This is a genomic window from Flaviflexus sp., from assembly GCF_052087705.1.
Taxonomy (GTDB): domain Bacteria; phylum Actinomycetota; class Actinomycetes; order Actinomycetales; family Actinomycetaceae; genus Flaviflexus; species Flaviflexus ciconiae.
Genome location: NZ_JBQCYC010000002.1, coordinates 137195 through 179767, shown reverse-complemented (window position 1 = coordinate 179767; position 42573 = coordinate 137195). Strand labels below are relative to the sequence as shown.

The window sequence follows — 42573 nt, the reverse complement described above, 5'->3', positions numbered from 1 at the left end:
CAGAACGGCACGGAAAAATAGAACGGTACAGAAAAGCAGCCACCAAGGTGGCTGCTCAACTGAGAGGAATGAGGTGATCAGACGCTCGTCTTCTTCCGATAGAACGCAGCGCCCGCGACGATCACTGTACCGACCAGTGCAATGAACACGGAGATGGTGACCTTGGGTTCCTTCGCGAAGAAGTGAAGAACCACTTCGGCACCGACGAGGATGACGAAGAAAGTGACAAGCAGTCCGAAGAGGTATCCGATAGCGGCCTTGATCGCATGGGTCATGCTCCGATTCTCTCACACGACCAAACCGTGAAGAAAGCAAGAAAGCACCGAAATGCGAGCCTTGCGTCACGAAAAACCGCCTTAAGTAAACGGTTGGTAAACGGCTGATTACCGGGCTTCTTCCGGCCTATGAATCAGCTGTGGCACCCGCTCGGGGATGGAAGGTGGCACCGGCGCACGGAGCTACTCCGACAGGTGGACGAGTAGCTCCGCCAGGGGCCTTTCCGTCACCGAGTGGACCGTGGCTCCTGCGGCACGTGCCGCGGCCAACCCAGTATCCGAGTCCTCGAAGACGGGACAGTCGTTGATATCTACTCCGAGCTTTTCCGCGCCGAGCAGGTAGGGAGCAGGGTCGGGCTTCCCCGGGATTTCATCATCTCCGGAAACATAGGTGCTGAGCGGGTGGTCCCCAAGCCCGTCAACAAGTGCCTGAACGAGACTCTTGGGGGACGCTGTAACGAGGGCCTGGGGCAGCCCGGCGGTTTCAAAAGCCGACAGGAGCTCCCCGGCTCCAGGCATAAGAACCAGGCCCTTACGCATGCGGGCTTCAATCGCATCACCAACGTGATCGAACAGCATCTGGGGATCGGCCTTCTCCCCCGTTCCGCGCGTCACTGCCTGCGCGAGTGCCGTCGCATGGTCTTTGGAGGAGACGCCGAGGATGCGTTGCGGATCTTCATTCGGTAGCCAGACTCCGCCGGCTTCTTCGACCACTTTGATGGAAGCGGGGCGCCATCCGGGCTCCGTGTCAACGATCGTCCCATCCTAATCCGACAGGATTGCCGCGGGCACATTCTTCAAGCCGAGCTCGGTGTACAGGTCCGTTAATGCAATGTTCCTCAGCCTACCCAAGGTCAGCCAGGTCAAGCTCTGGCCACGCAATCTCCGGGCGCTTCCAAAAAGAGGTGCTCCCCGGACCTTTCGATCCGGGGAGCACCTCCCTGTTGCTATTCAGTTAGCGGTTGGTACTACGGGTTGACGTAGCGGTTCACCACCGGGGTGTCGATACCGTCGCCGTCGAAGTCACCAACGTAGGCGCGATCGTCAACTCGACCGTAGGAGATGGTTGTATCTGCTACTCCGCCAACGAGGGTGTTCTTCACGTAGAAGATCGTTCCTCGGCGGAGCGCGATCGTGTCGCCGTCTTCTCCGTCGAAGTTACCAACGAAGACCTCGTCGCTTGCCTTGCCGTAGTGGAAGGAGATGTCGGCGTTGCCGCCAACGAGGGCGTTGGCGACGAAGAATTCGTCACCGCGGCGCACCACGAACGTGTCTTCGCCGTCTCCGTCGAAGTCACCCACGTAGGCTTCATCGCCGTCACGTCCATACTTGAACGTGGAATCGGCATTGCCACCTTCGAAGGAGTTGTTGACGTAGAAGGTCACTCCGCGGCGTACCGCAACGGTGTCCGTTCCGTCTCCGTCCCAGTCACCAACGAAGACCTCATCGGTTTCCTTACCGTACTTGAAGGAGATATCGGCATTACCCGACTTGATGGCGTTGTCGAGGAAGAATTCCTTGCCTCGGCGTACACCGAGGGTGTCAACGCCGTCGCCGTCCCAGTCACCGACGAGGACCTCGTCGCCTTCGCGACCGAAGACCACGACCTGATCGGCGATATTCGTGTCCCAGCTGTTGGCAATGAAGAAGAGGTTGCCGGCCTCGGGGGCCTGCGGTTCTTCCACATCTGCAGCGGAGATCGGGAAGGACCATGCCTCAACGTCGGATGCTCCCTGGTAGGAGACGAGCAGGTACGCTTCCTGCTCGGTGTCAACCGTGACATCGGCCAAGTCAAGGCTAATCGTGCCTGCCGAGGCGGCGGCCTCAGCCTCGGCGAGGAGGCGTCCGTTCATGTCCGGAGCCCATGGGCGTGCCTTGCCGTCTTCGGGCGAGCACGCGTCGTTTCCGTATTCGGAGTACTCACAGGAGCTCGTCCATACGGGGATGTAGGTTGGGTCGCCCTGCCACACGTATGCGCGGAGCGTTCCGTCGGTTGCTCCCGTGACGTCGACGCTCACGGTGTCGCCGGAGAGAGCAGGAGTTGCCTCAACGGTGGAGTTCGGCTGGAGACCTGCCATGGTGTTGCCGGTCGTAGCGGACTGCCACACGGACTGCGGGGACTCTGCACTCTGGAGTGCGGTTTGCGGGATGATTGGATCATCGACCTCGCCGGTGCTGCCTGCGGGCGGTTCGTAGCCGTCGAGGTAGGCGTGGCCCCAGCGGTAGGGCTCGGACTGCTGGGATCCGAAGGGCGACCAGGCAAGCCTGGTGTCGCCAACGAAGTCCTGGTTGTCCGTGTCGTACGGGGAAACGTTGAAGCCCATGTAGGTGGGATCAATGTCGTTCGTCGAAGCATCTCCGGTAGGTGCGGCCGAGGTCGGTCCGGTTGCTGCCGGGAGGGCATCGAACGGGATTTTCACCTCAATCTGGTAGCGGCCACCCACGTAGGAATTGCCGTCACGCTCCACGTTGACTGCAACCTCAACGCCTTCGGCGTTCAGGCCACCTTCGATAGTCTCGGCCAGTGGACCGGACGAGAAGCCCTGGTGGTTGTCAGCATCCCTGGTCCAGCAGGGACCATCTACACCGTTGCCACCGAAGTTGTCAGGATCATCCGTGAACGGGAAGATGCCGAGCTTGAAGGTCGACGAGGTGTCAACCGAGTTACCGAGGGGATCAAGCTGAACCTCTACGGAGTCAACGAGCCAGTGACCGAAGCAACGGTCCGGGGTCGCAGCGCCGGACGCGGTGTCGTCAACGACATCGATCCACATGTAGATGGCATCGTCGTGCCAGCCGAGCTTCGTGACCGAATCGGCACCGCAGTCGGTGCCAGACTCGCAGTCGCCACCCTCCCACGTGCGGGAGATGTCGATGGTCGTATCGTACTCGTCGCCGGTTCCGTCAACGGTCGGTGCAGATTCAAGTTCCGGAATCGAGACGCTCGGAACAACGTAGAGCTGCATGGACTCCGTCGCAACGGAGGTGCCCGAGGTGGTCGTGATCGACAGTTCGTCAATACGTCCGCCCTGATCGGCGGGATCCGTGCTGGTCAGCGTTGTCGAAACAACGATGGTTTCACCGGCAGCAACCGAGAAGGCAACGCTGTCCTCAGAGACAACGAAGCCTTCGGGGATGTCGAATTCGACGGTTCCGGTCGCATCGTCCGAGGTGCGGTTGGCAACGTCAACGTCAAGCGTGACGGATTCGCCTGCACCAATCTGGTTGATCGCAGGTGAATCACCGTCGACGCGAACGCCGGAATCGTCAACCCACTCCTCGAACTCAAGGAAGTTGCCCCAGCGAGCAAACCGGCCATCAATCGGTGCGGTGACCTCGACGTGGGTTTCGTTGTAGGCAGTTACACCATCGGCCGCGAAACGGACCGGGATCTTCACGGCGCCGGGGGTGGCGTCTGAAGCGGCAGTTACTTCGAACTCAACCGTGGTTTCCTCACCGGGGTTGAGCGTGGGAATCTGAGCGTCAGAATCAACGGTCCAGCCCTCGGGCACGTCCGCGGATGCGGTGCCTGCCGGGGTTGCGACATCGCCAGCGGCGACGGTCAGCTCGACTGTCGTGGGCTCACCGGGAGCAACGAAGTAGTCGGGTGCCGACGGGTAGTAGATGGTGCCCAGCGGAAGGCTGCCTTCCTGCTGGACCGAGCTACCGTAGTGCACGGCAATATCCTCACCCGCTGCGTCCGTTCCCAGCTCGGGGATCGGAACCCACGATTCACCAACCATGTAGTTCACACAGCTGGGGTCCACAAGGCCCTTGACCATCGTGCGGGCCTGGGTCGCGTGGAGCTGGCCGTCTTCGCGACCAACCTGCGCCCAGGTCTTCTTGGTGCCGGGCTCAACACCGGCGGTATTGCCTTCGACCCATTCGTACTCGGACTCGTAACCCGTCCAGGTTCCGTAGTTCGAGTAGCCGTTCGGGTTGTCGGGTTCGAAGTTTGCCATACAGTTCGGGGCATCCGTTACGACACCGGAACCTGCGGCGCCTCCCCATGTCTGCTGGACAACCTTCTTGACCTGCCAGGTATCAACAGCGTCGGGGCCGCTCAGCTGCTCCGGGAACATCGTCGGATCGGATGCTGCTGCGGCAGCGTCGTAGGTGAGCCGGCCAGCGTACTGGTGGTTACCGTGACCTGCCGTGACAGATCCTGTCCAACTTACAAGGATCTCCGGCTGGGTTTCGCGAATGACGCGAACTGCCCTGCGGAGAACGTCCTCGCCGCCCCAGGCCTCTTCGGTGAGCGGAGCGGAGGTGTTGTAGTAGAAATCGACCTTGTCCAGGTAGTACATGTCAACCGTGCCAGCACGCACGTGCGATGCACGGTCTTCGTTCTCGCGGCGCAGGCCGAGATCGGGTCCGGCCTCCGGGCCGACCGAGTTCGAGCCACCCTCACCGCGGGTGGTAAGCATAATGCCGCAATCGATGCCTTCCAGATCGCCCCAGACTCCACAGGGGGCGATAATGCCAGCATCGTCATCCGGGTGCGACCACACTCCCAGCACATCGAGTTTGACGGGCGACACGTCCGTTGAACGCGACCCCTCCTCGATCACTAACGTTTCTTCGGCAGTGGCCCCGTCGTCCGCTGCTGCGAGCGTCGGGACCATCAGGCCGGCGATCGCAACGAGCGCCAGTCCTATTCTCCGTTTCATGCTTCCTCCTTGAAGCTCCGGCACCGCTTATCAATTTTTGGCTTATCACTACTCAGCGGTGTATGTCACACCCTACGTATAACTGCGCACATATGGAATATCTCGAACATATTCCCGCGCTGGCGTGTCAATCGTGCGCATAAACAAGCACCACCAATCATGTTGTTCCATAATCGGTGGTGCTTCGTGGGTCTATTCGGTGAGCATCTATTCCGCGAAGGACATCGACCGGTCACTATATGTCAGATGACGCAGCCTGCTTCGGGAAGCTTGAGGAAGTGGAGCGGGAGCGTGAAGGATCTCCCCACTCCCGCAAAACTTCGCCAACATGTTGGCCGGCTGGCTACTCCTTGACCGCGCCCTCTGTCATACCTGCGATGAAGTACTTCTGCAGGAAAATGTAGAGGATGATCATCGGTGCGGCGACGAGCACTGCGGCCGCTGCCATGAGAACAGCCGACGAGGTGTGGGCTGTGGAGAAGAACGCGAGGCTCATCGGGGCCGTTCGGAAGTCACCGTTGGGCGACATGACGAGCGGGATAAGGAAGTCGTTCCACGTCCACATGAACGTGATCATGACCTGAGTGATGATCGCGGGCATACCCATCGGGATCAGCACCTTCCACAGCACCTGCCATTCGCTCGCGCCGTCCATCCGGGCGGCGTCGATAACGGAAGGGTTGACGTTGCGGAAGTACGCTCTCATCCAGAACGTTCCGAAGGCCAAGGATTGGGCTGTCTGCGGCAGGGCTACAGCCCAGATTGTGTCCGTTAACCCGAGCGAATTCAGGTCGAAGAACAGCGGGATGACGAGAGCTTCGGAGGGCACCATCATTCCGGCGAGGAAGATGAAGAAGATGATGTTCCCGCCCTTGGGTCGGACGACACCGAGGACGTAGCCGGTCATGACGGACAGGATCAGCGCTGTCAAGACGACGAAGACCGCGATCATGACCGAGTTCTTCATATAGTGGGAGAAGTTTCCTTGGTCCCAGGCGGTCGCGTAGTTATCGAAGTGGCCCCACGAATGATCGGTAGCAACCGTCGAATCAAGTGACCTGATGAAGACCGAAATGATCGGGTACAGCGATGAAATAGCGAACAGGCACAGGATGACGAGAGAGATAAGGCGCTCGTTACGAGACATTACTTCCCTTCCCTCTCACCAAGAACGTTCACCACGATGTTGATCGCGAAGATGATAACCATAAGGACAACCGCGAGCGCGGATGCGGTCCCGACGCTGCCGACCCGGAACGCCTGGTAGTACACCTCGTAGGCTGGCACTGTCGTTGACGTGCCGGGACCACCGGACGTTGTCATGTAGACAAGGTCGAAGGTCTTGAGGGCGTTGATCGTTGTCAGCGTGATGGAAACGAGGATCTCTGCGCGCACGGCAGGCAGCGTGATGTAGCGGAACTTGCCAAACGCGCCAACACCGTCGAGGGTGGCCGCCTCGTAGTAGGACTCGGAGACTCGCGCCATACCGGACATGAGAAGAACCGTAACGAGTCCTGTCGATACCCATGTACCAATGAAACCGACCGCGGGGAGAGCCCACGTGTAGCTTCCGAGGAACGACACGTCGAGCCCCAGCCCGAACCATCCGAGGGCCGTATTGAGCGGCCCGTCCTTGTCATAGATATCTCTCCAGGCGACCGCGAGGACAACCATGGCGATGACCTGTGGGAGGAACACGACGGTTCGGAAGAACCCGAGTCCTCGCACCTTTGACCGAACAAGGAGCGATGCGAGAGGAAGCCCGATAATGATGGGCAAGATCGCGAAGAAGAAGATGAGGACAAGGCCGTGGAGGAAGGCGTCACGGAGGCGATCGTCTTGCCAGATGGCGGTGTAGTTCTCCACGCCCGCCCATTCGGCTGTCCCAAGCCCATCCCAGTGCCAGAACGACAGTCCAATAACCCGGATAACGGGGTAGATGATGAACGTGCCGTAGACGAGGACCGGGAGGGCCATCAGCGCGATCGTGGTGACGGTACGTGTCCGCTTCTTCGACCGGGCTTTGCGCCGGGGACCGGCACCGCCATGAGTGACGGTGCCGGGTACCCCTGGTGCTGCAACCATTGTTAGTTCTGCGCCTCGTTGTAGGCGTCACCAATGGTCGTGACGAACTCTTCGGGGGTGCTTCGTCCCGCGAGGAGGTTCTGAAGAGCATCGCCCATGACCTGGTCCATCGTCGGCGTAGCCCAGTCGAGGTACGGAACGATGTTGCCGTCGGAGACGAGCTCGTCGAAGGCGGTCATGACGTCGGCGACAACCTGGTCGGCGCTGTCGGTGAACTGGGATGCGTTGAGGACGGGAACGTTGCCGGTCTCGGCGAGGATCTGCATGGCCTCATCGGAGGTGATGAAGTCAATGTAGGCAGCGGCCACGTCGTTGTCTTCAGCGGCGGAGGTCACCGCGAAGGGCAGGCCGGTACCACCGGTGGTGGTGGGGCCTTCGCTCGGCGGGAGTGCGAAGCGAACGTCGTCGCCCATGGCAACGCTCAGGTCAGCTGCCAGCCAGGAGCCCGCGATGAGGTAGACGCCCTCACCGTTGGCGAAGTCCTGCCAGACCTGGTCGTAGTCTTCACCGTTGACGCCGGAGTTGAAGTAACCTTCGTTGGCCCAGTCCTGCATCTGTGCAGCCGCCTCGCGGTTGCCGTCCGTGTCCCATTCGCCGCCGGGGTTACCGAAGCCGAGGGTACGGATGTTCTCAGCATCTTCGTACTGGCCCTGGATGGCACCGAAGACGTGGATAGCGGGCCACTTGTCGATGTTGCCGAGGACGAGGGGAACCTCGCCGGCCTCAACGATCTGGGGTAGCTGCTCTTCGAGCTCCTCCCAGGACTCCGGGTATTCCAGGCCGAGCTCATCGAGCTTCGACTGGGAGTAGTAGATACCGACGGTCTCACCGACCTGAGGCAGACCGTAGACACAGCCCTCACCGAAGGTCGCGGCATCATCGGAATACGACGAGTAGGAGAGAATGTCACCAAAGCGATCCTCCCAGCCGTAGGCCTCAGAGTAGTCGTCAAGGCAGACGATCTGGTCCGAGGCAACGAACTGGCCCATCATCGAGCGTGCGTTGTTGGCCTGGACAACATCCGGAGCGTCCGCACCGGACAGGGCGAGACGGAGCGTGGTTTGCAGGTCCTCGAAGGACTGCGAGTTACGTTCAATCGTAATGTTGTCGTACTTTTCCATGAAAGCCTCGTTGAGGAGCCTCATCTGCTCATCCTGGCCGCCACGGACTTCCTGGTCCCAGACATGGAGCGTTTGCTCCGGCTTATCAGAAATATCGGTCGAGACCTCCGACGTTGCGCCGTTGTCGGTCGTCGCATCGTCGTCGCTCTCATCGGCCGACGGGTTACATGCCGTGAGGACGAGGAGCGCTGCCGCTCCCAGTCCAACAAACTTGGCACTCGTTCTCATGGTTTTCTTCCTTCCGTTGGGCGCATCATTGCGCCGTAACACCAGTTATTTTCGTCCTTACGGCGCGGACGGAATCTCCCACCAGCGCCTCAAGCTTGCTGTCCTTTGTTAACCAGCCCATCAGATCATCCATGTGCGGGGCAGCGCAGGAACCTCCGATCTTCGAGACTGTCCACGCGGCCGCGCACTGCCCAAGATGAACACAGTCGGCGAGGCTGGCCCCGGCCGACAGGCCCGTCGCGAATCCCGCACTGAACGCATCGCCCGCACCGGTTGTGTCGATGGCCTCGACCTCGATTGCGGGAAACACCTCACAATAAATCGTATCGCCCTCGCGGTTTATAACGTGGACACCTTCCCCACCGCATGTCACAACGACTGACGGAACATACTCGATAAGGGCCTCTGCAGCATCCTCAATCGTGAGGGTCCGGGTGTAGTGCTGGGCTTCCGAGCAGTTGGGAACAAACACGTCGGCTACCGACAGCGCATCAAGATGCTCCCGCGGCCACTCCCCTGTCTCATCCCAGCCCGTATCAGCAATGACCAGGGTGCCCTGCTCCCGCCACTGAGCGATTCTGTCTTTCGCCCGCGCCAGGTACGGCAAGGACGCCATAAATACCGTCGGGGCATCGAGGTCTTCGGGAGGGAGCGGAACATCGTCCGAACCGTGGGTTGTGAGAGCCCGGTCCCCCTCCATCACCAGCGACACAGTGATGTTCTGGGTCGGAGTGTGCTCGGCGAACGACATGTTCACGTGCTCATCGGCGAGCATTTCTCGTACCCACGAACCGGCCCTGTCTTGACCGACGTAGGTGATGACGGAGGCATCAAGGCCAAGCCTTGCACACGCAACCGCCTGGTTGGCGACACCGCCCGGCATGATCCCGCTACCGGCGACCCACTGCTCCTCACCGGGGCGCGGAGCATGACCAAGACCAGCCATGACGATATCGAGGAATAAAGACCCTGCGACATAGACGGTTGGCTGACCGCCGTGGCGCGTGACGTAACCCATACAGGGAAGCCTAAAGGTGTGAACTACTGAATGCAAGTGATTGATAGTGCGTGCTTGTGCGCACTGTCAGCATTCACTATGCTCATACTATGCTCCCCGCCGAACGTAGGAAGCGCATTCTTGAAGAAGTGCGCCATTCCGGGGGACTCGACGTCGTGTCCCTGTCTGAACGCTACCAGGTCTCCAAGTCGACCATTCGCCGAGACCTCAATTTGCTTGATGCTCAGGGGATGCTCCAGCGGGTGCGAGGTGGAACAATTGATGTTGACGCACGCACGTTTGCTCAAATAGCTCCGAAATCAGCCGATGACAAGCAGCTCATCGGCCAGACTGCCGCTGAACTGGTGAACGATGGGGACATTGTCCTTATCGATATCGGCACCACCACGGCCGCCGCAGCCGAGGCACTCTACGGCAGGCGCGTCACCGTACTCACTGCCTCACTTGCCGTCATCGATATTCTGCGGGACTCCCCTGACACCGAACTGGTTGTGCTCGGCGGGGTCGTTCGCAATACCTATCTCTCCATGGTCGGATCTCTTACAGAGCAGGCCATGGATCAGCTTCGCGCCGACATTGCTTTCCTCGGCACCTCGGGCGTAAGCCCGGACCTTACCGTCCTCGATTCCACGGGAACCGAGGTTCCGATCAAGAAATCCATTTTGAGGAACTCAACGTCTGCTTATCTGCTGGCAAGCCCGGATAAGTTTCCCGGCTCAGGTATCCTCAAGATCTGCCCCGTCACGGACTTCGACGGGGTTATTACAACCGCAACCGGGCCAATCATCAATTCGATCAAGTCCACTGGCACTCAGGTGATATATCCATGAAACTACTCCTCGTCGGCGGCGGCGGTTTCCGCGTCCCCCAGATTCTTTCCGTCCTGGCAAACCCCAACCTTCCCCTTAATCTGACAGAGGTATGCCTCTACGACGTCGCAGACGACCGCCTGGCCGTCATGAAAGACGTCGTCAACCAGCTCGGCTATAAGAACCTCCCGACGGTGACGACCACGACCGACATGGTTGACGCAGTTAAGGGAGCCGACTTTATTTTCTCCGCCATGCGAATCGGCGGCACCTGCGGCCGCGTCATCGACGAACGCGAGGCACTCACCCGCGGCATCCTCGGCCAGGAAACAGTTGGAGCAGGCGGCTACGCCTACGCGTTCCGCACCATCCCGGAGGCTATGCGCCTCGCGGAGACCGTCAAGCAGCATGCGCCGGATGCTTGGATCATTAACTTCACGAACCCCGCCGGCATCATCACCCAGGCCATGCGCACGGTTCATCCCCGCGTGACCGGGATCTGCGACACCCCGATCGGCCTTGTCCGCCGCGCCTCCCTTATTGCGGGCTTTGACGAGAAGGACATTACCTACGACTACATTGGGCTCAACCACCTTGGATGGCTCCGTTCCCTCAACGCCGGCGGCGATGACCTGCTTCCCTCGATCCTCGCGGACGATAATCAGCTGGTCCGGCTCGAAGAGGCCCGTACCGTTGGTTTCGACTGGGTGCGTGCCCTGGGGATGATCCCGAACGAATACCTGTATTACTACTACTACAACCGCGAATCGGTGGAGAAGATCAGCACCGGGCAAACCCGCGGCGAGTTCCTCCAGGCCCAGCAGGGATCCTTCTACGATGCTGCACAGGCAGACCCGGCACGCGCAGGTGACCTCTGGACCCAGGCCCACAACGAGCGCGAAGCAACCTACATGGCGGAGTCCCGCGATGAAGGGGAGTCGCGTCGCGAGGAAGACATGGGTGGCGGCTACGAGCACGTGGCCCTCGAACTCATGACAGCACTTGCCACCGGAACCCCGGCCCGAATGATCCTGGGTGTCGCCAACAACGACGGCGACTCCCTCATCATCCCCCAGCTCCGCGACGACGCCGTTGTCGAGGTTCCCTGCGTTGTCGACTCCAACGGCATCACGCCCATCAACCAGGGTCCTCTCTCCGGCCCCGAACTCGGGCTTGTCACCTCCGTCAAAGCCTGCGAAGAGCTCGTTATCGACGCGGCCATCTCAGGGGACAAGACGCTGGCATGGCGGGCACTCGCAGCCCACCCGCTCGTCGATTCCGTCGCCGTTGCCAAGGACGTCCTCGACGCCTACATCGACAAGAACCCCCAGATCGCCAAGACGTTCGAGTAGGGCGTCACCACGCGCACATAGAACTGCTCCCCGCAGGTTGGACTGATCATTCAGTTCCGACTGTCGGGGAGCAGTTTCTTTGATTTCAGTTGTCATCGCGGTTCGGTTCCCGTTGTCATCGCGGTTCAGCGTATGACGGCGGGAAGTGATCCACCTGAATCACACAGTCAATCTTCGTCTACTGCGCGGCCCCTCGCGCGGAGGAGCGCGTAGCTGATCAGGAGAACCATCACTGCGACGAGGATCAGGGTGACGGCACCTAGTGCACCCGTGCGGAACCACTGTCCGAGCGCCGCATCAGCCTCAGCCTGCACGGGGCCGGTCGCGCTTGACGCCTGCCCAGTTTCAAAGATCGAGACGTAGCCCGGCTCTTTCGTGAGATGACACCACAGTGCACTACCGCCAAAGACAAGACCGGCAACCAGTGGCGGCACCATTGACAGCAGTGTGCGAGCATACGGCCATACGACCGCAATAACGATCAGCACGACAACAACAATCCCCGCATTCCACCAGAAGACCGAATACGAGCCTGCGCTCTCAATGTTGTTCGACCAGTCAACCGACACTCCGCGCGACGCGGCATCAGCTCTGATCTCAAAGAAACCAATAGCGATAATGCCAAGCAGGGCAATCGTTAAAGCAAGGACGCCACGTAGGACGGCGGGCACTCCGGTTTCTGGTGCTCGCTTTTCAACGGAAGTCATGACTGCCTCCCCTCATACTCGCGGTCCTGCGTGACATTGACCAATCCATCAACTATGGCTGGCATGGCACCGATGCCACTCTCAATTAGAACGTCGGAAAATTGGGGGCTCGACAAATTTAGTACCGTTTGCCGTTTTCGATCATATTAGCTCTCCGTAATACGTCTGACTCGGTTCCTCCAACCTAGTGGTTCCTTGATGGTCTTTCCACCAATTTGCGAACTGAAACCGAATCGTGACCCGTGAATATCCCTCAGACCATCTTGATCCGTGACCCGGAAGGATCAGCCAGAGACCAACCGTTTCGCTGACGAGCCGGCACTCAAATTTCCTAGTCCGGCCTCAACCGCACCGTTCAAATCGAGCACGGCGGGGCCGCAACACGAGCAAGCCGCCGAAGGTCGGGAACGCCTGACGCGCTCCCGGCCTTCACCTGTACCGGCATAAAGTCAGCCGCCACCTGTCACGGCAGACCGGCCTTATACGATCGAGATTGTTACCGGCTCCCCGCCGCGGTCGACCTTCTCAAGGATGCTTGCCGGTACTCGGAAAACGCGTCCCGGGGCGGCTGGCCAGGCCGTCTTCATTGATCCGACAAGCTTGCCGGCCTGGCGTGCCTCGATCGTTGGGCGAGCAACGTATTCGTCCACCCAGAACAGCAGGCGGTCGCGGGCAGGGCCAACATCGCCCGGACGGAGAACGTTCGGGCTGACCCAACGCAGTGGCTTCTCGACAGTGAGGTCAATGCCTCCGGATGGAATGGATGCTCCTCCTAGGTAATCGAGCACCTGGGCAGCAACGTGCTTTCCGTCGAGGGCGGCAGCATCTGCTGTTTCAACAGGGTGCAGAATGTTGCCGATGGCAAACACGCCCTCCTTGGAGGTCCGCAGGCCCGAGTCCACTCTTGGGGACTTCGTTGCGGGATCCATGTCGAGATGTGCCATGCGGGCGAGCTCGTGATCGGGCACCCAGTCACCGGTGAACACGAGCCAATCGCAGTCGAGCGTTGCTCTCCTGCCGGTGTCGAGATGTTCGATTTCAATAGCGGAAACTCTGCCTCTGCCGATCACGCGAACGACCTTCGAGCGAGTGACGACGCGGGAGCGGAAGAAGATCGAGCCGGGCCCCCGGAAGATCCGGTACGACTCGCTCTTCGGGTACTCGGTAACGAGCGCAACTGGCTGAGCGCCGGCTTCTTTAAGCGTGAGCGCCGCCGACCAGGAGACGAGCTCACCGCCAATGATGACAGCTTTTCCGCTGAGCTTCTCGCCGTGCAGGTGAATCATATTCTGGAGTTGACCGGTGGTCAGCACACCGCCGGGTCGATCGCCGGGGATCCGGCGTGCCATGGGGGGGCGTTCACGTGCTCCCGTTGCAAGGATTGTGGCCTTGGGTTTGATGAGGAGCCGTCCTTCGGGACTGGTTGCCTCAAGCGCCCCGTCGTCGGCGTAGCCCGTGACCTGGGTTTGGGTCATGATCGTAACGCCAGCAGCCTCAGCCTTTTTGACAAGTAGGCGCGCGTATTTGGGTCCAGAGACAAACTTCTTCAGGTCCCTCATGCCGTATCCCGGGTGGTCGGCGTGGCGGGGAATGCCGCCAGCGTCCTTCTCCCGGTCGACGACAAGAACCTCTCCCCCGAGGCTCTTACCAAGCTCTGCGGCAGCAGTGAGTCCTGCTGGGCCTGCACCGACGATGAGGACAGTGGGCGAAAGAGTTTTCACGTCAGTTCCCCTTCTTTCCAGCGGCGAACTGGGCCGCAACCTCTGCGCCGCAGAAAAAGCCCTGGCACCTGCCGTTCATGGCCCGCGTGCGGCGACGCAAACCGTTAATCGTTGTCGGCGGGATGACCGAGTTCATAGCGTCACGGATCTCTCCGCGAGTGACTCGTTCACAGAAGCAGACGATCTCGCCATAGGCGGGATCCTTGTCAATCAGTTCCGCATCCGCGCAGGGCCGCACCTGGTGCTGTCCAAGCGGAGCCATCTTCGGCGGCTCGGGAAGATTGGAGCGCTCCTCGAGTGTGAGTCCTGCATCCTTCAGTAGGTCAATAAGGTACTGCGCCACCGCCATAGCGGACGTCAGGCCGGTCGACCGGATCGCACCCGCGATCGCGTACCGCTGATCCCCGTCGACCTCGATGAGGTAGTCGGAGAGGTCGTGGGCTGCTCGCAGGCCGGCGTAGGAAGCGGTTACTTCTTCATCCAGGAGCTGCGGGAAGATGTGGGAACCCTTTTGGATGAGGAACTCAAAACCTTCTTCGGTCGTGGACGTGTCGGTCCTATCCTCCCCATCGTCCGCCGTCGGTCCGAGCATGACGTTACCGAACGCCGTTGGACTGACGAGGACGCCCTTGCCTTTTGACGATGGGACGGCGAGCACAATCTTGTCGACCAGCTCTGCTGAAAGCTTGTCGAAAACGAAGAGTTCTCCCTTACGCGGATGGACGTGGATCCGGTCGTAGCCAAACCTACGATCAAGGTGGTCTCCGCCAAGACCCGCGGCGTTGATAACCCACCGCGCTTCGATATCACCCCGGTTTGTTCCAAGGATTGTCGTGTTCTCACCAACGGTGACCATCGTGACTTCGTGCTCGAGGAGGAGCGTCGCTCCCCTATTCACAGCATCGGTTGCAAAAGCGAGAGGTAGCGACCAGGCATCAATAATTGACTCATCGGGAACCGTGAGACCACCCTTCACCCCGTCGCCGAGGTGCGGCAGGAGCTCATAAACTCCGTCAGTATCAATGATCTCAGTCTTGTTGTAACCGTTTTTCTCAGCTTTCTCTTGGAGTGACGGTAGTGCGGCAAGCTCTTCCTCGTCCCAGGCCACGAGCACGGCACCGGACTTCTTCAGCCCGATACCGGTCTTTTCGCAGTAGTCTTCAGTGAGGAAATAGCCTTCGCGTACGAGCTGAGATTCCAGGGTTCCCGGGGAGGCATCGAATCCGGTGTGGAGGATCGCCGTATTTGCTTTGGATGTCCCCTCACACACGTCTTCTCTAGCGTCGAGAAGCACAACGGTGTTCGATGTTCCCGCGAGCTGCCGTGCTATCGCCGAGCCAATGACGCCGGCTCCAATGACCGCAAAATCGTACGGTCGTGTCATGTTCATAGCCGTTCCTTTCAGCGTGATCTGGCAACACTAGAATTCGAGGTTCGCTTCAACTGCGGCAACCCAGCGCTTACGGAAAGCCGCAGCATCGTCAGCACTCATCTTCGGCTCGTACGTGGCTTCGGGCTCCCACGAATAAGGCCCCTCCTCCACCGACATATCCGGGTTCAGCGCCAGCGTCATGGCAGCGGCAGCACCGAGGGCCGTGGCGTGGGCAGACGGGTAGGTATCGATCGGGACCTGAAGCAGATCCGACTGGATCTGCATGAGGACCTTCGAGTTGGTCAGCCCACCATCGACCTTGAGTCTCTGCAGGGGCGTGTCGACACCGGCGGCGATTAGGCCAGCGAGCTCGGCAACCTGGGCGGAGATCCCTTCGAGGATGGCGCGGGAGATCTCTGCCTTACCGGTGGCTAGCTTCATGCCGGTGAGAAAAGCTCCAGCATCGGAACGCCACCACGGAGCCGCCAGCCCGGCGAAGGACGGGCCGCACAGGACCCCGCCTGAATCTTTCGCCACTTCCTTATCGATCTCCTTGACGCCGGAGATCATTCCCATGTCCTTCATCCACCGCACCGCCGTTGCGGCAGTGTAGACCTGGCCGTCAACACAGTAGGAGGTCTTGCCCCGTAGCGTCCACGCCACGGAGGTTGTCAGGCCCGACTCGAAGCGATGTGCTTCATGGCCAGTGTTAACGAACAGGAAGGCGCCGGACCCGTAGGTGCACTTTGAGTCACCGGGATCAAGGCAACTCTCGGCAAGCAGAGCCGCCTGCTGGTCAACCATGAGACCGCCAACGGGGATCTCACCACCGAAGAGGGTCGTCGTGCCGACGATTTCGTCGGACGCCACAAGACGCGGCATTTTCTCGTCCTGGAGCCCAAAGATCTCCAGGAGCTCATCGTTCCATTCGACCGTGTCAATATCGAGAAGGAGGGAGCGCGATGCAGTTGAAGTGTCGGAAACGAATTCGCCGGTGAGCTGGTATACCAGCCACGAATCCGACATCGTCACCACACCTTCCTTCGTGAGGTTCTCGCGAACCCAGGCAAGCTTAGGCGCTGCAAAATAGGTATCGAGAACAAGGGCGGTTAGTTCATGAATGCGATCAGCTTTGCTTTCGAGGCGGGCAACAATGTCCTTCGATCGCTTGTCCATCCAATTGATACAGGGGGTCAGCGGGTCGCCGGTCTCAGGATCCCAGGCAAGAACAGTTTCCCCGACGTTTGCCAGGGCCACACCGTCAATTGGTTTACCGGCCTGCTCGATGGCTTCACGCCCAGCATCCACAATCGAGGCAAGTAGTTCGTGCGGGTCATGCTCAACCCCGTCGTTCGAGATGTGATTGAGGGTAACGGGCTTTTCGACAATGGCGTGAATGCCATCATCATCGACGACAATTGCCTTGGAGCCGGAGGTTCCCTGATCGAGTGCAAGAATAGCCATTGAATTGCCTTTCAGTCTTCATTGACATGGGTTTTTCAGTGACGCTTACGCGTCGGCGAGAAGCAGTTGTGCTCCCCTGTCTTTAAGTGCGTCGATTGCGGACTGATCGAGCCCACTATCGGTAGCAATGTACGTTGGTATCTCAACATCGCAAAGCTTGAAGGGTGCGGTCTTACCGAACTTCGAGGAATCGGCGACAACCACCGAGGTCTGCGAGTTAGCGAGGACCGACTGTTTGACGTGCATCTCATCAAAGTCGTAGTCGGTTACCCCAGCATCAGCTGTGATCGCACCAATTGAAATCACCGCAAGGTCCGGGTACAGACCATCAAGGAACGATGTCGCCATCGTTCCCGACAGCGAGAGTTCAGACTTGCGCAGGCGCCCGCCTGACACAATGATCTCGGCACGTTCAAGACGTGACAGTGTGCCAACGGCACGCAATGATGCCGTCACGATAGTTCCCGAGAAAGATGATGGGAATGCTCGAGCAACGGCTTCAACCGTTGTTCCCAGATCAAGGAACACGGTTCCCGATTCCGGTATGAGCTCAGCAACCCGCTCCGCGATCTGTGCCTTCTGCTCGGAAGCAATGTTCTCGCGTTCCGAGTGCGGAGCTTCGCTACGGGAGGTAACAGCAATACTGATTGCTCCCCCATAAACGCGCTTCAGCAGAGCCAGCTTCTCGAGCTCAAGAAGATCTCGCCGGACCGTCTCAACCGACACTCCGTATCGTTGAGCAATATCGTCGGTCTCGACACCACCCTGCGTGCGAAGATCCTCGAGGATCAGGCTCCGGCGCTCCTGTGCAAGCATGCTCTACCTCTCTAACTAACTCGAACACTAAACCAAATCCACGCAATCGGGCAACAATCCACAAGAACTCAACTTCGCATACTTTCCCAATGCACGATGACTGAATCTCACCCCGGTTGTTTTGGCGCTCTGAAACCTCAATGCGGTACCAAACCACGACAGGATAATCATGAAGACAACAGCTATTGATGAATATACTTCCGCCGCATCCGTGTAAATTCGGCCCCCGGCCCCAGGCGTGAACGTAAGACTTCCGGATAACACATAGCCCCGGTGACCGCCTCCCTTGAGGCGTCACCAGGGCATGTTGATTTGTGTTTTTAGAGCCAGGCTTCTAGTTGCTTTGCCGAGACATCGGTCAGCCAGGACTGCCAGCGCGGACCGAAGGAGATGCGACGGACGCCGAGGCGCTTCAAGCCAGCAAGGTCACCGGCGCCGTTACCATCCACTGGGTGAACGCCGATATTGACGGGGACGGAGACAGCCTCCACAAGTGCTGAGACCTGTTCGACGGTTGATGCCCTGACGGGATAAACAGAGCGAGCACCGGCCTGCTCAATGAGTTTGATCCGTTCTACTGCTTCTGCGAGGGGATCATCATAAACGTCGGTTCCAAGCCTGATGGCATCGGTTCGTCCATTAATGACGAAGTCGACTCCTGCGCCATCTGCGGCCTGCCGGGCGGCGGCAATATAGTCCGCTTGCTCCTGGCGGTCACGAACCCGGTCGCCTTCCCGGTGAACAACGTCCTCGATGTTGGCTCCGACGGCACCCGATTCGATGATGCGCTCGATGAGTTCTTTCGGATCAAGCCCATATCCCGACTCGACATCAGCACTGACAGGAATGTCGACGGAGTTGACGATCCTCTTCACAATGTCCAGGTATTCGCCGAAATCCATATTCTCGCCATCGGAGCTACCGATAGCGTCGGCAACCGGGTGGCTACCGACGGTGAGTCCTGCGAAGCCAGCATCTGCCGCTATCCGAGCACTTCACGTGTCCCACACAGTTGGCAGGACTAAAATCTCACCCGATTCATGTTGATCGGCGAATAGTTTTGCTTGTTCTTTGATGTTTGACATCCGTGTTCCCTCCCAGGGTTATCTCGCGACTATGCGGGGTACCTGAACAATCCCTAGGGCTTTCACCAAGAGCTTTTATCAGGCCGAGCATCCGCACCTAACACGGTTCAAACACGGTGCTTGGTCAGACTTTTCAAGCAACAGCGCTTCTTAGTACCGCCCAATCCTCAGAACATGTTTATGTCGAAAGTGACTGCGAAAGGGGGCAACCGGTCGTAGCCAGTCACCCCCTTTCTCGGTGTTACTTAGAAGGCAGGAACAACCTCACCGTTGGGGTAGGTTTCGGTGATAAAGTCGGCGACTTCCTGCGAGTGGAGGAGTTCGTCGAGTGCCTGGATGGCCTCGAGCTTGTCGGTGTCGGTGTTCCAAGCGAGCACGTTCGCGTAGGGGTTGTCTTCGCCGGACTCGATTGCGATTGAGTCCTCGGAGGGAACAAGCCCACCATCGAGGGCGAAGTTACCGTTGATGATGGCGAGATCGACCTGGTCGAGGGTACGAACAAGGTTCGGGGCCTCAAGTTCAACGAACTCGATGTTCTTCGGATTGTCAGCAATATCGAAGATGGTGGGATTCTCGACGGAGTCGTCGAGGGTCAGCACACCATTGTCCTCAAGCAGCCAGAGAGCGCGAGCCTGGTTGGAGGGATCGTTGACGATAGAGACCTTGGCACCGTCCGGGAGGTCGTCGATGGACTCAAGAGTCTCGGAGTAGGCAGCGTAGGGCTCAATGTGGACGCCTTCGCCACGGTCGAACTCGTAACCGTTATCTGCGATCTCAGTCTCGAAGTAGGGGACGTGCTGGAAGAAGTTAGCATCCAGGTCACCCGAGTCGAGGTTACGGTTCGGCAGGACGTAGTCGGAGTACTCGACAACCTCGATGTCAATACCGGCCTCTTCGGCCAGGTTTTCATCGATGTAGTTGAGGATGTCTGCGTGGGGAACCGGGGAGGCTCCAACCTTGAGGGTGACAACCTCACCGGAGGCCGCGGTCGAATCCGAGGTGGTCTCCTCGGATTCCTCTTCATTGGACGAGCATGCCGAGAGGGCAAGGGCTGCGGCTGCTGTGAGAGCAAAAATCTTACGACGCATTGGTTTACTTCCTTTTGTTATTAAATGAGCAAGTGGGATCCTTGGAACCCTCTGCTCGGATTGCCAGTCCGCACTATGGGTGCGGTCGTGGCGGAGATTGTGTTGACGGTATGGGCATAGCCCAGAGTTACTGGGATGACGTGATTCGAGAGAGATCTCGGTGAATTACGGTCACGGGGAGCGAGCCAAGAAGCCTTGTGCGAGAGGTTCCATTCGAAGAACTGTTTCGGTGGAGGTCACTCGAATGAGTTGCTTCCTGCGATTTGGATCAGGTGTTTGTCGCGAGTCGTTCGTTCCGATATGCAGAGACTCAGCGGTGGTCTACATATCGGCTGAGCATGTCGCCGAGCATTTGGACGATTTGAACGATAACAACAAGAACAACAACGGTGATGATGAGGACGTCGAGGAAGTACCTCTGGTAGCCGTAGTTGTAGGCAAGAGCTCCGAGCCCGCCGCCTCCAACCGTGCCTCCCATGGCGGAGAAGCCAATAATCATGATGATGAGAACGGTGATCGACTGGATGATTCCGGGAAGGGCCTCACGGAGAATCACGTCCCCCATGATCCTCGTTCGTGTTGCCCCCATCATCTGAGCGGCTTCGATCTTGCCTGAATCAACAGCCAGAAGGTTCGTCTCGACCAGGCGAGCAAAGAACGGAATGGATCCGATTGCGAGCGGGAACACCATGCCCCGCCATCCAATGTTCGTCTGCATGACCCAGTCCGTGACCGGTAGCAAGAGGATCAGAAGGATGATGAACGGGATCGAACGCCCGACGTTAACGATCAGGGAAAGAATGGCGTTGACGATCTTGTTTGGACGGATTCCGCCCTTCGCGGTGGCAACGAGAAGGATACCGAGAGGCAATCCAATGACCACCGTTGCGAGGGTGGACCAGCCGACCATGAGCAGGGTTTCCACGGTCGCGTCCCACAGCGTCTCTTGGACGATCTGGTTATTGAACCACGTGCCGTCCTGAGTCAAAGTATTCATGCTGCACGCTCCTTCGCATCAACGCCCTGAGCAGCGAGCGCCGCAATGGTCGAATCGACCCGAGCATTTTCAACCGAGAGAACGAGGCGTGCGATCTGGGCGGAGCCCAGAGTCTCGAACGTTCCAGCGGTAACATCTGCCCCGAGCTCGGCCACCAGGCTGAGAACGTGGGAACCGGAGGCCTCCCCCGGACGGGACGTAAAGGCAATGTCGATCAGTGTCGTTCCCGGCGGGATCTCGTCAACCTTCGGAGGCGGAACAATGGCAGCACCTAGGCGGGAGCCGGTGTCCGTGATGATCTCGTCAAGCCTGCCGGACTGAACAACCTTGCCCTTCGACAGGAGCGTGACGGCGTCACAGGTTTCGCGCACCACCGACATCTCGTGCGTGATGATGACGACCGTGACACCGGTCTGGTCGCGAACATCCTTAATGAGGTCGAGAATCTGTTCGGTGGTTTGAGTATCGAGAGCCGAGGTCGGTTCATCGCACAGGAGCACTGCGGGCCGTGCCGCGAGCGCACGGGCAATGGCGACGCGCTGGCGCTGACCACCGGAAAGCTGGGACGGATAGGAGTCGCCACGGTCACCAAGGCCGACGAGGTCAAGGAGCTCTTGTACGCGTTCGCGCCGCCCTCCCCTATCAAGGCCGGCAACCTTCAGCGGGTACGCAATGTTTTGACCGGCGGTACGAGCATCAAGCAGGTTGCCGCCCTGGAACACCATGCCGATTGAGCGGCGTGCTGTCCGTAGCTGGTTGGGGGTGAGCGAGGAAAGGTCCTGCCCATCGACCCAAATATGGCCTTCGGTTGGCCTTTCGAGTGCCGTCAGGCACCTGATCAGAGTGGACTTGCCCGCACCCGACTGGCCCACAATTCCGTGAATTTGGCCTGCAGGGATATTGAGATCGATACCGTCGAGAGCGACAACTCCCGGGTACACCTTGCGGACACCGTCCAATGTGATCATCGATTCCTCCATCGGTCCTGGCCTTAGCACCGGGTTTTTCTCGGTTGCTGCGGCGTCGACGAGCCAGGTCTCTCAGCCACTCTTGATGGTTCCCCCATTAGACAACGCCCCAGGTCAGAGCGCCAAACAATCTCAGGATTTGGACGCAGTTGGCCGTGTGACACCGAGCACGTTACGTCAACCTATGTCCACTTTATTCATGGGCAAGGGAGAGCCCCGACGACAGTCACCCCCACGTTCCTGTGCAGGAGATGTGCGAGGCATAACTACCGCCGGGGCACCTCTGAAGTTTGGTTCTACACTTTAAGCGCTTAGGTCTATCGCTCGTCGTGCGTTGCAGGATCCCATTCGCCAAGTTCGCGCTGCGGGAGTGCGGAGATCGCTTCCACCTCTGCGGGGGTCAGCTGAACCTCGACAGCCTCAAGGTTCTGCTTCCTACGCTCCTCGTTCGTGGAGCGGACAATCGGGATGGCACCGATCGCACGGTGCCAGGCCAGGACTGCCTGCGAGGGCGTGATGCTGTGCGCTGCAGCCGCGGAGGTCACGGCATCTGTCTCGAACAGGTCACCCCCCTTCGAAAGCGGTGACCAGGACTGAACTGCAATCCCGCGATCAGCAAGTTCCTTGCGGTACTCGGAGCGGTGCAGGCCCGGGTCAACCTGCACCTGGTTCGTGGCAGGGACGAGGCCGGTCTTAGCCTTCAGTTCATCCAGGTGTTCGATGAGGAAGTTGGAGACGCCGAGGGTGCGGACAAGACCTTCCTCCTGCGCCTTGGCCATCTCCTCGTACGCCTCGGGGTAACGGCCAAGCATGGGGAGCGGCCAATGAATAAGCCACGCATCGAGGTAGTCGACGCCGAGCCTGCTAAGGCTACGCTCGAGCGCTCCCCGAACATCCCCATGATCATTGCCGCGGAGCTTGGTTTGGAGAATAACGTCCTCGCGAGCAACGCCGGAGGCCTTGATTCCCTGACCGACGGCCTCTTCGTTCTCGTACTTCGATGCCGTGTCGATAAAGGTATAGCCAGCATCGAGCGCCGAAGCGACAGCAGTTGTCGCTTCCTCTCCCATGAGGGGAGAAGTACCGAATCCGATCTTCAGTGAATTGAAATCAACCTGTGCGTTCATTCACCCAGGCTACCAACGCGTAACCTCGGCGACGAGAGTTCCAAGCCCCTGGCAGAATCCGAAACGAACTCAGAGGAGGCCTGCGAGTGCCGCGAGCTCCAGCTTCAACACGTTAACGACTCTCGCTCCCGCACCGCGTGCCGACGTCTCCCCCGGGATTGAGTCTTCAAAGGCCAAGCATTCGGCGGGGTTCACACCGAGTCTGCTGATAGCGGTGGCATAGGGCTCGGGGTCCGGCTTGCCACGCTGCACCTGATCCCCGGTGACACGCGCAGAGAAGTAGTCTCGCGGCAGGCTTTCAATAGCGGGCCCAGCTAGATTCATCGGGGTGGCAGTCACTAGAGCTTGGGGCATTCCAGCATCTGCAAACGCATCGAGAAGTTCAATAGCTCCGGGCATGAGGTCCGGATCCGAATAGACCTGCTCGGCCATGAGGACCGCTACCTCTTCGAAGAGAACCATGCCGTCAGCAACGTCCCCACCATCGCGCCGGAGAACAAATTCCATGTGTTCGGCATGATCTTCCGTGGATGATCCGTGGAGAGCTTCTTCATCGGATTTCAACCAGCTTCCACCCCGTGCTTCAATGATCTTCTTCGTGTTGGCAACCCACTGGGATTCGGTATCCGTGATCGTTCCATCCAGGTCCCAGAGGATGGCGGAGGGTTCAGAATTGAGTCCGCAGGCGCGGTACACGTCAACAAGGCTCATACTGCCAGGGTACGCGAAGCCACCTGATGGTACGACTCGCCGCACACTTTATCACCCTTCCACGTGCGGATGGAACCTCTCCCATGCGGACTGGCGGGACATGCCCAAAGATTCACCGATGCTCGCCCAGCTCAGACCGCGCCCACGAGCAGCACCAACCCAGTGCCGCAAGTGCTCCTCGACCTTCTCACGGGCCTGCGCAAACCGAGGTAACTGTTCTAGTAACTCATCATCGTCACACGCATCCCACGGACCAGATGAAAGCTCGGCTGGTTCCAACCCTGCCTCTTCAAGCATTCTGACGGTGTTTTGAGCACACCTTTGACATATTCCAACACCGGGCGCCCCAACGAGCCTGCCAGCATCTTCTCTCGATCTCAGGCAGAACGAGCACATGAAGTTGATCGGCTCTGTCTCGCGGATTTCTCTTTCCGTCATGCAACAACTGTAGCCACTCAACTTGCCACGTCAAGATTTCCCTGACAGTACGTAAGCCATTGCCTGACACGTCAGGTAATGGCTTACATATAGAAGTGCTATGTCCGAAGATTTGCCACCGCTCCCCCGCTCCTTTCGATACCTGGTTCTCACGCGAGCCGGGGAGGGATTCGGCGACTCTCTCGCACGCACAATCATGCCGATCCTTGCCGTATCCGTTCTTGGCCTCGGCACTGGTTATGTGGGTGTGCTCAACTCAATCGACCTGGGAACTTTTCTTCTGCTCGGAGTTCCTATCGGCATGATCATCGACCGGATGAGAAGACGTGGGACTGCCATGACAATGGCAACCTCTATGCGTTGCCTAGTACTCGCAAGTCTGCTGGCCCTTTACCTGACTCAGACACTGTCGGGCCCAGTTCTCCTACTCGCTGCCGGAATCATCGGAGTAGCCGATGTCGTCTTCACAACCGCAGAGACGACCGTGATCCCCGCTCTTGTCCCGAAGAAGCGGCTCAAACACGCCTACTCCCGCCTGGCAGTCACAAGTCAGTCAGCATCAGTTGCCGCGGCGGGCACCGGCAGCCTGGCATTGGGTTTTCTCGGGATGCCCGGGATGATCACCTTAGCAGTCACGTCCTACGTTTCATCCCTGCTCAGCCAGCTTGGGATCCAGGCACCTGCTCAACCAGAGACTATGCAGATCAGGCCGAAGGCTCGTCTACGCGATGGCTTCGTTGCCCTCTGGGAGATTCCTGCCCTCCGGGCCCTGACCACCTCGGCAGCATTGACAAACGCTGGGGTGATGCTCGGCAACACAATTCTGCCGGTGTTCATTCTCAGCGACCTTGGTGTCTCTCCCGCCATCTACGCAGCCCTTGGTGTCATCTCAACCATCGGCGCTATCATCGGTGCCGGGCTCGCGCCCCGCCTCTCAGGACACTACGGACTGCGCCAACTACGTATCGCCTGCGCACTCGTTGCGGTTCCCGCCGTTCTCCTCGCGGTGTTCTGCCAGCAACTGCCGGGCCCGGAACTGATCTGGCTAGCGATCCAAGGCCTCTCGTGGAATCTGCTCGTCAGTATCTCAGCGGTGTCCGGAGCCGAGGTACTACCCAAGACAATCAGCCAAGAACAGCTCGCATCGGTCGCAGCTTCACAGCGCACCATCACGCTAGGGATCATGCCGATCTCAGCCCTTATCGGTGGCGCCCTGGGAACAGTGACGGGTTCGGTACCGATGCTGGTGGTATGGGCGGGGCTGGCGGGCCTTGCAGCTCTCCCCATCCTCGCCAAACGCTCCCTCGAAGATTACCGCTAGTTGTCTGCGGGCCGGTGGATTAACTGGACCGTAGTCGGCTACCTGCCACTCACCCACCGCTTACGTTCCATGAACTGAGGAGCCTTGGGGTTATGCCCGACCCATAGTCCCAGTCGCGGTAGATGGTCCGCACTAGCCGCAGCGGCATCACCTCCGCGTTGCACGAGAGCACAATCGCTCCTTCGCTGTCGAAGCAGTCCCGGTTCCGATCGGACGAGCATCCTCGGGTACCTCTTCAGTACATCTGCGCCGCAGGGGAATCCCAGACACAGCACTTCCCGAGATTCCTCCTTTCGATGTCGGCCCATCGCGCCCGACAATGCTCCCCTGTTTGAAATCACTCCCCTCTCGGGACATGCAACCCGTTGAGACAAGTACGCCCCGGCGAAAGCCGGGGCGTACTCATGAGATCGATAGATCTAGGCGTTTGAATTAGCCGAGGATCTTGGTGACCTTACCTGAACCAACGGTGTGGCCACCCTCGCGGATAGCAAAGCCGAGGCCCTCTTCCATGGCGATGGGCTGGATCAGCTCCACGGTCATCTCGGTGTTATCGCCGGGCATGACCATCTCGGTGCCCTCGGGCAGCGTGATGACGCCGGTGACGTCCGTCGTGCGGAAGTAGAACTGCGGGCGGTAGTTGGAGAAGAACGGGTTGTGACGGCCGCCCTCTTCCTTCTTCAGCACGTAGGTCTGCGCCTCGAACTTCGTGTGCGGGGTGATGGAGCCCGGCTTGCAGACGACCTGGCCGCGCTCGACCTCTTCGCGCTTGATGCCGCGGATGAGGAGACCACAGTTTTCGCCGGCGTCGGCGTGATCCATCTGCTTGTGGAACATCTCGATGCCGGTGACGGCCGTCTTCATCGCCTTCTCCTTGATGCCGAGGATCTCGACATCGGAGTTGATCTGGAGCTGACCACGCTCGACACGACCGGTGACAACGGTGCCACGGCCGGTGATGGTGAAGACGTCCTCGATGGGCATGAGGAACGGCTTGTCCATGTCGCGGACCGGGTCGTCGAAGTAGGTGTCAACCTGCTCCATGAGGTCCTGAACGGACTTGACCCACTTCTCGTCGCCCTCGAGTGCCTTGAGAGCCGAGATCTGCATGACGGGAGCGTTGTCGCCGTCGAAGCCCTGCGAGGAGAGAAGGTCACGGACCTCCATCTCGACGAGCTCGAGGATTTCCTCGTCGTCAACCATGTCGGACTTGTTCAGCGCAACGATGAGCTGCGGAACGCCAACCTGGCGGGCGAGAAGAACGTGCTCACGGGTCTGAGCCATCGGGCCGTCGGTGGCGGCGACAACGAGAATCGCGCCGTCCATCTGTGCGGCACCGGTGATCATGTTCTTGATGTAGTCGGCGTGACCGGGGGCGTCAACGTGTGCGTAGTGACGCTTGTCGGTCTGGTACTCAACGTGCGAAACGTTAATGGTGATGCCGCGCTGACGCTCCTCGGGAGCGTTGTCGACCTGGTCGAACGGGGTGAACTCGTTCAGATCCGGGTACTGGTCAGCAAGAACCTTCGAGATGGCAGCGGTCGTCGTCGTCTTACCGTGATCGACGTGACCGATGGTGCCGATGTTCATATGCGGCTTGGACTTGTCGTACTTGGCCTTGGCCACTTGTCCTCCTGTAGGACTCGGGTAGTTTCTCTGCTTGAAAAGGATACAGGAGCATCCTCGGGGCGGAGCGATCTACTATCGGTTATTTTTCTTACAAATGACCTAGGCTCACTCGCCCCGGGTCTTCTTGATGATTTCCTCGGAGACATTCCTCGGAACTTCCGCGTAAGTCGCGAACTGCATGGTGTACACCGCGCGACCCTGCGTCTTGGAACGCAGGACACCAACGTACCCGAACATTTCGGACAGCGGAACCTGGGCGCGAACGATCTTGATGCCGGTCGCGTCCTCCATGGACTGAATCATGCCACGGCGAGAGTTAAGATCGCCAATCACATCGCCCATGTACTCTTCGGGGGTCCTGACCTCGACGTCCATCATGGGCTCGAGGAGAACCGGATCTGCCTGCTTGATGCCTTCGCGGAAGACACCCTGGCCGGCGATCTTGAATGCCATCTCCGAGGAGTCGACATCGTGGTAGGCGCCGTCGAGGAGGGTGGCCTTAACGCCAACCATCGGGTATCCGGCGAGGATACCGTTCTCCATGGCAGCCTGGATGCCCTGGTCAACCGACGGAATGTATTCGCGGGGAACACGGCCGCCGGTCACGGCGTCAACGAATTCGTAAATTTCGCTGTCTTCGGTCTGCGGGATCGGCTCGAAAGCGACCTGGACCTTAGCGAACTGACCCGAACCACCGGTCTGCTTCTTGTGCGTGAAGTCGACCTTGTCGACCTTGCGGCGGATGGTCTCGCGGTACGCAACCTGGGGTGCGCCAACGTTGGCGTCAACCTTGAACTCGCGCTTCATGCGCGTGACAAGGATGTCGAGGTGGAGCTCGCCCATACCGCCGATAACGGTCTGGCCGGTCTCCTCGTCGAGGCGGACGGAGAACGTCGGGTCCTCTTCAGCAAGACGCTGAATGGCGGTGCCGAGCTTCTCCTGGTCGCCCTTCGACTTGGGCTCGATAGCAACGTGGATAACGGGCTCGGGGAACGTCATCGACTCGAGGATGACAGGCTTCTGCGCGTCGCAGAGCGTGTCGCCCGTGGTCGTGTTCTTGAGTCCGATGACCGCGTAGATGTGGCCCGCGTGGGCAACGTCAACGGGGTTCTCCTTGTTGGAGTGCATCTGGAAGATGCGGGAGATGCGTTCCTTGTTCGACTTCGTCGAGTTCTGGATCTGCGAACCTGCCTCGAGCTTGCCCGAGTAGACACGGATGTAGGTGAGCTTGCCGAAGAACGGGTGAACGGCAACCTTGAACGCGAGAGCCGCGAAGGGCTCATCCTCGTTGGCGGAGCGGGTAACAACTTCCTCTTCGTTGCCGACGGCGTGGCCTTCGATGGCCGGGACGTCGAGCGGGGACGGGAGGTAGTCGAGAACGCCGTCGAGCATCGGCTGGACACCAATGTTCTTGTAGGCGGAACCGCAGAAGACCGGGTAGGCCTCGCCAGCGATCGTGAGCTCACGGATGGCGCCCTTGATCTCGTCGATCGTGAGCTCTTCGCCACCGAGGTACTTGTCGAGCAGGTCCTCGTCGGTCTCTGCAACCGACTCGAGTAGCTCGGCGCGAGCGGCCTCAACGGCGTCCACCATGTCGGCGGGAATCTCTTCCTCGACGACAACGGTGCCGTAGGTCTTCTCACCGTTCTGCTCTGCCGGGAAGCGGTACGCAACCTGCTTGATGACGTCAACGACGCCAGCCAGGTCGGACTCTGCACCGATGGGGAGGGTCACGACGAGCGGGGTCGCCTTGAGGCGATCCTTGATCGTCGAGACGGTGAACTCGAAGTTGGCTCCGAGCTTGTCCATCTTGTTGACGAAGCAGATACGGGGAACGTTGTACTTATCCGCCTGACGCCACACGGTCTCCGACTGGGGCTCAACGCCCTCCTTGCCGTCGAAGACTGCGACAGCGCCGTCGAGGACGCGCAGTGAGCGCTCAACCTCGACTGTGAAGTCGACGTGACCGGGGGTGTCGATAACGTTGATCTGGTGGTTCTTCCAGAACGCGGTTACGGCAGCCGAGGTGATCGTGATACCACGGTTCTTCTCGTCTTCCATCCAGTCGGTCGTCGAAGCGCCGTCGTGTGTCTCACCGAGCTTGTAGTTGATGCCGGTATAGAACAGAATACGCTCGGTCGTTGTCGTCTTGCCGGCATCGATGTGCGCCATGATGCCGATATTGCGGACCTTCTTAAGGTCGGAAAGCACTTCCTGTGCCACTATTAGCTCTCTTCAGTTCGAGGTTGTCGGACGGCCGCTTACCAGCGGTAGTGAGCAAAGGCCTTGTTGGACTCTGCCATGCGATGGGTGTCTTCGCGACGCTTGACAGCGGCGCCGAGACCGTTCGAGGCGTCGAGGATCTCGTTCATGAGTCGCTCGGTCATCGAGTTCTCGCGGCGCTGCCTCGAGTAGTCAACGAGCCAGCGGAGCGCGAGCGTCGTGGAACGACCTGCTTTAACCTCGACGGGGACCTGGTAGGTCGCACCGCCGACGCGGCGGGACCGCACCTCGAGCGAAGGCTTGATGTTGTCCATGGCGCGCTTGAGAACCTCGATGGCATCCTGGCCGGACTTCTCGGCAACACCGGAAAGGGCGCCGTAGACGATCGCCTGAGCGGTCGACTTCTTGCCGTCGCGGAGCACACGGTTGACCAGCTGGGTCACGAGCTCCTGGCCGTAAACGGGATCTGCAACGAGAGGGCGCTTCGGAGCGGGACCTTTACGGGGCATTAGTTCTTCTCCTTCTTGGCGCCGTAGCGGGAACGTGCCTGCTTGCGGTTCTTAACACCCTGGGTGTCGTGCGAACCGCGGACGATCTTGTAGCGAACACCGGGGAGGTCCTTCACGCGGCCGCCACGGACGAGCACGATCGAGTGCTCCTGAAGGTTGTGGCCTTCACCGGGGATGTATGCGGAAACCTCGATGCCGGTCGAAAGGCGCACGCGGGCGACCTTACGAAGGGCCGAGTTCGGCTTCTTGGGGGTAGTTGTGTATACGCGGGTGCACACCCCACGACGCTGCGGGCTACCCTGGAGCGCCGGCGTCTTGGAGGCGCCTGGCTTCGATGACCGACCCTTGCGGATCAGCTGCTGAATAGTGGGCACTCTATCTCCTGCTCATTATTAACTGGTGGAAGGGCTCGAGTAGTTACGAGCCCGTGACCGAACGGTCTTTCGCAGCAACGCCGGACGGTCTCCTCCCTTGCAGGTGCAACTCCCGCGCGCGAGGGATGTTCGATAATACGAACACCGTATATCAGATTAGCGTTATTGCTTCCGCTAGGTCAAAGGATTGGCCTGTATCGAGCGGTGGTACTCGACACAGGCCAATCCCCTAATCAGCGATGATGGTGGTTAGTTTCCACCGAAGGCCGGTCCGTAGCCGGAGTATCCGGTTCCGTAGAGGCCAGCGCCGAGATCCAGTCCCGAATCGTACGGGTCAAGATCCTGGCGGATGAATCCGGTCATCTTCTCGAACTCGAGGCGAGCCTCGGTCGTCGGCTCTGCCTTGACCTGGCGGAGCTTCTCCAGGCCGGTGCCGGCCGGGATGAGCTTACCGAGAATGACGTTCTCCTTGAGGCCGTTCAGCGGGTCGCGCTTCGAGTTGAGCGCGGCCTCGGTGAGGACCTTGGTGGTCTCCTGGAACGAAGCAGCGGACAGCCACGAGTCGGTCGCGAGCGACGCCTTCGTGATGCCCATGAGCTCCGGGCGGGCCGTTGCGGGCCTGCCGCCACGTGCCACTGCCTCGCGGCTTGCGGACTCGTAGTCCTTGACGTCAGCGAGCTCACCGGGAAGGAGGTTCGTGTCGCCGGACTCGATGACCGTGACGCGACGCAGCATCTGGCGAACAATAACCTCGATGTGCTTGTCATGGATCTCGACGCCCTGCGAGCGGTACACGGCCTGCACCTGTTCGACCAGGTAGAGCTGTGCACGACGACGGTTCGAGATGCGGAGGACCTTCTTCGGGTCAACCGAGCCCTCGGTCAGCTGCTCGCCAACGGCGACATGACTGCCGTCCTCGACGAGAAGCTTCGCGGAACGCGAGACCTGGTAGGCCAGGTCCTCACCGCCGTCGTCACGCTTAATAACGATCTGGCGGGAGCGCTCGGAGTCCTCGATGGACACGGTGCCTGCGGCCTCCGTGATCGGGGCCTCACCCTTGGGGGTACGGGCCTCGAAGAGCTCCTGGACACGCGGAAGACCCTGCGTGATGTCGTCTGCCGAAGCAACGCCACCGGTGTGGAACGTACGCATCGTCAGCTGCGTGCCGGGCTCACCAATCGACTGTGCGGAGACAATACCGATTGCCTCACCGATGTCGACCAGCAGGCCGGTTGCAAGCGAACGTCCGTAGCATAGTGCACAGGCACCGGAACGCGAGTTACAGGTAAGAACCGAGCGAACCGTAACCTCGTCGATGCCGAGGTTGAACAGCCTCTCGATCTCCACGTCGCCAAGGTCGGTGCCGGCGCTCACGATGACATTGCCATCGGCGTCGGCGACGTCCTGGGCGAGCGTACGGGCGTAGACCGAGGTCTCGACCGCCGGATCGAGGCGGCGGGAGCCGTCCTCGTCAACGAAGGCAATCCTGTTCGTCAGGCCCTTGTTGGTGCCACAGTCGTTTTCACGAATGATGACGTCCTGGGCAACGTCAACAAGTCGACGCGTCAGGTAACCGGAGTCGGCGGTACGGAGAGCCGTATCGGCCGTTCCCTTACGGGCACCGTGCGTTGCCGAGAAGTATTCGAGAACCGAGAGGCCTTCGAAGTAGTTCGACTTGATCGGGCGGGAGATGATCTCGCCCTTCGGGTTAGCCACGAGGCCGCGCATACCGGCAAGCTGACGGACCTGCGTCCAGTTACCACGAGCACCGGAGGTCACCATGCGGTTCACCGAGTTGTTGCCCGAGAAGTTGTCCCTCATTTCCTTCGCCACGCGGTCGGTGACTTCGGTCCAGAGGTCGAACAGGTCGCGGCGACGGTCGGCGTCCTGAATCATGCCGTCCTCGAACAGTTCCTCAATCTTCGCGGCCTGCGCTTCGGCAGCCTCGAGGATTCCGGCCTTCGACTCGGGAACCTCAATGTCGGCAAGCGAGATCGAGACACCGGAACGTCCGGCCCAGTAGAAACCGGTCGACTTCAGAGCATCGAGCGACGCACCGACATCAACCTTCGGGTAGCGCTCGGCAAGCTCGTTGATGATCGAGCCGAGTCGCTTCTTGTCGACAACCTCGTTCACGTATGGGAACTTGACGGGGAGAGCGTCGTTGAAGAGCGCACGGCCAAGCGTGGTCTCCAGCATGATCGGCTGACCCTCTTCCCAGCCCTCCGGGGCAACCCAGCCGCGCGGCGGGACCAGCTCGGAGAAGCGGATGCGGATCGGCTCGCCAAGGGCAATATCGCCGTTGTCGTGGGCCATGACGGCCTCGCCGACTGCGGAGAAGGAACGCTTCTCGCCCTCGTGATCGTTCTCGCTCGTCAGGTGGTACAGGCCGATGATCATGTCCTGAGAGGGCATGGTGACCGGACGACCGTCGGACGGTTTGAGGATGTTGTTGGCCGACAGCATGAGGATACGGGCTTCTGCCTGCGCCTCGGCGGACAGCGGCAGGTGCACTGCCATCTGGTCACCGTCGAAGTCGGCGTTGAAGGCCGCACAGACGAGCGGGTGCAGCTGAATGGCCTTACCCTCAACGAGCTGCGGCTCAAATGCCTGGATGCCGAGACGGTGCAGGGTTGGGGCACGGTTCAGCAGGACCGGGTGATCCGTGATGACCTCTTCGAGGATGTCCCACACCTCGGTGCGCTGGCGCTCAATGAGACGCTTCGCAGCCTTAATGTTCTTCGCAACCTGCTGGTCGACGAGACGCTTCTGCACGAAGGGCTTGAAGAGCTCGAGAGCCATGGCCTTCGGAAGGCCGCACTGGTGCAGCTTGAGCGTCGGGCCCACAACGATAACGGAACGGCCAGAGTAGTCAACGCGCTTACCGAGCAGGTTCTGACGGAAGCGGCCCTGCTTGCCCTTGAGCATGTCGGACAGCGACTTGAGGGGACGGTTACCGGCGCCCTGGACGGGACGGCCGCGACGGCCGTTGTCGAAGAGGGCATCCACCGACTCCTGAAGCATGCGCTTCTCGTTGTTCACCATGATCTCGGGAGCATCGAGGTCAAGCATGCGCTTGAGTCGGTTGTTGCGGTTGATGACACGACGGTAGAGGTCGTTAAGATCCGAGGTCGCGAAGCGCCCACCGTCGAGCTGCACCATGGGGCGCAGGTCCGGGGGGAGCACCGGGAGGACGTCAAGAACCATCGACTCGGGCTTCGTGCCTGTCGTGCGGAACGCGTTCACAACCTTGAGGCGCTTGAGCGCACGGGTTTTGCGCTGAGCGGTGCCGGTCTTGATGACCTCCTGGAGGATTTCAGCTTCGGCTTCAAGGTCGAAGGTGCGCAGGCGCTCCTGGATTGCTTCGGCGCCGCGCGATGCCTCGAAGTACATGCCCCAGCGGCCGTACATTTCGCGGTACAGGTCCTCATCACCCTCAAGGTCGCCGACCTTGAGCTTCATGAAGCGGTCCCAGACCTCTTCAACGTGATCGCGCTCGGCTTCGGCGGACTTGCGGATGTTCACCTGGTCCTTTTCGCCGGCGTCCTTGATCGCCTTCTTTTCCTTAGCGGAAGCGTTCTCGGCTTCGGCGGCTTCGAGTTCGCGCTCCATTTCTTCGGCGCGTTCGTTGATGTCTACATGCATCTGGTTCTCAATTTCCTTGAGTTCCAGGTCGAGTTCACCGCGGAGTTCCGGCATGGCCTCCGAACGGCCCTCTTCATCAACGTCCGTCACCATGTAGGCGGCGAAGTAGATGACCTTTTCGAGGTCCTTCGGGGCAATATCGAGGAGGTATCCCAGGCGTGACGGGACACCCTTGAAGTACCAGATGTGGGTAACGGGGGCAGCGAGCTGGATGTGACCCATCCGCTCGCGACGCACCTTGGCGCGGGTGACTTCAACACCGCAGCGCTCACATTCAATCCCCTTGTAGCGGGGACGCTTGTACTTACCGCACGCGCACTCCCAGTCCCTGGTCGGACCGAAGATGCGTTCGCAGAACAGGCCATCCTTCTCGGCCTTGAGCGTGCGGTAGTTGATGGTCTCGGGCTTCTTGACCTCGCCGTGCGACCAGGAGTGAACGTCCTGTGAGGTCGCAAGCGAGATATGGAGCTGATCGAAGAGATTAACGTCGAGCAAGTTTCCTACTTCTTCCTAAGCACCCTGCCACGGAGAAAGGCTGGGTGGGCGCTGAACCCAGCCTTTTCTCCGAGAATCAGAATTCCATTGCACCGAAGTCTTCAAGACCGGTGGAGATAGCTGGCTTCTCCGCGGGCCTGAAGTCGTCTTCGGTATCCTGAAGGTTAATTGTGTTGCCACTAGCATCGAGCGCTTCGACGTTGAGGCAGAGGGAGCGCATTTCCTGAATGAGGACGCGGAAGGACTCGGGGATTCCCGGCTCGGGAATGTTGTCACCCTTCACGATCGCCTCGTAAACCTTGACGCGGCCAACGGTGTCGTCCGACTTGATCGTCAGCATTTCCTGCAGCGTGTGAGCGGCACCGTAGGCCTCGAGGGCCCACACCTCCATCTCACCAAGGCGCTGGCCACCGAACTGGGCCTTGCCGCCAAGGGGTTGCTGGGTAACCATCGAGTACGGACCCGTGGAACGTGCGTGAATCTTGTCGTCAACCAAATGGTGTAGCTTCAGCATGTACATGTAGCCGACCGAGATCTCATCCGGGAACGGCTCACCGGAGCGGCCGTCGAACAGCTTCGCCTTACCGTCCTGGCCAACCATGTGGTCGCCATCGCGGTTCGGGAGGGTCGCTCCGAGGAGGCCCTCGATCTCGTCTGGCTCAACACCGTCGAAGACGGGGGTCGCAACGGTCTGACCGGGAACACCGGTCACCGCGGTCTCGGGCAGGCGCAGAGCCCACTCCTCGCCGTCCATGCGGGCCTCGGTCGCATCCCAGCCGTTCGCCGCGATCCAACCAAGGTGAAGCTCGAAGACCTGGCCGAGGTTCATACGGCCGGGAACACCAAGCGGGTTCAGGATGATGTCAACGGGGGTGCCGTCCGGCAGGAAGGGCATGTCCTCAGCCGGAAGGATCCGGGAGATAACACCCTTGTTGCCGTGGCGGCCAGCCATCTTGTCACCGATCGTGATCTTGCGGCGCTGGGCCACGTAGACGCGGACGGTCTGGCGAACATCGGCTGCCAGCTCGTCGTCATTCTCGGCAGAGAACTCGCGGACACCGATGACGATGCCGGACTCGCCGTGCGGGACGCGCAGGGACGTGTCGCGAACTTCCTTGGCCTTCTCACCGAAGATGGCGCGCAGGAGGCGCTCTTCCGAAGTCAGCTCGGTCTCGCCCTTCGGCGTGATCTTACCGACGAGAATGTCGCCGGCGTTGACCTCTGCACCGATGCGGATGATGCCACGCTCGTCCAGGTGGGACAGGACTTCTTCGGAGACGTTCGGGATGTCCCGGGTGATCTCCTCGGGGCCAAGCTTCGTGTCACGTGCGTCAACCTCGTACTCTTCGATGTGAATCGACGTGAGCATGTCTTCGGTGACGACGCGCTGCGACAGGATGATCGCGTCCTCGTAGTTGAAGCCTTCCCAGGCCATGAAGGCGACAAGCAGGTTGCGACCGAGCGCGAGCTCGCCGTCTTCCGTTGCCGGGCCGTCAGCGAGAATCGTTCCGACCTCGACGCGGTCACCTTCGGAGACAACAACCTTCTGGTTGTAGCAGTTGCCCTGGTTGGCGCGTTCGAACTTCGTGATCCGGTAGGAGCGGTAGTCGCCCTCGTCGGTTGCGATGCGAATGAGGTCGGCCGAAGCCTCCTCGACGACGCCCGCAACATCGGACAAGAGAACTTCGCCGGCGTCGACAGCCGCACGCTGCTCCATGCCGGTGCCCACGAGAGGAGCATCGGTACGCAGGAGCGGAACGGCCTGACGCTGCATGTTCGCACCCATGAGTGCGCGGTGCGCGTCGTCGTGCTCGAGGAAGGGGATCATGGCGGTGCCGACGGAAACCATCTGGCGTGCCGACACGTCCATGTATTCAATCTGATCGATGGCGAGCAGTGCGGGTTCGCCACCTGCCTCGCGACAGAGAGCTTCCACGTCCATGAACGTTCCGTCGTCTTCGAGACGGTCCGTTGCCTGGGCGATAACGTAGCGGTCCTCGTCGTCAGCGGTCAGGTATTCGATCGTGTCGGTCACGACACCGTTCTCTACCTTCCGGTACGGCGTCTCAAGGAAGCCGAAGGAGTTGACGCGGGCGAAGGTCGCGAGCGAGCCGATAAGACCAATGTTCGGGCCTTCCGGGGTCTCGATCGGACACATACGGCCGTAGTGCGAGGGGTGAACGTCACGGACCTCCATGCCGGCGCGGTCACGGGCAAGACCGCCCGGGCCGAGCGCCGACAGACGACGCTTGTGCGTCAGTCCGGAGAGCGGGTTGTTCTGGTCCATGAACTGCGACAGCTGGGAGGTTCCGAAGAACTCCTTGATCGCGGCAACGATGGGACGGATGTTGATCAGCGAGGACGGCGTGATTGCCGCAGCCTCCTGCGTCGTCATCCGCTCGCGGACCATACGGTCAAGGCGCGACAGGCCGGTGCGGACCTGGTTCTGGATGAGCTCGCCAACGGCGCGAATACGACGGTTGCCAAAGTGGTCGATGTCGTCAAACTCGACCTGGACGTCGTTCGGCCCACCGCAGTTCGCCTCGGCCTTGTCGGCGTGGAGGGCGAGAATGTAGTGGATGGCTCCGACAATGTCCTCGAGGGTCAGCTGGCGGCCACGGTTCTCCGGGTCGAGGCCGAGCTTCTTGTTGATCTTGTAGCGACCAACCTTCGCAAGGTCGTAGCGCTTATCGGAGAGGTAGAGGTTCGAGAGGAGGTTCTCGCCAGCGCGCGCCGACGGCGGTTCGCCGGGGCGGAGCTTGCGGTAGACGTCGGTCAGCGCCTCTTCCTTGGTGTGGACCGTGTCCTTCTCGAGGGCGTCGATGAGGATCGGGTAATCGGCGAATTCCTCGCGGATCTCCTCCTCGGTCATTCCCCAAGCCTTGAGGAAAACGGTCACCGACTGCTTACGCTTACGGTCGACGCGGACGCCAACGGAGTCACGCTTGTCGATCTCGAACTCGAGCCAGGCGCCACGCGACGGGATGAACTTCGAGGTGTAAATGAGCTTGTCGGATGTCTTGTCCCGCTCGCTCTCGAAGTACACACCGGGGGAACGAACGAGCTGCGACACGACGACTCGCTCGGTTCCGTTGATGATAAAGGTGCCTCCCGGAGTCATGAGCGGGAAGTCGCCAAGGAACGTGGTCTGAGACTTAATCTCACCGGTTTCCTTGTAGTAGAAATCTGCCTTGACGTACAGGGGTGCGGAGTAGGTGAGGTCCTTCTCCTTGCACATCTCAACCGTGTACTTCGGGTCCTCGAGCTTCGGCTCGGAGAACGACAGTTTCATGGTGTTTGCCGAGTTTTCGATCGGCGAGACCTCTTCAAAGATCTCTTCCAGCCCGGACTTCTCGTCCGGTCCTGCGCCGGCCCTCCATGACGGAGAACCAATCAGCCAATTGAAGCTTTCGGTCTGCAGACCAAGCAGATCAGGAGCTTGCATCGGCTCCTTGATCTTGGCGAAAGATACGCGGGCCTTGCGACCGTGCGAAGCGGATGCTGTCAAAGGCGAAGCAGCCAAGTGGGATCCCTTCCCTGGAGATGGTAAGGCGTATACTCACTCGTGCAGGGCAGGGTCGCGTCACTACCGACTATCCAACGGAGGATACACGTCACCCCACACAAGTAAGCGCAACTATTAAATGTACACTGTCGGCGCAGACAGGTCTAGCCCTAACGCCTGTGTAAGGGGTCACGTATCGAGGCCAGACTACCCTGACTTCGTTATGAATGCCAGTATAAACCCTGCCGGTGCCCTCGTGTCTAACGAGATCACTCCGCGAGTGCGCCCGGGATCCTCAACGGCAATAAGCGGGTTACTGCCCGAAAGAGAAGTGCTCCGGGGGTCGGGATGTGCAGTTCGCTCGCTTGGGGAGAACTGCGCAAAGCTCATCGCTCTACTTATTTGCTTTTGCATGCTCACAGTGCTGTGGGGCGTTGTGCGCTACCTGGGTCAACCAGGCTCCGATCAATAATATTCCCGATTGCCAAAACTCCAAAGACGGCAGGCCGTCATCGCCCACTCTCATCCTGGAACGGGGCCGATGGACCATCTGAGACCAGTGGCGGGGCCACGGCAATGGACCCCGGCTGAGCGAGCATCCCCGCCCGGCACGAGCATCAGGCAACCCCTCCTTGCATGCTTGTCCGCTCTTCATCACGCACGGCAGTGGCCGTCACTTCCCGTCCTCCGGAGCTCACATCCTGCCCTCCGTAGCTCATTTCCTGTCCTTAGGAGCTCACTTCCCGTCCTCCACAGCGGGCAGCGTTGCGCAGTATCTCGTCGGCAAAGCTCCTCGCCGTGCTGCCAAGTAGCCGAGGGAACTTCCTCAGCACCCTTCGCATTGTCCCGCTTTATCCTGCTTTGCTGGGCTACGATGCAGGTGGTTCGTGAATCTTCCGGATCATTCCTTTTGCCCTAGTCCTAGGTCCCACTCTTAGTCAGGTTCGAAAACTAGAATTGAGGCATTATGAGCACGCCAATCAAAGGTGACACGGTTGCCAAAGCTAGCCGGAAGCAAGAATCTTCCATGAGCCTGACAAAGCGGGTAGGCCTCGCTGTTGGAATCCTTGCCTTTCTGTTCCCGCTTTTCGTTGACATCCCGAATCTAGAAGAGCCCGGCGAGCGGATGATGGCAATCTTCCTGCTCGCTATCGTCTTCTGGATTACCGAGCCCATTCCCCTCGTTGCAACAGCGGTTCTCGTGATTTTCCTCGAGGTGCTGATGGTCTCGACCGGGGCGATCGTCGAAGCGGGTGGCTCCGTTGAGGCCCTGCCCGCGGCCGACTTCTTTGCGGCTCTGGCCAACCCCGTCATCATCCTTTTCCTGGGCGGCTTCATGATTGCGGAGGGAGCGGAGAAGTACCGGCTTGACCGAAACATTGCCTCGGTTCTTCTCAAGCCTTTCGCCGGCTCTATTCGCATGACCGTGCTGGGGCTCATGATCATCACGGCCCTGCTCTCTATGTTCATGTCGAACACGGCGACCACGGCAACAATGTTCGCCGTTATTCTCCCGATCCTTGCCAATGTTGATGGCACCAAGGCCAAGGCCGGGCTCGGGCTAGCAATTCCCCTGTCCGCAAACGTTGGCGGTATCGGCACCCCGGTCGGCACTCCCCCGAACGCGATCGCGGTTGGTGCTCTTGCAGAGCGGGGCTACCAGGTCACCTTTGTTGACTGGATGATCATGGCGATCCCGCTGATGCTGGTCATCCTCTTTGCCTCCTGGTTGCTGCTGTGCGTACTCTTCCTCCCCAAGGAAGGGAAGATGGAAGTGGACCTTGGTAAGAACTGGGATAAGTCCCGTAACGCCAAGCTCTTCTATACCGTCACCGCTATCACGATCCTGCTGTGGATGACCGAGCCGCTCCACGGGGTCTCCTCGAACATTGTTGGCTTCTTCCCTGTTGTAGCCATGCTCTGCCTCAAGGTCATGGAAGGCTCAGACATTAAGAAGCTTGACTGGCCCGTTCTGTGGCTCGTGTCCGGCGGTATCGCTCTTGGCACCGGCGTTGGCGCAACCGGTCTTGATATTTGGCTTGTGGACTCGGTCCCGTGGGATTCGTTCTCTATCACGATGCTCCTGTTCGTGTTCGCATTTATTTCTCTGGGAATCGCCAACGTCATTTCCCACTCGGCCGCAGCGAACCTGCTCGTTCCTCTGGCGGTCTCGCTCGCGGTCTCCCTCGATAACGCAAACGTTGTCGTCCTTGCCGTTGTTGTGGCGCTCGCCTGTTCGCTCGGCATGTCTCTGCCGATCTCCACTCCCCCGAACGCTATTGCTTACTCAACGGGCGTGGTTTCAGTGAAGAACATGGCGATCGCCGGAGTCATCGTTGGCATTGTCGGCACGCTCCTGCTCGTGTTTGCCATGCCACCGCTATGGGAGCTCATGGGATTGGTATGACACTCACCGGCCTCGTGATTGGAAGGGACGCGGCTACCGCCGAGGTAGCTGCGGTAATGAAGCGCGAGTTCACGGACGTCGACACAATCCAGGCAGACAACATCGATGAGGCACGGGTAGCAGTACAGGATTTCGACGATTCCGTGCCCCTTGCCTTCCTCATCGTCTCGGTTCCTTTGGACGGGATGAATGCGGATGACATCATCATTCCGTTCCTGGAAAGGGACCCGCTTGCCAGGTCCATCCTTTTGATCGATAGCCCTTCGGTGACGGGGGTGGAAGAACTGGTGGACCGGGGCGGCGCCGGTCTTCTCGTTTACACACCGTCTTTTGATGAGCGCCGGTTTGCTATCGACATGAAGAATCAGCTCCGCAGGTACTCCCAGCGAGCCAATCTGAAGAATCAGGAGCTGACGAGAGAACGGGAGACGTTTATCTTCTCCCTGCCACTGACCGATGACGAGATCATGGCGGAAATCGTCCGCGGCATCGACGAATGCCTCGGATATCAGCCCCGGGTTGTCTTGCCTGCTGGCGTTCGGCTCACCCAGGAGGGCTCAGACGCTGAAGAAGCCATGCTGTGTTTGAGCGGCCAGGTGTCTCTCGAACGGGAATCCCACGCCGGTAACGTCCTCATGCACCACGCCAGCACGGGACGAGTCATTGGCCTACTTGCGTTGTCCAATCAGCGCACGGCCTTTTTCACGTCACGAACAACAACCGAGGTCACCGGTATACGCATCACCTTTGAGCAGCTCAACCACGTGATCCGGACCAGGCCCGAAACCGAGGTCCTCATCGCCGTTCTCCTTATTCGTTCGCTCGATCGGCGCCTGCGCAGAGCGGAGGACATTCAGATCGAGAAGGTCGAGCTCACCGCCCAGCTCGAGGCCGAACAAAGGGCCCTCCAAGAGACCTATACGGCCCTCGAGGAGGCCCGCGCAGAGCTCATGAGCCAGGCCCGCTTCGCCACCCTCGGTGAGCTTGCCTCAGGAGTCGCCCACGAGGTCAACAACCCGATTGCCGCTATCACACGCACAATCGCGCACGTCACTGAGGACATCACAGACCTCGTTTCCCTTCTTCCTAAGAAGGAATCTGCTGCAGCCCAGTCCGCTCTTGCTTCCGCAAAGACCTCTCCCCCGCTATCCACCCGGGAGGCCCGCGCACTCAAGAGAGCCTTCACGAAGAAAACAAATGATCCTGAGCTTGCCAGCAGGCTGATCCTTGCGGGCGTGCGGGAAAGCGATCTCGAAGGCATCACCCCGAAGCAGAAGGACCGGATCAGGGTAGTGGAGAAGGCGGCCTCAATCGGAACGGGCCTGCGCAACCTCCGCTCCGCCTCGAGCAGGATCAACAGCTTGGTTGACTCGCTCCGCTCCTATGCGAGACCGGACGGTGATCCGCTTGTCGATGTGGACGTGAACGAAACTATCGAGGACACCCTCAGGCTCACCTCGCACCGGCTCAAGAGCGTCGAAGTCATCACAGAATTCGGCGACCTACCCCCAATCAGCGGTTACCCGGGTCAGCTATCGCAGGTGTGGACGAATCTCCTCACCAATGCAGCCGACGCCGTGGCGGACCAAGCGGGCGCCGAAGTAACGGTCACAACAAAGAGGCTGGGCTCCGACTGGATCCGAGTCACGGTCTCGGACAACGGCACCGGCATACCAGCAGAGCTCCTGGACCACATTTTCGAACCCCGGTTTACAACGAAGTCGGGCCGGATCCAGTTCGGAATGGGATTGGGACTCACCATTAGCAAAACAATCATCGAGCGACACGACGGTCGGATCACCCTTGATTCCGGTGCCGAAGGGACTGTTGCGACGGTCGATTTACCCAGGGAGGGACCATGACACTGGCATTACTTATCCTCGATGACGAACCCGAAGTACGGGACGCACTCGAACGCGATCTCATTGACGCTGCCGGAATTCTCCGTATCGAGATAGCGGCCGACGTTGATGAAGCGTGGGAGGTTATCGACGAGATACATCGGGATGGCGATACCCTCGCTGTCGCGCTCTGCGATCACCGCATGCCCGGGACAACGGGCGTCGAGTTCCTCGTCGAAATGATGGGAGACACCCGCACGGAGAAAACCCGCAAGGTTCTCGTCACCGGTCAGGCCGATCTTGCCGACACGATCACGGCCGTCAACGCAGCCGACCTGGACTACTACATGGCAAAACCGTGGACCCAGAAGGAACTGCATTCGGTTGTCAGCGACTGCCTCACCGACTTTATAGACGAGAACGACATCAATCCGCTCCCCTACATGAGGCTCATTGACCGCGTGCGCGCCATGACAATCATTCGCGACCGAGGGGACCTCGGTTCATAGGAAGTTTCGGTACTCGTTGAGTAACAGAACTATGCACTTTCATTGCTTAACAACACGATGCTG

Annotated in this window: 31 protein-coding genes and 1 riboswitch; of the genes, 6 read left to right on the top strand and 25 right to left on the bottom strand. The window is 59.7% G+C overall.

Going from position 1 to position 42573, the window contains the following annotated elements; all coding sequences use genetic code 11:
- Positions 1 to 77: 77 nt before the first annotated feature.
- The 7 genes from ACTHUY_RS02060 to ACTHUY_RS02030 all read right to left on the bottom strand — a co-directional run bounded on the left by ACTHUY_RS02060 (position 78) and on the right by ACTHUY_RS02030 (position 9397).
- Positions 78 to 275: a hypothetical protein gene (locus ACTHUY_RS02060; RefSeq protein WP_126702882.1), complete on the bottom strand. Its 198-nt coding sequence runs from the start codon at positions 273 to 275 to the stop codon at positions 78 to 80.
- Positions 276 to 458: 183 nt separating this feature from the next.
- The gene (locus ACTHUY_RS02055; protein ID WP_441677529.1) at positions 459 to 1031 is read right to left on the bottom strand and encodes an HAD family hydrolase; all 573 of its coding nucleotides are present in this window, start codon (positions 1029 to 1031) and stop codon (positions 459 to 461) included.
- 212 nt (positions 1032 to 1243) lie between these two features.
- The gene (locus ACTHUY_RS02050; RefSeq protein ID WP_441677474.1) at positions 1244 to 4945 is read right to left on the bottom strand and encodes a sugar-binding protein; all 3702 of its coding nucleotides are present in this window, start codon (positions 4943 to 4945) and stop codon (positions 1244 to 1246) included.
- A 343-nt stretch (positions 4946 to 5288) separates the two neighbouring features.
- The gene (locus tag ACTHUY_RS02045; protein WP_441675913.1) at positions 5289 to 6092 is read right to left on the bottom strand and encodes a carbohydrate ABC transporter permease; all 804 of its coding nucleotides are present in this window, start codon (positions 6090 to 6092) and stop codon (positions 5289 to 5291) included.
- On the bottom strand, positions 6092 to 7030 hold the full coding sequence (locus ACTHUY_RS02040) for a carbohydrate ABC transporter permease (protein WP_126702878.1): 939 nt from the start codon (positions 7028 to 7030) through the stop codon (positions 6092 to 6094). The genes ACTHUY_RS02045 and ACTHUY_RS02040 overlap by 1 nt, the downstream gene beginning before the upstream one ends.
- Positions 7031 to 7032: 2 nt before the next feature.
- Positions 7033 to 8379, bottom strand: coding sequence for an ABC transporter substrate-binding protein (locus ACTHUY_RS02035; RefSeq protein ID WP_441677472.1), 1347 nt, complete (start codon positions 8377 to 8379; stop codon positions 7033 to 7035).
- Positions 8380 to 8404: 25 nt separating this feature from the next.
- Positions 8405 to 9397, bottom strand: a complete 993-nt coding sequence (locus ACTHUY_RS02030) for a carbohydrate kinase family protein (RefSeq protein ID WP_441677470.1) — start codon at positions 9395 to 9397, stop codon at positions 8405 to 8407.
- A gap of 89 nt (positions 9398 to 9486) precedes the next feature.
- On the opposite strand from ACTHUY_RS02030, the gene ACTHUY_RS02025 reads away from it, so the two are divergent.
- Together ACTHUY_RS02025 and ACTHUY_RS02020 are read left to right on the top strand one after the other, a co-directional pair.
- A complete protein-coding gene (locus ACTHUY_RS02025; protein WP_441677468.1) occupies positions 9487 to 10227 on the top strand; it encodes a DeoR/GlpR family DNA-binding transcription regulator in 741 nt (246 codons plus the stop codon).
- Complete coding sequence (locus ACTHUY_RS02020) at positions 10224 to 11558, top strand: family 4 glycosyl hydrolase (RefSeq protein ID WP_441677466.1); 1335 nt, start codon at positions 10224 to 10226, stop codon at positions 11556 to 11558. Before ACTHUY_RS02025 ends, ACTHUY_RS02020 begins: the two co-directional genes overlap by 4 nt.
- A 167-nt stretch (positions 11559 to 11725) precedes the next feature.
- On the opposite strand, the gene ACTHUY_RS02015 is transcribed toward ACTHUY_RS02020, so the two are convergent.
- From ACTHUY_RS02015 to ACTHUY_RS01960, 12 genes are all read right to left on the bottom strand, one after another.
- The gene (locus ACTHUY_RS02015; RefSeq protein WP_441677465.1) at positions 11726 to 12265 is read right to left on the bottom strand and encodes a hypothetical protein; all 540 of its coding nucleotides are present in this window, start codon (positions 12263 to 12265) and stop codon (positions 11726 to 11728) included.
- A gap of 479 nt (positions 12266 to 12744) precedes the next feature.
- Positions 12745 to 13986 carry an NAD(P)/FAD-dependent oxidoreductase gene (locus ACTHUY_RS02010; RefSeq protein WP_441677463.1) on the bottom strand — a complete coding sequence of 414 codons (1242 nt, stop codon included), beginning with the start codon at positions 13984 to 13986 and terminating at the stop codon, positions 12745 to 12747.
- Between the two features lies 1 nt (position 13987).
- Positions 13988 to 15376, bottom strand: a complete 1389-nt coding sequence (locus tag ACTHUY_RS02005; protein WP_441677461.1) for an NAD(P)/FAD-dependent oxidoreductase — start codon at positions 15374 to 15376, stop codon at positions 13988 to 13990.
- A 30-nt stretch (positions 15377 to 15406) separates the two neighbouring features.
- Complete coding sequence (locus ACTHUY_RS02000) at positions 15407 to 16822, bottom strand: FGGY family carbohydrate kinase (protein WP_441677459.1); 1416 nt, start codon at positions 16820 to 16822, stop codon at positions 15407 to 15409.
- A 45-nt stretch (positions 16823 to 16867) separates the two neighbouring features.
- On the bottom strand, positions 16868 to 17638 hold the full coding sequence (locus tag ACTHUY_RS01995) for a DeoR/GlpR family DNA-binding transcription regulator (RefSeq protein WP_441677457.1): 771 nt from the start codon (positions 17636 to 17638) through the stop codon (positions 16868 to 16870).
- A gap of 320 nt (positions 17639 to 17958) precedes the next feature.
- Positions 17959 to 18624: an isocitrate lyase/PEP mutase family protein gene (locus ACTHUY_RS01990; RefSeq protein ID WP_441677527.1), complete on the bottom strand. Its 666-nt coding sequence runs from the start codon at positions 18622 to 18624 to the stop codon at positions 17959 to 17961.
- A gap of 344 nt (positions 18625 to 18968) precedes the next feature.
- The gene (locus ACTHUY_RS01985; RefSeq protein ID WP_441677455.1) at positions 18969 to 19811 is read right to left on the bottom strand and encodes a MetQ/NlpA family ABC transporter substrate-binding protein; all 843 of its coding nucleotides are present in this window, start codon (positions 19809 to 19811) and stop codon (positions 18969 to 18971) included.
- 310 nt (positions 19812 to 20121) lie between these two features.
- Positions 20122 to 20808 (bottom strand): methionine ABC transporter permease, encoded by a 687-nt coding sequence (locus ACTHUY_RS01980; protein ID WP_126702868.1) that lies wholly within the window; start codon positions 20806 to 20808, stop codon positions 20122 to 20124.
- Positions 20805 to 21776 carry a methionine ABC transporter ATP-binding protein gene (locus ACTHUY_RS01975; RefSeq protein WP_441655065.1) on the bottom strand — a complete coding sequence of 324 codons (972 nt, stop codon included), beginning with the start codon at positions 21774 to 21776 and terminating at the stop codon, positions 20805 to 20807. The genes ACTHUY_RS01980 and ACTHUY_RS01975 overlap by 4 nt, the downstream gene beginning before the upstream one ends.
- 5 nt (positions 21777 to 21781) lie before the next feature.
- Positions 21782 to 21868, bottom strand: a riboswitch (SAM riboswitch).
- A 225-nt stretch (positions 21869 to 22093) separates the two neighbouring features.
- Positions 22094 to 22903, bottom strand: a complete 810-nt coding sequence (locus tag ACTHUY_RS01970; RefSeq protein WP_441677453.1) for an aldo/keto reductase — start codon at positions 22901 to 22903, stop codon at positions 22094 to 22096.
- 69 nt (positions 22904 to 22972) lie between these two features.
- Positions 22973 to 23614: an HAD family hydrolase gene (locus tag ACTHUY_RS01965; RefSeq protein ID WP_126702865.1), complete on the bottom strand. Its 642-nt coding sequence runs from the start codon at positions 23612 to 23614 to the stop codon at positions 22973 to 22975.
- A gap of 51 nt (positions 23615 to 23665) precedes the next feature.
- Complete coding sequence (locus ACTHUY_RS01960) at positions 23666 to 24010, bottom strand: ClpX C4-type zinc finger protein (RefSeq protein ID WP_441677525.1); 345 nt, start codon at positions 24008 to 24010, stop codon at positions 23666 to 23668.
- Between the two features lie 142 nt (positions 24011 to 24152).
- Here ACTHUY_RS01960 and ACTHUY_RS01955 point away from each other — a divergent pair, with 142 nt between their 5' ends.
- Positions 24153 to 25373 carry an MFS transporter gene (locus tag ACTHUY_RS01955; RefSeq protein WP_441677451.1) on the top strand — a complete coding sequence of 407 codons (1221 nt, stop codon included), beginning with the start codon at positions 24153 to 24155 and terminating at the stop codon, positions 25371 to 25373.
- Between the two features lie 432 nt (positions 25374 to 25805).
- Here the strand turns inward: ACTHUY_RS01955 and tuf are convergent, their stop codons facing one another.
- From tuf to rpoB, 6 genes are all read right to left on the bottom strand, one after another.
- Positions 25806 to 26999 carry an elongation factor Tu gene (gene tuf / locus ACTHUY_RS01950; RefSeq protein ID WP_441677449.1) on the bottom strand — a complete coding sequence of 398 codons (1194 nt, stop codon included), beginning with the start codon at positions 26997 to 26999 and terminating at the stop codon, positions 25806 to 25808.
- 108 nt (positions 27000 to 27107) lie between these two features.
- Positions 27108 to 29225, bottom strand: a complete 2118-nt coding sequence (gene fusA / locus ACTHUY_RS01945; RefSeq protein ID WP_441655337.1) for an elongation factor G — start codon at positions 29223 to 29225, stop codon at positions 27108 to 27110.
- A gap of 38 nt (positions 29226 to 29263) precedes the next feature.
- Positions 29264 to 29734: a 30S ribosomal protein S7 gene (gene rpsG, locus ACTHUY_RS01940; protein ID WP_126702862.1), complete on the bottom strand. Its 471-nt coding sequence runs from the start codon at positions 29732 to 29734 to the stop codon at positions 29264 to 29266.
- On the bottom strand, positions 29734 to 30108 hold the full coding sequence (rpsL, locus tag ACTHUY_RS01935; RefSeq protein ID WP_126702861.1) for a 30S ribosomal protein S12: 375 nt from the start codon (positions 30106 to 30108) through the stop codon (positions 29734 to 29736). Before rpsL ends, rpsG begins: the two co-directional genes overlap by 1 nt.
- A 249-nt stretch (positions 30109 to 30357) precedes the next feature.
- Positions 30358 to 34248, bottom strand: a complete 3891-nt coding sequence (locus ACTHUY_RS01930) for a DNA-directed RNA polymerase subunit beta' (protein WP_441655336.1) — start codon at positions 34246 to 34248, stop codon at positions 30358 to 30360.
- A gap of 76 nt (positions 34249 to 34324) precedes the next feature.
- Positions 34325 to 37771 (bottom strand): DNA-directed RNA polymerase subunit beta, encoded by a 3447-nt coding sequence (rpoB, locus tag ACTHUY_RS01925; protein ID WP_441677446.1) that lies wholly within the window; start codon positions 37769 to 37771, stop codon positions 34325 to 34327.
- Between the two features lie 1009 nt (positions 37772 to 38780).
- Between rpoB and ACTHUY_RS01920 the strand changes: the two genes are divergently transcribed.
- Genes ACTHUY_RS01920 through ACTHUY_RS01910 form a run of 3 tightly spaced genes read left to right on the top strand, consistent with a single transcriptional unit; the run spans position 38781 to position 42510 of the window.
- Positions 38781 to 40160 carry an SLC13 family permease gene (locus ACTHUY_RS01920; RefSeq protein ID WP_441655334.1) on the top strand — a complete coding sequence of 460 codons (1380 nt, stop codon included), beginning with the start codon at positions 38781 to 38783 and terminating at the stop codon, positions 40158 to 40160.
- The gene (locus ACTHUY_RS01915) at positions 40157 to 42022 is read left to right on the top strand and encodes an ATP-binding protein (RefSeq protein WP_441655333.1); all 1866 of its coding nucleotides are present in this window, start codon (positions 40157 to 40159) and stop codon (positions 42020 to 42022) included. Before ACTHUY_RS01920 ends, ACTHUY_RS01915 begins: the two co-directional genes overlap by 4 nt.
- Positions 42019 to 42510 (top strand): response regulator, encoded by a 492-nt coding sequence (locus ACTHUY_RS01910; RefSeq protein WP_441655332.1) that lies wholly within the window; start codon positions 42019 to 42021, stop codon positions 42508 to 42510. Before ACTHUY_RS01915 ends, ACTHUY_RS01910 begins: the two co-directional genes overlap by 4 nt.
- Positions 42511 to 42573: the final 63 nt, after the last annotated feature.

Excerpts from the sequence above, each read along its gene's own strand:
- ACTHUY_RS02060 (WP_126702882.1), bottom strand. The coding sequence starts at position 275 with ATGACCCATGCGATCAAGGCCGCTATCGGATACCTCTTCGGACTGCTT.
- ACTHUY_RS02050 (WP_441677474.1), bottom strand. The coding sequence starts at position 4,945 with ATGAAACGGAGAATAGGACTGGCGCTCGTTGCGATCGCCGGCCTGATG.
- ACTHUY_RS02045 (WP_441675913.1), bottom strand. The coding sequence starts at position 6,092 with ATGTCTCGTAACGAGCGCCTTATCTCTCTCGTCATCCTGTGCCTGTTC.
- ACTHUY_RS02040 (WP_126702878.1), bottom strand. The coding sequence starts at position 7,030 with ATGGTTGCAGCACCAGGGGTACCCGGCACCGTCACTCATGGCGGTGCC.
- ACTHUY_RS02035 (WP_441677472.1), bottom strand. The coding sequence starts at position 8,379 with ATGAGAACGAGTGCCAAGTTTGTTGGACTGGGAGCGGCAGCGCTCCTC.
- ACTHUY_RS02030 (WP_441677470.1), bottom strand. The coding sequence starts at position 9,397 with ATGGGTTACGTCACGCGCCACGGCGGTCAGCCAACCGTCTATGTCGCA.
- ACTHUY_RS02025 (WP_441677468.1), top strand. The coding sequence starts at position 9,487 with ATGCTCCCCGCCGAACGTAGGAAGCGCATTCTTGAAGAAGTGCGCCAT.
- ACTHUY_RS02020 (WP_441677466.1), top strand. The coding sequence starts at position 10,224 with ATGAAACTACTCCTCGTCGGCGGCGGCGGTTTCCGCGTCCCCCAGATT.
- ACTHUY_RS02015 (WP_441677465.1), bottom strand. The coding sequence starts at position 12,265 with ATGACTTCCGTTGAAAAGCGAGCACCAGAAACCGGAGTGCCCGCCGTC.
- ACTHUY_RS02005 (WP_441677461.1), bottom strand. The coding sequence starts at position 15,376 with ATGAACATGACACGACCGTACGATTTTGCGGTCATTGGAGCCGGCGTC.
- ACTHUY_RS02000 (WP_441677459.1), bottom strand. The coding sequence starts at position 16,822 with ATGGCTATTCTTGCACTCGATCAGGGAACCTCCGGCTCCAAGGCAATT.
- ACTHUY_RS01995 (WP_441677457.1), bottom strand. The coding sequence starts at position 17,638 with ATGCTTGCACAGGAGCGCCGGAGCCTGATCCTCGAGGATCTTCGCACG.
- ACTHUY_RS01985 (WP_441677455.1), bottom strand. The coding sequence starts at position 19,811 with ATGCGTCGTAAGATTTTTGCTCTCACAGCAGCCGCAGCCCTTGCCCTC.
- ACTHUY_RS01980 (WP_126702868.1), bottom strand. The coding sequence starts at position 20,808 with ATGAATACTTTGACTCAGGACGGCACGTGGTTCAATAACCAGATCGTC.
- ACTHUY_RS01975 (WP_441655065.1), bottom strand. The coding sequence starts at position 21,776 with ATGATCACATTGGACGGTGTCCGCAAGGTGTACCCGGGAGTTGTCGCT.
- ACTHUY_RS01970 (WP_441677453.1), bottom strand. The coding sequence starts at position 22,903 with ATGAACGCACAGGTTGATTTCAATTCACTGAAGATCGGATTCGGTACT.
- ACTHUY_RS01965 (WP_126702865.1), bottom strand. The coding sequence starts at position 23,614 with ATGAGCCTTGTTGACGTGTACCGCGCCTGCGGACTCAATTCTGAACCC.
- ACTHUY_RS01960 (WP_441677525.1), bottom strand. The coding sequence starts at position 24,010 with ATGTGCTCGTTCTGCCTGAGATCGAGAGAAGATGCTGGCAGGCTCGTT.
- ACTHUY_RS01955 (WP_441677451.1), top strand. The coding sequence starts at position 24,153 with ATGTCCGAAGATTTGCCACCGCTCCCCCGCTCCTTTCGATACCTGGTT.
- rpsG (WP_126702862.1), bottom strand. The coding sequence starts at position 29,734 with ATGCCCCGTAAAGGTCCCGCTCCGAAGCGCCCTCTCGTTGCAGATCCC.
- ACTHUY_RS01920 (WP_441655334.1), top strand. The coding sequence starts at position 38,781 with ATGAGCCTGACAAAGCGGGTAGGCCTCGCTGTTGGAATCCTTGCCTTT.
- ACTHUY_RS01915 (WP_441655333.1), top strand. The coding sequence starts at position 40,157 with ATGACACTCACCGGCCTCGTGATTGGAAGGGACGCGGCTACCGCCGAG.
- ACTHUY_RS01910 (WP_441655332.1), top strand. The coding sequence starts at position 42,019 with ATGACACTGGCATTACTTATCCTCGATGACGAACCCGAAGTACGGGAC.